The organism is Trebonia kvetii, assembly GCF_007827045.1.
Classification (GTDB): domain Bacteria; phylum Actinomycetota; class Actinomycetes; order Streptosporangiales; family Streptosporangiaceae; genus Trebonia; species Trebonia kvetii.
This window is the reverse complement of the sequence record NZ_RPFW01000005.1, coordinates 299,819-355,489: the sequence shown is the minus strand read 5'-3', so window position 1 is coordinate 355,489 and position 55,671 is coordinate 299,819. Positions and strand designations below refer to the sequence as shown.

Annotated in this window: 56 protein-coding genes (2 of these 56 only partly in view); 16 read left to right on the top strand and 40 right to left on the bottom strand. The window is 69.6% G+C overall.

Translation table 11 applies throughout. From position 1 onward, the window contains the following. Nucleotides 1-102, top strand: the final stretch of a protein-coding gene (locus EAS64_RS26735) for a sugar phosphate isomerase/epimerase family protein (protein WP_187366202.1). The gene continues 729 nt to the left of window position 1, outside the view; only the last 102 of its 831 coding nucleotides appear in the window; its start codon lies beyond the left edge, outside the window; it ends in the stop codon at nucleotides 100-102. Here the strand turns inward: EAS64_RS26735 and EAS64_RS26730 are convergent. The 10 genes from EAS64_RS26730 to EAS64_RS26685 all read right to left on the bottom strand — a co-directional run bounded on the left by EAS64_RS26730 (nucleotide 99) and on the right by EAS64_RS26685 (nucleotide 10,061). Next, nucleotides 99-809: an NADPH-dependent F420 reductase gene (locus EAS64_RS26730; RefSeq protein ID WP_145857362.1), complete on the bottom strand. Its 711-nt coding sequence runs from the start codon at nucleotides 807-809 to the stop codon at nucleotides 99-101. The two genes, EAS64_RS26735 and EAS64_RS26730, sit on opposite strands and share 4 nt — an antisense overlap. A gap of 98 nt (nucleotides 810-907) precedes the next feature. Next, entirely contained in the window at nucleotides 908-1,363 is a 456-nt protein-coding gene (locus EAS64_RS26725) for a nuclear transport factor 2 family protein (protein ID WP_145857360.1), read from the bottom strand. After that, nucleotides 1,360-2,184, bottom strand: a complete 825-nt coding sequence (locus EAS64_RS26720) for an SDR family NAD(P)-dependent oxidoreductase (protein WP_145857359.1) — start codon at nucleotides 2,182-2,184, stop codon at nucleotides 1,360-1,362. Before EAS64_RS26720 ends, EAS64_RS26725 begins: the two co-directional genes overlap by 4 nt. 26 nt (nucleotides 2,185-2,210) lie before the next feature. Continuing rightward, the gene (locus EAS64_RS26715; RefSeq protein ID WP_145857357.1) at nucleotides 2,211-3,332 is read right to left on the bottom strand and encodes a zinc-dependent alcohol dehydrogenase; all 1,122 of its coding nucleotides are present in this window, start codon (nucleotides 3,330-3,332) and stop codon (nucleotides 2,211-2,213) included. Then, entirely contained in the window at nucleotides 3,329-4,492 is a 1,164-nt protein-coding gene (locus EAS64_RS26710; RefSeq protein ID WP_187366201.1) for a sulfotransferase family protein, read from the bottom strand. Before EAS64_RS26710 ends, EAS64_RS26715 begins: the two co-directional genes overlap by 4 nt. Next, nucleotides 4,489-5,418, bottom strand: coding sequence for an NAD-dependent epimerase/dehydratase family protein (locus tag EAS64_RS26705; protein ID WP_145857352.1), 930 nt, complete (start codon nucleotides 5,416-5,418; stop codon nucleotides 4,489-4,491). Before EAS64_RS26705 ends, EAS64_RS26710 begins: the two co-directional genes overlap by 4 nt. Continuing rightward, nucleotides 5,412-6,209 (bottom strand): 3'(2'),5'-bisphosphate nucleotidase CysQ, encoded by a 798-nt coding sequence (locus EAS64_RS26700; protein ID WP_246115872.1) that lies wholly within the window; start codon nucleotides 6,207-6,209, stop codon nucleotides 5,412-5,414. The genes EAS64_RS26705 and EAS64_RS26700 overlap by 7 nt, the downstream gene beginning before the upstream one ends. Continuing rightward, complete coding sequence (gene cysN / locus EAS64_RS26695; protein ID WP_145857350.1) at nucleotides 6,206-8,101, bottom strand: sulfate adenylyltransferase subunit CysN; 1,896 nt, start codon at nucleotides 8,099-8,101, stop codon at nucleotides 6,206-6,208. The genes EAS64_RS26700 and cysN overlap by 4 nt, the downstream gene beginning before the upstream one ends. Beyond that, entirely contained in the window at nucleotides 8,101-8,997 is an 897-nt protein-coding gene (gene cysD / locus EAS64_RS26690) for a sulfate adenylyltransferase subunit CysD (protein WP_145857349.1), read from the bottom strand. Before cysD ends, cysN begins: the two co-directional genes overlap by 1 nt. Continuing rightward, a complete protein-coding gene (locus tag EAS64_RS26685; RefSeq protein WP_145857347.1) occupies nucleotides 8,997-10,061 on the bottom strand; it encodes a DUF7064 domain-containing protein in 1,065 nt (354 codons plus the stop codon). Before EAS64_RS26685 ends, cysD begins: the two co-directional genes overlap by 1 nt. A gap of 97 nt (nucleotides 10,062-10,158) precedes the next feature. Between EAS64_RS26685 and EAS64_RS26680 the strand changes: the two genes are divergently transcribed. Beyond that, nucleotides 10,159-10,893 (top strand): TetR/AcrR family transcriptional regulator, encoded by a 735-nt coding sequence (locus tag EAS64_RS26680; RefSeq protein WP_145857345.1) that lies wholly within the window; start codon nucleotides 10,159-10,161, stop codon nucleotides 10,891-10,893. Here the strand turns inward: EAS64_RS26680 and EAS64_RS26675 are convergent. The 7 genes from EAS64_RS26675 to EAS64_RS26645 form a co-directional block, all read right to left on the bottom strand. Further along, on the bottom strand, nucleotides 10,796-11,563 hold the full coding sequence (locus EAS64_RS26675) for an SDR family NAD(P)-dependent oxidoreductase (RefSeq protein ID WP_187366200.1): 768 nt from the start codon (nucleotides 11,561-11,563) through the stop codon (nucleotides 10,796-10,798). The genes EAS64_RS26680 and EAS64_RS26675 overlap by 98 nt on opposite strands. A gap of 214 nt (nucleotides 11,564-11,777) precedes the next feature. Then, complete coding sequence (locus EAS64_RS26670) at nucleotides 11,778-12,545, bottom strand: SDR family NAD(P)-dependent oxidoreductase (RefSeq protein ID WP_145857341.1); 768 nt, start codon at nucleotides 12,543-12,545, stop codon at nucleotides 11,778-11,780. A gap of 19 nt (nucleotides 12,546-12,564) precedes the next feature. Further along, entirely contained in the window at nucleotides 12,565-13,713 is a 1,149-nt protein-coding gene (locus EAS64_RS26665; protein ID WP_145857339.1) for a thiolase family protein, read from the bottom strand. Between the two features lie 25 nt (nucleotides 13,714-13,738). Further along, entirely contained in the window at nucleotides 13,739-14,497 is a 759-nt protein-coding gene (locus EAS64_RS26660) for an SDR family NAD(P)-dependent oxidoreductase (protein ID WP_222849630.1), read from the bottom strand. A gap of 89 nt (nucleotides 14,498-14,586) precedes the next feature. Further along, a complete protein-coding gene (locus tag EAS64_RS26655; RefSeq protein ID WP_145857335.1) occupies nucleotides 14,587-15,780 on the bottom strand; it encodes a CaiB/BaiF CoA transferase family protein in 1,194 nt (397 codons plus the stop codon). Next, a complete protein-coding gene (locus tag EAS64_RS26650; protein ID WP_145857333.1) occupies nucleotides 15,777-16,568 on the bottom strand; it encodes a crotonase/enoyl-CoA hydratase family protein in 792 nt (263 codons plus the stop codon). Before EAS64_RS26650 ends, EAS64_RS26655 begins: the two co-directional genes overlap by 4 nt. Before the next feature lie 90 nt (nucleotides 16,569-16,658). Continuing rightward, the gene (locus tag EAS64_RS26645) at nucleotides 16,659-17,810 is read right to left on the bottom strand and encodes an acyl-CoA dehydrogenase family protein (RefSeq protein ID WP_145857331.1); all 1,152 of its coding nucleotides are present in this window, start codon (nucleotides 17,808-17,810) and stop codon (nucleotides 16,659-16,661) included. Between the two features lie 98 nt (nucleotides 17,811-17,908). Between EAS64_RS26645 and EAS64_RS26640 the strand changes: the two genes are divergently transcribed. The 5 genes from EAS64_RS26640 (at nucleotide 17,909) to EAS64_RS26620 (ending at nucleotide 22,868) form a co-directional block, all read left to right on the top strand. Further along, a complete protein-coding gene (locus tag EAS64_RS26640) occupies nucleotides 17,909-18,727 on the top strand; it encodes an SDR family NAD(P)-dependent oxidoreductase (protein ID WP_145857328.1) in 819 nt (272 codons plus the stop codon). A 23-nt stretch (nucleotides 18,728-18,750) separates the two neighbouring features. Then, on the top strand, nucleotides 18,751-19,533 hold the full coding sequence (locus tag EAS64_RS26635; RefSeq protein ID WP_145857327.1) for an SDR family oxidoreductase: 783 nt from the start codon (nucleotides 18,751-18,753) through the stop codon (nucleotides 19,531-19,533). Between the two features lie 69 nt (nucleotides 19,534-19,602). Then, the gene (locus tag EAS64_RS26630; protein ID WP_145857324.1) at nucleotides 19,603-20,397 is read left to right on the top strand and encodes a class II aldolase/adducin family protein; all 795 of its coding nucleotides are present in this window, start codon (nucleotides 19,603-19,605) and stop codon (nucleotides 20,395-20,397) included. Next, nucleotides 20,394-21,977 carry a class I adenylate-forming enzyme family protein gene (locus tag EAS64_RS26625; protein WP_222849629.1) on the top strand — a complete coding sequence of 528 codons (1,584 nt, stop codon included), beginning with the start codon at nucleotides 20,394-20,396 and terminating at the stop codon, nucleotides 21,975-21,977. The genes EAS64_RS26630 and EAS64_RS26625 overlap by 4 nt, the downstream gene beginning before the upstream one ends. 132 nt (nucleotides 21,978-22,109) lie before the next feature. Further along, nucleotides 22,110-22,868, top strand: a complete 759-nt coding sequence (locus tag EAS64_RS26620; RefSeq protein WP_145857322.1) for a VOC family protein — start codon at nucleotides 22,110-22,112, stop codon at nucleotides 22,866-22,868. Between the two features lie 21 nt (nucleotides 22,869-22,889). Here the strand turns inward: EAS64_RS26620 and EAS64_RS26615 are convergent, their stop codons facing one another. The 3 genes from EAS64_RS26615 to EAS64_RS26605 form a co-directional block, all read right to left on the bottom strand. Next, complete coding sequence (locus EAS64_RS26615) at nucleotides 22,890-24,356, bottom strand: DHA2 family efflux MFS transporter permease subunit (protein WP_222849628.1); 1,467 nt, start codon at nucleotides 24,354-24,356, stop codon at nucleotides 22,890-22,892. Between the two features lie 176 nt (nucleotides 24,357-24,532). Continuing rightward, a complete protein-coding gene (locus EAS64_RS26610) occupies nucleotides 24,533-25,282 on the bottom strand; it encodes a TetR/AcrR family transcriptional regulator (protein WP_145857320.1) in 750 nt (249 codons plus the stop codon). Between the two features lie 67 nt (nucleotides 25,283-25,349). Next, nucleotides 25,350-26,531, bottom strand: a complete 1,182-nt coding sequence (locus EAS64_RS26605) for a cytochrome P450 (protein ID WP_145857318.1) — start codon at nucleotides 26,529-26,531, stop codon at nucleotides 25,350-25,352. Nucleotides 26,532-26,591: 60 nt separating this feature from the next. Between EAS64_RS26605 and EAS64_RS26600 the strand changes: the two genes are divergently transcribed. Beyond that, on the top strand, nucleotides 26,592-27,458 hold the full coding sequence (locus EAS64_RS26600) for a TIGR03619 family F420-dependent LLM class oxidoreductase (protein WP_145857315.1): 867 nt from the start codon (nucleotides 26,592-26,594) through the stop codon (nucleotides 27,456-27,458). Nucleotides 27,459-27,468: 10 nt separating this feature from the next. On the opposite strand, the gene EAS64_RS26595 is transcribed toward EAS64_RS26600, so the two are convergent. After that, on the bottom strand, nucleotides 27,469-28,008 hold the full coding sequence (locus EAS64_RS26595; protein ID WP_145857313.1) for a DoxX family protein: 540 nt from the start codon (nucleotides 28,006-28,008) through the stop codon (nucleotides 27,469-27,471). 168 nt (nucleotides 28,009-28,176) lie between these two features. Then, complete coding sequence (locus tag EAS64_RS26590; protein WP_145857311.1) at nucleotides 28,177-28,701, bottom strand: cysteine hydrolase family protein; 525 nt, start codon at nucleotides 28,699-28,701, stop codon at nucleotides 28,177-28,179. A gap of 130 nt (nucleotides 28,702-28,831) precedes the next feature. Between EAS64_RS26590 and EAS64_RS26585 the strand changes: the two genes are divergently transcribed. After that, the gene (locus EAS64_RS26585; protein WP_145857309.1) at nucleotides 28,832-29,689 is read left to right on the top strand and encodes an SDR family NAD(P)-dependent oxidoreductase; all 858 of its coding nucleotides are present in this window, start codon (nucleotides 28,832-28,834) and stop codon (nucleotides 29,687-29,689) included. Between the two features lie 91 nt (nucleotides 29,690-29,780). Here the strand turns inward: EAS64_RS26585 and EAS64_RS26580 are convergent, their stop codons facing one another. Continuing rightward, nucleotides 29,781-30,992, bottom strand: a complete 1,212-nt coding sequence (locus EAS64_RS26580; protein WP_145857307.1) for an RNA-guided endonuclease InsQ/TnpB family protein — start codon at nucleotides 30,990-30,992, stop codon at nucleotides 29,781-29,783. 119 nt (nucleotides 30,993-31,111) lie between these two features. Here EAS64_RS26580 and EAS64_RS26575 point away from each other — a divergent pair, with 119 nt between their 5' ends. Continuing rightward, on the top strand, nucleotides 31,112-32,281 hold the full coding sequence (locus tag EAS64_RS26575; protein WP_187366199.1) for an acyl-CoA dehydrogenase family protein: 1,170 nt from the start codon (nucleotides 31,112-31,114) through the stop codon (nucleotides 32,279-32,281). Between the two features lie 493 nt (nucleotides 32,282-32,774). Here the strand turns inward: EAS64_RS26575 and EAS64_RS48085 are convergent, their stop codons facing one another. The 3 genes from EAS64_RS48085 to EAS64_RS26560 all read right to left on the bottom strand — a co-directional run bounded on the left by EAS64_RS48085 (nucleotide 32,775) and on the right by EAS64_RS26560 (nucleotide 36,203). After that, nucleotides 32,775-33,353, bottom strand: a complete 579-nt coding sequence (locus EAS64_RS48085) for an MTB12 C-terminal domain-containing protein (protein ID WP_500691525.1) — start codon at nucleotides 33,351-33,353, stop codon at nucleotides 32,775-32,777. A gap of 70 nt (nucleotides 33,354-33,423) precedes the next feature. Further along, on the bottom strand, nucleotides 33,424-34,857 hold the full coding sequence (locus EAS64_RS26565) for an acyl-CoA reductase (RefSeq protein ID WP_145857303.1): 1,434 nt from the start codon (nucleotides 34,855-34,857) through the stop codon (nucleotides 33,424-33,426). Then, nucleotides 34,854-36,203 carry a hypothetical protein gene (locus EAS64_RS26560; protein ID WP_145857301.1) on the bottom strand — a complete coding sequence of 450 codons (1,350 nt, stop codon included), beginning with the start codon at nucleotides 36,201-36,203 and terminating at the stop codon, nucleotides 34,854-34,856. Before EAS64_RS26560 ends, EAS64_RS26565 begins: the two co-directional genes overlap by 4 nt. A 110-nt stretch (nucleotides 36,204-36,313) precedes the next feature. Here EAS64_RS26560 and EAS64_RS26555 point away from each other — a divergent pair, with 110 nt between their 5' ends. From EAS64_RS26555 to EAS64_RS26545, 3 genes are all read left to right on the top strand, one after another. Further along, on the top strand, nucleotides 36,314-36,982 hold the full coding sequence (locus EAS64_RS26555; protein WP_222849626.1) for a TetR/AcrR family transcriptional regulator: 669 nt from the start codon (nucleotides 36,314-36,316) through the stop codon (nucleotides 36,980-36,982). Beyond that, nucleotides 36,979-37,851: an SDR family NAD(P)-dependent oxidoreductase gene (locus EAS64_RS26550; protein WP_222849625.1), complete on the top strand. Its 873-nt coding sequence runs from the start codon at nucleotides 36,979-36,981 to the stop codon at nucleotides 37,849-37,851. The genes EAS64_RS26555 and EAS64_RS26550 overlap by 4 nt, the downstream gene beginning before the upstream one ends. A 91-nt stretch (nucleotides 37,852-37,942) precedes the next feature. Continuing rightward, nucleotides 37,943-39,019, top strand: coding sequence for a TFIIB-type zinc ribbon-containing protein (locus tag EAS64_RS26545; protein WP_145857299.1), 1,077 nt, complete (start codon nucleotides 37,943-37,945; stop codon nucleotides 39,017-39,019). A 28-nt stretch (nucleotides 39,020-39,047) separates the two neighbouring features. Here EAS64_RS26545 and EAS64_RS26540 read toward each other — a convergent pair whose 3' ends face one another. Continuing rightward, nucleotides 39,048-39,305 (bottom strand): hypothetical protein, encoded by a 258-nt coding sequence (locus tag EAS64_RS26540; RefSeq protein ID WP_145857297.1) that lies wholly within the window; start codon nucleotides 39,303-39,305, stop codon nucleotides 39,048-39,050. A gap of 24 nt (nucleotides 39,306-39,329) precedes the next feature. On the opposite strand from EAS64_RS26540, the gene EAS64_RS43860 reads away from it, so the two are divergent. Beyond that, a complete protein-coding gene (locus tag EAS64_RS43860; RefSeq protein ID WP_187366198.1) occupies nucleotides 39,330-39,470 on the top strand; it encodes a hypothetical protein in 141 nt (46 codons plus the stop codon). 3 nt (nucleotides 39,471-39,473) lie between these two features. On the opposite strand, the gene EAS64_RS26535 is transcribed toward EAS64_RS43860, so the two are convergent. Then, nucleotides 39,474-39,995 carry a MarR family winged helix-turn-helix transcriptional regulator gene (locus EAS64_RS26535; protein ID WP_187366197.1) on the bottom strand — a complete coding sequence of 174 codons (522 nt, stop codon included), beginning with the start codon at nucleotides 39,993-39,995 and terminating at the stop codon, nucleotides 39,474-39,476. A gap of 130 nt (nucleotides 39,996-40,125) precedes the next feature. Between EAS64_RS26535 and EAS64_RS26530 the strand changes: the two genes are divergently transcribed. Further along, complete coding sequence (locus EAS64_RS26530; RefSeq protein WP_187366196.1) at nucleotides 40,126-41,634, top strand: MFS transporter; 1,509 nt, start codon at nucleotides 40,126-40,128, stop codon at nucleotides 41,632-41,634. Nucleotide 41,635: 1 nt separating this feature from the next. Here the strand turns inward: EAS64_RS26530 and EAS64_RS26525 are convergent, their stop codons facing one another. The 12 genes from EAS64_RS26525 to EAS64_RS26470 all read right to left on the bottom strand — a co-directional run bounded on the left by EAS64_RS26525 (nucleotide 41,636) and on the right by EAS64_RS26470 (nucleotide 55,253). Next, complete coding sequence (locus tag EAS64_RS26525) at nucleotides 41,636-42,046, bottom strand: nuclear transport factor 2 family protein (RefSeq protein WP_145857293.1); 411 nt, start codon at nucleotides 42,044-42,046, stop codon at nucleotides 41,636-41,638. Nucleotides 42,047-42,055: 9 nt separating this feature from the next. Beyond that, nucleotides 42,056-42,991, bottom strand: coding sequence for a cyclase family protein (locus EAS64_RS26520; RefSeq protein ID WP_145857291.1), 936 nt, complete (start codon nucleotides 42,989-42,991; stop codon nucleotides 42,056-42,058). 14 nt (nucleotides 42,992-43,005) lie between these two features. Then, nucleotides 43,006-43,938, bottom strand: coding sequence for an SDR family NAD(P)-dependent oxidoreductase (locus EAS64_RS26515; protein ID WP_145857289.1), 933 nt, complete (start codon nucleotides 43,936-43,938; stop codon nucleotides 43,006-43,008). Next, nucleotides 43,935-45,554 carry a flavin-containing monooxygenase gene (locus EAS64_RS26510; RefSeq protein ID WP_145857287.1) on the bottom strand — a complete coding sequence of 540 codons (1,620 nt, stop codon included), beginning with the start codon at nucleotides 45,552-45,554 and terminating at the stop codon, nucleotides 43,935-43,937. Before EAS64_RS26510 ends, EAS64_RS26515 begins: the two co-directional genes overlap by 4 nt. A 20-nt stretch (nucleotides 45,555-45,574) precedes the next feature. Then, nucleotides 45,575-47,020 carry an aldehyde dehydrogenase family protein gene (locus EAS64_RS26505; protein WP_145857285.1) on the bottom strand — a complete coding sequence of 482 codons (1,446 nt, stop codon included), beginning with the start codon at nucleotides 47,018-47,020 and terminating at the stop codon, nucleotides 45,575-45,577. Between the two features lie 30 nt (nucleotides 47,021-47,050). Next, nucleotides 47,051-47,986: a VOC family protein gene (locus EAS64_RS26500; protein ID WP_222849624.1), complete on the bottom strand. Its 936-nt coding sequence runs from the start codon at nucleotides 47,984-47,986 to the stop codon at nucleotides 47,051-47,053. A gap of 22 nt (nucleotides 47,987-48,008) precedes the next feature. Further along, nucleotides 48,009-49,343: an LLM class flavin-dependent oxidoreductase gene (locus EAS64_RS26495; protein WP_222849623.1), complete on the bottom strand. Its 1,335-nt coding sequence runs from the start codon at nucleotides 49,341-49,343 to the stop codon at nucleotides 48,009-48,011. Further along, the gene (locus EAS64_RS26490; RefSeq protein WP_145857283.1) at nucleotides 49,340-50,272 is read right to left on the bottom strand and encodes an HpcH/HpaI aldolase/citrate lyase family protein; all 933 of its coding nucleotides are present in this window, start codon (nucleotides 50,270-50,272) and stop codon (nucleotides 49,340-49,342) included. Before EAS64_RS26490 ends, EAS64_RS26495 begins: the two co-directional genes overlap by 4 nt. Before the next feature lie 2 nt (nucleotides 50,273-50,274). Then, nucleotides 50,275-51,471, bottom strand: coding sequence for a CaiB/BaiF CoA transferase family protein (locus EAS64_RS26485; protein WP_246115871.1), 1,197 nt, complete (start codon nucleotides 51,469-51,471; stop codon nucleotides 50,275-50,277). A 58-nt stretch (nucleotides 51,472-51,529) separates the two neighbouring features. Next, nucleotides 51,530-52,579 (bottom strand): LacI family DNA-binding transcriptional regulator, encoded by a 1,050-nt coding sequence (locus tag EAS64_RS26480; protein WP_145857279.1) that lies wholly within the window; start codon nucleotides 52,577-52,579, stop codon nucleotides 51,530-51,532. A 41-nt stretch (nucleotides 52,580-52,620) separates the two neighbouring features. Then, nucleotides 52,621-54,096, bottom strand: a complete 1,476-nt coding sequence (locus EAS64_RS26475) for an ABC transporter substrate-binding protein (RefSeq protein WP_145857277.1) — start codon at nucleotides 54,094-54,096, stop codon at nucleotides 52,621-52,623. A gap of 413 nt (nucleotides 54,097-54,509) precedes the next feature. Next, a complete protein-coding gene (locus EAS64_RS26470; RefSeq protein WP_222849622.1) occupies nucleotides 54,510-55,253 on the bottom strand; it encodes an SDR family NAD(P)-dependent oxidoreductase in 744 nt (247 codons plus the stop codon). A 184-nt stretch (nucleotides 55,254-55,437) separates the two neighbouring features. Between EAS64_RS26470 and EAS64_RS26465 the strand changes: the two genes are divergently transcribed. Then, nucleotides 55,438-55,671: the start of a cytochrome P450 gene (locus EAS64_RS26465; protein ID WP_145857273.1), read on the top strand. The gene runs 1,032 nt beyond the window's last position; only the first 234 of its 1,266 coding nucleotides appear in the window; the start codon lies at nucleotides 55,438-55,440; the stop codon falls past the right edge of the window.

Sequence of the window (55,671 nt, the reverse complement as noted above, 5' to 3'; positions counted from 1 at the left end):
CGGTGGCGCGCCGAGCAGGGTGTCCCAGCCGCTGCCTACGCCGCGCAGGCGATGGACGCGGTCCGGCGGCTGCTCGGCTCGCCCGGCGGCGGTGCGGGCTAGACGGGGACCGCGGCGTGGACGAGCTGCCTGACCTCGGCCGCCGGAACAGGAGTGCCCGGTGAGCTCATGAACCAGGCACCGCGCTCCTGCTGTGTCATGCCGTCCGGGGCCGGTGACATGTAGGGCTGAACGTAGACCGGGGTACCCGGCTGGCTGCGCCAGCTCTCGGCCAGCGGCCCGATGTCGACCGCATCGTAGCCGAGGGCGTCGAGCAGGGCCGTCACCCGGTCCCTGGCACGTGGATCGTCGGCGGCGACGGGCAGCGCGCTGCGGTCCGGGGCGCCGAACGGCCGGGCGAGCGTGCCCAGGTGGACGAAGTCGATGTTGTTGAACGCCTTCACCACGGATGCCCCAGGCAGCAGCCGCGCAAGCCGTTCGGACGACGTGACGGCGCCGCTGTCGAGTTCGGCGATGTGCCCGTCGCGGTCCGGGTAGTAGTTGCACGTGTCGATGACCGTCCGGCCCGCCAGCGCGGCAGGAAGCTGGCCGCAGGCATGGAGGGGGACGCTGACGACGATCAGGTCGCCTGCCTGGGCCGCCTCGGCCGCCGTGCCGGCCGAAGCCCGCTTGCCGAGCTCACCGACCAGCCCGGCGAGGGTCTCCGGCCCGCGGGAGTTGGCGACCACCACGTCAATCCCGGCGGCGACCGCAAGCCGCGCCACCGTGCCGCCGATGTTCCCCGCACCGATAAGCCCGAGCGTCGTCATCTGGCCAGCCCCTCTCGAACGCAGGATTGAATGTGTAACTGATATTCCTATTATGACCATCGCGAGGCCGGACGGCGGCCGACTCTGGGCAGCTCGGGTCAGCGGGACAGGGGATAGCCGAACATGACGGTCTCGCGGTCGGCGAGCCGCCACTCCCCCTCGTCGAGCGCCCAGGTGTCGTCGTAGGTGAGGTACCCGCGCAGAACCGGGGCGCCCGCCGCGTCCAATGCCAGGATCGACGCGTAGGACCGGCAGCGGATCCGCCCGCCGGCGGCCGGCTCCGCTAGCACGCTGCCGATCTGGTGGACCAGCGACCCGGGGTACCACGTCGCCGCGGTGCGCTCCCAGCCCGCCGTGATGCCGGCGATGATCTCGTCGCGCCCGCGCGACCGGGCTATCTCCCGGCGCCCGTCCGGGCCGCCCTGGTAGATCACCTGGGCGCTGTCGGCGGTGTAGAGGCACTTGAGTGCCTCGGCGTCCCTGGTGTCGACCGCCCACTTCTGCCGCGCGAGCTGGGCGTGCACCTGCTCCACCGGGGACATCGGGACCGTCATGAGGCGTCGACGCCTCCGTCGACGTGGATGGTGCTGCCGGTGATGAAGCCGGCCATGTCACTGGCGGCGAACACCGCCGCGCGGGCGATGTCGTCGGCCTGGGCGAGCCGGCCGAGCGCCATCTTGGCGATCGTGTCGTCGAGCAGCCGCTTGGCCTGCTCCGCGTCGGCCCCGCTGAACCGGGCGGGCGCGGCCCGGTAACCGGGGGTGTCGGTGGCGGCGGGCGCGATGGCGACCACCCGGATGCCGGCCGGGCCAAGTTCAAGAGCGAGACTCCGAACGAGTCCGAGTGTCCCATGTTTGGCCGCCACATACTGATAACGGCGGGCCCGGCCGTGATGGGCGCTGCCCGAGGTGACCAGGATAATGACGCCGCGGCGGCCGGCCGCGAGCATCCGCTTGGCCGCCTCGCGCGCGGTGTAGAAGGAGCCGTCCAGGTTGACTCCGATTCCCTGGCGCCACATCTCGTCAGAGTAATCCGCGATGCTGCCGCTCGAGCTCAGCCAGGCGGTGTTCACCCAGATGTCGACCGGGCCGAGCAGCTCGGTCACCGCGTCGCCGAGCGCATGCACCGACGCGGGCTCGGTCACGTCGACCGTCAGCGGCACCGCCCGCGCGCCGGGGACGCGCTGGCCGATCAGGTCGACCGTCTCCTTGGCCTTGTCCGCGACGATGTCGGCCACCGCCACGGCCGCCCCCGCCTCGGCCAGCCGCAGCGACGTCGCCTGGCCCATGCCGCTGCCGCCGCCGGTGACGACCGCGACCCGGCCGTCCAGTGACCACAGCCGGGACAGGGCCACGTCGGTGAAATCGGGAATCATGAGTTGTGTCCTCCTTGTCGCGGGTCTTAGGCCCGGCCTGGCTCGACCGACACGCCGATCGCGTCGGCGCCTGGCACGTCACCGGCGAGCGTGTGAATGGCCCGCTCTACCTGGTCAAGCCCGAAGGTATGGGTGTTCGCCTGGGTGATCAGGTCGCCGTCGCGTTCGATCAGCCGGCAGGCTCGCTCAAAGCTCGAGTAGTTGGCGGCCATCGCCCCGATGACCGTCACCCCCTTGTAGATCAGCTCGTCGGTCACCAGGCCGGGGATCGGCTCCCCGCGCTTGAGCCCGATCAGCACGATCCGGCCGTCCTTGCGGACGGCCTTGATCGCGTCGGTCACCGGCTGGGTGGCGACCGCGGATGCCTCAACGACCACGTCCGCCATGGCGCCGCCTGTCACGTGGCGGACCACGTCGACCACGTCCTCGGCGTCTACGTCAACCGCGACGTCCACGCCCCAGCGCTTGGCTACCTCAAGCTTGTGGGCGTCGCTTGACCGGCCGGTGATGATGACCTTGTCCGCCCCGGCCCGCATCATCGCCAGCGCCGTGGCCAGCCCGCGCTGTCCGGGCCCGAGGACGAGGCCGACCTCTCCCGCCTTGAAGGCGGGCAGGTCGCCGCCCCAGCGGATGCCCGACGCGATCGAGTTCGCCAGGGCGAGCGCGTCGAGCGGCGCGGCGGGCGAGACCTTGTGCAGCAGGGCGCCGCGGGGCACGTACACCAGTTCGGCGAAGCCGCCCCACAGCGAGGGCTCGCGGTCGGCCGAGATCAGCCCGTAGCGCAGCAGGTCCTCACCCGCGTCGCACAGCGAGTAGTGACCGGAGACGCAGAGCGAGCAGGCCCAGCACGGCACGATCGCCTCGGTCACTACCCGGTCGCCTGGCGCCACCCGCCAGCGCCTGGCGGCCCGCGGCCCGACCGCTTCGACTGTGCCGACGAAGACGTGGCCGAGGATCACCGGGTAAACGGTGCTCGACGGGCGGAGCTTGCCGAGGTACTGGGTGACGTCGCTGCCGCCAAGACCGCACACCTCCACCCGGATGAGGGCATCGTCCTCGCCGAGGCGGGGGACGGGAAAAGCCTGGATGCCAAGGGTTTCCGCGGCAGTGAGGACCGCGGCCCTGACGCTTGCGGCCTGATCGTTCATCGCAACCTGTCTCTTTCGATACCGAAGCGCTGCGTGTAGGCGGCGAAACGACGGCGGACACGCTCGGGCTCGAAGCCGAACTGCTCGGGGGTGTAGTCGTGCGCGCCGTGCTTGCCCTGCGGGTTCTCCTCTTGGAAGTCGCCGACCCGTCGGATGGTCTCGTCGTCGACGGGGAGGCCGAAGTGCTCGTAGATCCGGCTCACCGCGGCGACCGGATCGGTGATCAGGTCGTTGTATTGGACGTCGAGGAACCGGTCGTCGCCGACCCGGTCCCGCACCTCAAGGCCGCGGTGCAGCCCCATCTCCTCCAGGGCGGACCACTCGGCGCCGAACCGCCGCGGGTCGAACACCGGGCTGTTCATGGAGCGCAGGGTGCCGACGAAGCTCACGGCGGACGGGACAACCCGGGCCGGGTCGCGGTGCGTCCAGACGATGCGGGCGTCCGGGTACGCCTCGAGCAGGGCGTCAAGCCCGAACAGGTGCTTGGGCCACTTGAGTACCCACTCCCCCGGGTTCCGGAACTGCAGGTGCTGCAGGAACCGCTTGTGGTGCTCGTAGACGACGCGCTGGTCGGCGTCCAGGTACCACTCGTAGTAGCTCGGGATCCGCTGGTAGGCCAGGTAGGTCTGGTTGGCGAAGCTCCAGTCGATCAGGCCGAGGCACTGCTCGGGCCGCCGGGCGCCGTAGGGGTGGATGCTCTGCAGCCTGGCCGCGCCCGGCCGCTCGTCGATGGACCGCTGGACCTCGGCGATGCGCGGGTCGGTGGCGGCGGTGGCGGCCTCCGGGGGCGGCGATGGCAGCCGCATCTCCCATTCGGCAGGCGAGCGGGCACCGGGACGGGTGGCGAGCAGCGCCTGCAGGTGGGTCGACCCGGTGCGGGGCAGGCCGGTGATGACGATCGGGGCCCTGACTGCCTGGGCCGCGATCTCGGGGTAGCGTTTGCGGTCGTCCACCAGCCGCAGCCGCTTGACAAGCGCGGGCAGCACGAGGCTGGCCGCGATCTGCGCTACCCGCTCGGGCGGGTTGCCTGACTCGTGCTGAAGCGACCAGAGCAGGACGTCTATCCCCTCACGGAAGGGAAGGTCGCCGTAATCAGTCAGCCCAACCCGTTCGGACGCTTGATATAGAAGCTGCTCGGTATTCAGGGTCACGGTTGTCACGAGGTCGCCAGCCGGCCGGGGAAGCGCTCGGCGATGATCCGGCGGAAGCCGTCCTGCCACTTGACCGTGCACGGGCCGGTCAGGGATATCCGTTTGGCGGGGTCGAGGTTGCGGGGGTAGGCGATGACGTCGGTCATCGCGGTGAACGAGTAGGAGGTGCCGAGTTGTTCGGCCACCCACGGGACGTACTGTTCGACCGAGATCGCGTCGTCGCCGCCCCAGTTGGTGACCGTGCCGCCAACCGCGGCACCCGCGAAGAATGGTTCCAGGTGCTCGGCCATGTCGTCCTCGTGGATCGGGCAGCCGACCATCTCCCAGTCCGGGTGGACGGGGACCGGCTCGCCTTGTGCCACCCGGGTGATGATCCTGGTGGGCGCCCCGCCGAAGCTTGCCCGGCCGTACGACCAGTTCATCCGGGCGATCGTCAGCGGGACGCCGTGAATGCGGGACAGCGACCTGGCGACCGCCTCGCCGGCGAACTTGCTCGTGCCGTAGGCGAAGCGGGTGTTGATCCGGGTGCTGCCGCCGCAGCGGTCCGTCTCCTGGTACGGGTACCACGGGTCGGGGTGATCCCAGTAGACGCCACTGGTCGAGACGTAGATCCAGGCCTTGGCCCGGTTGAGGTGGTTGAGCAGGAGCCCGGTGCCCTCGGCGTTCTGCTTGATGCCGGTCTCGATGTCGGCAGGGAAGACGTCGGCCGCCGCGTGGAACACGTAGTCGAAGTCATTGGGCACGCCGGTGAAGTCGCCGCTGGTGTAGTCGCAGACGATCGGCGTGATGCCGAGCGCCTCGACCGCTTCCCTTGATCCGGGCCTGGAGTAACGGGCAAGGCCGTAGATCTCGTTGTGCGGCGCCAGCACGGCGGCGATCGAGCCGGCCAGCTGGCCGGTCAGGCCGGTCATGAGCAGACGTTTGTTCTTCAGCATGGGGGCAACCTCACGGCGTCCAAGGCCGGCCGCGCCCAGTCGGGGTGCGCGATCAGCAGGTCGGGAAGGTACGGGTCGGGGTTGTTGTAGGTGAGCGGTGCGCCGTCGAGCCGGGACGCGTGCAGGCCGTAGGCGAGGGCGACCGCCACCGGGGCGGCGCTGTCCCACTCGTACTGGCCTCCGCTGTGCGCGTAGATCTCGGCCGCGCCGCGGACGACCGCGAGGGCCTTGAAGCCGGCCGAGCCGAGCGGCACCGGCTCGGCGCCCAGAGCCTGCTGGACCTGGGCGGCCGCAGGTCCTGGGCGGGTCCGGCTGACCGCCAGCCGTGGCGGGCCGGTCAGCGGGCCGGCGGCGGCGGGCGGCTGGTCGTGGCTGGCTGCCCCGGCCGTCGACCAGACCTCGTGCAGCGCAGGCAGCGCGACCGCCCCGGCCACCGGGAAGCCGTCGATGACCAGGGCGACGTGCACCGCCCAGTCCGGCCGGTCCGGCTCGCCGAACTCGCGGGTGCCGTCAAGCGGGTCGATGATCCAGACTCGGCGCACGCCGAGCCGCTGTGCGGAGTCCTTGCCCTCCTCGGACAGCACCGCGTCGGCCGGACGGCGGGCGGCCAGTTCGGCGGCAAGCAGTTCGTGCGAGCGGCGGTCACCCTGCTTGCGCAGCACGTCCGGGTCGTCGATACCGCACGCGCGCAGCGCGCGCAGCAGTTCCGCGCTGTGGGCGGCCAGTTCCGCCGCGAGCTGATGGTCGGCGTCGCTGGCCAGCGCCCGCACCTCTGCCGGCAGTTCGGTCACGGGACGATGCCCTTCTCGCGCAGGTGGCTGACGATCTGCTCCACCGACTCCGGCACGTCGCTTGTCACCGTGTCGATGCGGACCTCGGGCGACGGGGGCGGCTCGTACGGCGAGTCGATCCCGGTGAAGTGCGGCAGGCTGCCCGCCCGGGCCTTGCGGTAGAGGCCCTTGCGGTCGCGGCCCTCGGCGACGTCGAGCGGCGTGTCCACGAATACCTCGACGAACTCGCCCGCGCCGACAAGCGCCCGGGCGGCGTCGCGTTCCGCGCGGAACGGCGAGATGAACGACACGAGCACCAGCAGGCCGGCGTCGGCCATCAGCCTGGCGACCTCGCCCACCCGCCGGATGTTCTCCACCCGGTCGGCGTCGGTGAAGCCGAGGTCGCGGTTGAGCCTGTGCCGCACGTTGTCGCCGTCGAGGGTCGCCGTGTGACAGCCGAGCGCGTGCAGCCGCCCCTCCAGGGCGTTGGCGATGGTGGACTTGCCCGCACCGGAGATCCCGGTGAACCAGACCACGCCTGGCCGGTGCCCCTTGATGGCGGCCCGCGCTTCCCTGGTGACGTCGAGCGCCTGCCAGTGGATGTTGTCCGAGCGGCGCAGCGCGAAGTCGATCATGCCGGCGCCGACGGTGACGTTGGTCAGCCGGTCGATGAGCACGAACCCGCCGGTGTCCCGGTTCACTGCGTAGGGATCGAACGGCAGCCGCCGGTCGGTGGCGATGTTGGCGACCGCGATGTCGTTGACGGACAGCGTGCTAGCTGGCGTCCGTTCCAGGGTGTTCACGTTGATGCCGTGCTTGATGTGGGTGACCGAGCAGGCGGCGGTCGAGCTGGCCAGCTTCATCAGGTAGGGGCGGCCGGGCAGCAGCGGCTCGGTGTGCATCCAGACGAGGTGGGCCTCGAACTGGTCGGCAACACCGGCAGGCTCGGCCGCCGCGACGATCAGGTCGCCCCGGCTGACGTCGATCTCCCGGTCAAGGGTGAGGGTGACCGACTGCCCGGTCTCGGCCACCGGCAGGTCGCCGTCGAAGGTGACGATCCGCAGCACCGTGGCAGTGGCGCCGGACGGCAGCACCCGCACCTCGTCGCCCGGGCGCACCGACCCGCCGGCGATGATCCCCGCGTAGCCGCGGAAGTCAAGGTCGGGCCGGGTGACCAGCTGCACGGGGAGGCGGAACGGGCCGCCGGCGGCATCCGAGCCGGCCTCCACCGATTCCAGGTAACTGAGCAGCGGCGGACCGTCGTACCAGGGCATGGCCGGGCCCGGCTCGACGACGTTGTCGCCGCGCAGGGCCGAGATCGGGATGGCCTCGATGCCGGTCAGCCCGAGGCCGACGGCGAACTCGCGGTAGTCGGCCGCGATGCGGTCGAACACGGCCTGGTCATAGCCGACCAGGTCCATCTTGTTGACCGCGAGGGCGACGCGCTTGATGCCGAGCATCGCGACGATGAAACTGTGCCTCCTGGTCTGGGTGAGCACCCCCTTGCGCGCGTCGACCAGGATGACCGCGACATCGGCGGTGGACGCGCCGGTGGCCATGTTGCGGGTGTACTGCTCGTGCCCTGGGGTGTCGGCGACGATGAACTTGCGCCGCTCGGTGGTGAAGAAGCGGTAGGCCACGTCGATGGTGATGCCCTGCTCGCGCTCGGCAGCCAGGCCGTCGACAAGCAGGGCGAAGTCCAGTGCTCCGCCCTGGGTGCCGACCCGCCGCGAGTCCGCTTCAAGCGCCGCCAGCTGGTCGTCGAAGATGAGCTTGGACTCGTAAAGCAGCCGGCCGATCAGCGTGCTCTTGCCGTCGTCCACGCTGCCGCACGTGATGAAGCGCAGCAGGGTCTTGCGGTCATCGGTTTCCAGGTAACGGCCGACGTCGGCCGCGGTGCCGGACGCGGTCATCAGAAGTAGCCTTCCTGCTTCTTCTTCTCCATGGACCCGGCGGAGTCATGGTCGATCACCCGGCCCTGCCGCTCAGAGGTGGTGGAGCGCAGCAGCTCGGCGATCACCTCGTCGAGGGTGTCCGCGGCGCCCTCCGCCGCGCCGGTCAGCGGGTAGCAGCCAAGGGTGCGGAAGCGCACCTTGCGCAGCTGCGCAACCTCACCGGCGCGCAGCGGCAGACGGTCGTCGTCCACCATGATCAGCGCGCCGTCCCGTTCGACCACGGGACGTTCCGCGGCCAGGTAGAGCGGTACCAGGGGAATCCGCTCGCGCCTGATGTAGTGCCAGACGTCCAGCTCGGTCCAGTTCGACAGCGGGAACGCGCGGATGCTCTCGCCGGGACGCTTGCGGCCGTTGTAGACGTGCCACAGCTCGGGACGCTGCGCCTTCGGGTCCCAGCGGTGCTGGGCGGAGCGGACGGAGAACACCCGCTCCTTGGCGCGGGACTTCTCCTCGTCGCGCCGCGCGCCGCCGAAGGCGAGGTCGAAGCCGTACTTGTCGAGGGCCTGCTTCAGCCCCTCGGTCTTCCACAGGTCGGTGTGCAGCGCCGAGCCGTGGGTGAACGGGTTGATGCCCCGCTCGACGCACTCCGGGTTCTGGTGCACGATCAGGTCGATGCCGTACCGCTGCGCCACGGTGTCGCGCATCGCGTACATGGCACGGAACTTCCAGGTCGTGTCCACGTGCAGCAGCGGGAACGGCGGCTTAGCCGGGTAGAAGGCCTTCATCGCCAGGTGCAGCAGGACCGAGCTGTCCTTGCCGATGGAGTACAGCATCACCGGGCGCTCGCTCTCGGCGGCCGCCTCGCGGAGGATATGGATGCTTTCCGCCTCCAGGCGCTCCAGTTGCGTCAGCATCAGCCGTTCCTTCCGTCACCGCGACGGTCGGCGCCGGGGATGGTGGTGACACCGGGAATGGTGCTGGCGCCGGGGATGGTGATGGCACTGCGCAGGGCCGAGCGCTCCAGGCCGCCGTAGCCGGTCTCGCCGTCCCACTGGTAGCGGGCGAACGCCGGCGAGATCACCGTCCCCGGCTCCTCGCCGACGTGGGCGCCGTACTTGCGGCCCTCGGGGGCTGGGGTGACGAACGTGCTCGCGATCGTTTCCGCGGTGATGACGGCCGTGTGCCGGCCGGCGTGCAGCTCGATCGTCAGCCGCTCGCCGCCGGGTACCGCTTCGCTCAGGTGCGGCCACGTGACGACATCGGCGTCATGCAGGACGCCATCGAGGTAGAGGAAGCCGCGGCCGCGCTCCGGGCGGCCGGCGGTCGCCCGGTAACGCAGCAGGCCGAAGCCGCGGCCGCTCGGGAAGCGCCCGCTGATGATGGCGTGCCCGGTGAAGCCGGGCATGTCGCGGCGGCGCCGTGAGTGGCTGCGGAAGCCCGACCCAGCGAACGGGTAGGCGGTGCCGCCCACCCTGACGATGCCGATCGCGTCGTAGAACTGGTGGTAGCGCAGCGACGGCGGCTGCTCGCCCCAATCCCCCTCGGTGTTCCATGGAGCGGCGGCCGATTCGGCCTCAAGATCGATGACGGCCTCGACCAGCTCGCTGCCCGAGCGCGGCCCGGCCACGATCTCGTCGCCCGCCAGCCCGTACATCGGGGCGGCATAGCGGCCGCGCCAGCGGCGGAACGGCTCACGGCACTCGATTTCCAGCCGGTCGCCGGCGGCGGTGGCGCCGTGGCTGTTGCGCCCAGCTCCGTTCTGGGCGAGCACGCTGCCGTCGGGCAGGAGGATGAAGACGCTCTCGCGTCGCAGCAGCACGTCGTCCTTCTCGGCCGCCAGGTACAGGTAGTGGCCGACCTTGGCGTCAGGGTCGTACCCGTAGAGCCAGTAGGCCTCGTGATGATCGGGCGGCTCCTTGAAGCCGACCTGCGGAACATCGATCTCGGGCGGCCACGGTCCGGTGAACTCAAGCGGCATGCCCGCAGTCTAAAAACACAGGTGTGCGAAGGTCAATACATCTGTACTATTTCCAATACAACTGTTTCGGAAGCCGTACTCTAGAGTTGAGCTCGCAATGACAAACCCAAGCCTTGCCTCAGGTCCGGCCGACCTCGCTCCGCGGGCGAGGATCCGCGACGCCGCGCTGCGCCTGTACGCGGAGCACGGCACGCAGGCCACCTCCATCCGCATGGTGGCCGATGAAGCCGGCATGTCCGCGGGCGCCGTGATGCACCACTTCAAGTCCAAGGACGAGCTGGCCGAGGCGGTGCAGCACGCGGTGGTGGCCAAGATCCGCGAGGTGGTCAGCGGCGTCGGGCTCGACCAGCCGCCGCCGGTCGCCGCCCGCGCCCGCAGGCAGGCGTTCGACCAGCTCATCACCGATAGCCCGGTCATCGCCGGGTACATCAGGCGGGCCACCATGGAGGGCGGGCCGGCCGGCGTGGCGCTGTTCACCGAGGCGTTCGAGCTGGTGCGCAGCGAGATGCAGGCCCTGGTCGACGCGAAGATCGCCCGCCCGCTGCCCGATCCCGAGGTGGGCCTTGTGCTGTACCGGGCGATCAACCTGGCGCACATCGTCTTCGGCCCGCTCGTCGAGCAGATGCTCGGCCTGTCGCTGTCGGACCCGGTCGTCCTCGAGCGGTTCCGCGATGCCGCCGTGGACCTGCTGACCCGCCCGCTGTTCAACGAGGCGCCCGCCGCGCCCTTATCCCTTATGCGCGGCCGGAGTCAGCGGCCAGCCCCTGGCGGCCGCCGGCCACGATCGCCGCGAACCGCCGCTCGACCTCGGGGATGCGGTCGGCGTGGGTGAACGCGAGCGGCCGGCGGTGCGCGACCGCGTCGAACGCGATCCTGGCCGCCTCGTCCGGGGTGATCGCGTCGGGATAGTCCTCGCGGCTCATGCCGGTGGCGACCTTGCCCGGCAGCAGCAGGGTCACTGCGACGGCGGCGCCGGCGTCGGCCAGTTCGTGGTTGAGCGACTCGCACAGCCCGAGCAGCGCGTGCTTGGCCGCGACGTAGGGGCTGATGCCGGGCCGGGCGGTGACCGAGGCCATCGACCCGGTGACGAGCAGCGAGGCGGGCAGGCCAGCCTCGATCAGCCGTGGCAAGAACGCGCGGGCCAGGTGCACCGTGGCCATGAAGTTCACGTCCATCACCCGTGCCCAGTCGGCCGCGGTCAGCTCCCAGGCGCGGCCGGTCACCACGATCCCCGCGTTGGAGCAGACCAGCTGGACCGGGCCGAGCGCGAAGGCGGTCCCGGCGAGGCGGTCGATGTCGGCCGGCTGGGACACGTCGGCCAGGACTGTCGTCACCGCCGCGCCCGAATCGCGCAGCCGGCCCGCGGCAGCGTCCAGCGCGTCGGCGCGGACGTCGGACAGCACGACGTGCAGCCCTCGCCCGGCCGCGGCGGCGGCGAGCGCGTAGCCGATCCCGCTGGCACCGCCGGTTACCACCGCGACCCGTCCCGGCTCGATGCGCACCGGCAGCTCCCTCTTTCCTGAGCGGCTATTGCCGCAGCGACGCGGCCAGCGGGAACAGCTTCTCCTGCGCGATAAGCGCATTGAAGTGCTCCGCGATCCAGTCGATACGGCCGTCCCTGACCCGGATGCCGAACACGTACGTGTTGCCGTACTCCTCGCCGTTGATCAGTGTCGCCTGCGAATGCGCCTCGATGACGACACGGTCGTATGGATGTCAGCGCGGAGGCATCCGGATGGCGCCGTCGAGGCGGATGGTCTCCCCGTTGACGTACCGGTTCTCCAGCAGGCTGAGCGCGAGGTGGGCGTAGTCGTCCGGGTCGCCGAGCCGCCTCGGGTGCGGCACCGCGGCGGCCAGGCCGTCCCTGATGTCCTGCCTGAGGCGGGCGAGCATGGGCGTGTCGAAGGTACCGGGGGCGATCGTGTTCACCCGGATCTGCCTGCTCGCGAGGTCGCGCGCGGCGACCAGGGTGATGCCGTGCACGGCCGCCTTGGTGGCGGTGTACGAGGTCTGGCCGATCTGGCCGTCGAAAGCCGCGACCGACGCGGTGAGCACGATGGCGCCGCGCTCACCGTCCACCGGCTCCGTGCGCGCGATGCGCGCCGCGCCCAGCCGCAGGATGTTGTAGGTGCCGACCAGGTTGACCCGGACGACCTCGGCGAAGGTCTCGAGCGAGCCGGGGTTGCCCTCCTTGTCGAGAATCCGTACCCGGTCACCGCCGCGGCCCGCGCAGTGCACCACCGCCCGCAGCGGGCCGTGCGCGCTCTCGAAAGCGTCGAGCGCGTCGTTCACCGCGGCCTCATCGGTGATGTCGGTCTTGGCGTAGACCACGCCCGCACCAAGGCTGGCCAGGTCCTCGTCGGACGGCGGGTTGAGGTCGGCGATGCCGACCCGGGCGCCGGCCGCGAGCAGGCGGCGCACGGTCGCCAGGCCGAGCCCGGACGAGCCGCCGGTGACCAGGGCGGAGACGGAATCGAGTTGCACGGCTTCTCCTTCGCGGGTGTTAGTCGGTGAGCAGTTCGATGACGGTGGCGTTGGCCATGCCGCCGGCCTCGCACATCGTCTGCAGGCCGTAGCGGATCCCGTTGTCGCGCATGTGGTGCACCATGCGCGTCATCAAGATGGCGCCTGACGCGCCGAGCGGGTGGCCGACGGCGATGGCGCCGCCGAGCGGGTTGAGCCGGGCGTGATCGGCGCCGGTTTCCGCCTCCCAGGCCAGCGGTACGCTCGCGAACGCCTCGTTGACCTCGAAGACGCCGATGTCGTCGATCGTCAGGCCGGCCCGCTTGAGCACCTTCGCGGTGGCCGGGATCGGGGCGGTCAGCATCGTCACCGGGTCATCGCCGGTGACCGCGCCGGAGTGGAACCGCGCCAGCGGCCGCAGGCCGAGTTCGGCCGCCCGCTCGCTGGTGGTGATCAGCAGGGCGGCGCAGCCGTCGGAGATCTGCGAGCTGTTGCCCGCGTGGATGACGCCGTCGTCAAGGAAGGCGGGCTTGAGCGACGCCAGCTTCTCCAGCGAGGAGTCACGCCTGATGCCCTCGTCCGTGGTGAGCTCGCCGTCCGGGCCGCTGACCGGGGTGATCTGCCCGGCGAAGGCGCCGGCGTCGGTCGCGGCCGCCGCCTTGCGATGCGACTCGAGCGCGAACTCGTCCAGCTGGGTCCGGGAGAAGCCCCAGCGCCTGGCGATGTCCTCCGCGCCGAGGCCCTGGCTGAAGCTGTCGCGCTGGTAGCGCTCCTTGACCAGGGGACCGAACGGCTCCCCCATTGCCCGGGCGGAGCCAAGCGGGACCCGGCTCATCGACTCCACGCCGCCGGCCACCACGATGTCGTAGTGGCCGGCTATCACGCTGGCCGCGGCGAAGTGCACCGCCTGCTGGCTCGACCCGCAGGCGCGGTCGAGGGTGACGCCGGGAATCGCCTCGGGCCAGCCGGCCGCCAGCACCGCCAGCCGTCCGACGTTGGTCGACTGCTCGGCGATCTGGGTGACGCAGCCCCAGACGATGTCCTCGATAAGCTCCGTGTCAAGCTGGTTCCTGGCGGCCAGCGCGGTCAGCACGGACGCCGACAGGTCGACCGGGTGCATCTCCCTGAGGGTCCCCTTGCGGCGGCCGATGGGCGCGCGCACCGCGTCTACGATTACGGCATCTCGCACGAGCTGTTCCTTCCGTGTTCTCTAGCTAAACCGACAGCGCGAAGCCGCCGGTGACGCGCAGCGTCTCCCCGGTGACGAACGACGACGCGGGCGAGACGAGGTAGAGCAGCGCGTCGACGATGTCCCGCTCCTCACCCTCGCGCGACAGTATCTGCTGGCTCATGACGCGGGCCGCCTCATCCTTTGGCAGCTCCGCCCGGATGGTGTCGGTGAAGATCAGGCCGGGCGCGATCGCGTTCACCCGGATGCCGTCGGCCGCGAACTCACGCGCCAGCTGAGCGGTGGCGCCGCGGACGGCGAGCTTGGACACCCCGTAGGCGGCCCGGTTGCCGTAGGCGGCCGAGGATGAGATGTTGACGACGGCGGCGCCGGGCCGGCCGCTCATCGCGGGCCTGGCGGCCAGCGAGCAGATGTAGACCCCCATGACGTTCACGTCGAACAGCCGCCGCAGGCCGGCGATGCCGATCTCCGCCGAGGGCTTGTTGTAGGCGGCCGAGTGCAGCCCGGCGTTGTTGACGAGGATGTCGATGCCGCCGTGTTCCTCGGCGACCTCGCCGAACACCGCGGCCACAACGGCCTCGTCGGCCACGTCGCAGGCCGCCGCGGACGCGCTGCCGCCCTTGGCGACGATCTCGGTCGCGGCCGACGCGGCGGCGTGTCCGTCGATGTCGGCCAGCACCACGTGGGCGCCGCGGGCGGCCAGGGCCGTGCCGAATGCCTTGCCGAAGCCACGGCCGCCGCCGGTGATCACCGCCACCTTGCCGTGGTGGATCTCGTCGCTCACCCGCACCTCCTCTCTTCAGTATCAAGCCGCTCCGAGTCCGCGGTGGTAACGGCAAAACCGATCATCCCGAACGGAAGCGGCTGACTCTTCTAGGCGACCGCTTCGCGCGCGCGCAGCCCGGCGATTTCGTCGGCCGGATACCCGAGTTCGGCCAGGATCTGATCGGTGTGACCGCACCAGCGCGACCGGGGCCGCTCCACGACGGCCGACGCCGAGAGCCGTGGCGCCGGGGCCGGCTGCGGCACCCCGTCCCAGTCGACGAAGGTGCCGCGCTCGCGCAGTTCGGTCGAGGTCGCCGCTTCGGCCAGCGACAGCACCGGCGTCACGCAGGCGTCGCGGCCATCGAAGACCTGCTCCCATTCGGCGCGGGTGCGGGACGCGAAGACGGCCGCCAGCCGGTGGGACTGCTCCGGCCACCGGGAGCGGTCGTGCTGCGGCCACTCGGCCGGGTCGAGCCCGAGTGCGTCGAGCAGCTCGCGGTAGAACTGCGGTTCGATGGCGCCGACGGCCATGAAGCCGCCGTCGGCGGTGGCGTAGGTGCGGTAGAAGTGGGCCGCGCCGTCCAGCAGGTTCTCGCCCCGGCGGTCGGTCCACAGGCCGGCCGCGAGCATGCCGTGCAGCATGGTGGTGAGCGACGCCACCCCGTCCACCATGGCGGCGTCGACCACCTGGCCCCGCCCGGTCACTTGGCGCTGGTGCAGCGCGGCGAGGACGCCGAGTGCGAGATAGGCGCCGCCGCCGCCGAAGTCGGCCAGCAGGTTCAGCGGTGGCAGCGGCGGCGCGTCCGGTGAGCCGAGCGGGAAGACCCCGCCCGCCAGCCCCGCGTAGTTGATGTCGTGGCCCGCCTGGGCGGCGCGCGGTCCGTTCTGCCCCCAGCCGGTTGCCCGGCCGTAGACCAGGCGGGGGTTGACGTCAAGCAGGTCGTCCGGCCCGATCCCGAGCTTCTCCGCCGCGCCCGGACGCATGCCTTCGAGGAACACGTCGGCCTGCGCGATCAGCCGCAGCAGGACCGCGCGGCCGTCTGGCCGACGCAGGTCGATGCCGATGCCGCGGTGTCCCCGCGTACGCGGGTCGTCCTCGAGCGGCAGCCCGGTAAGCGATCCGGCCCGCCCGGGGCGGTCCACCCGGGTGATCTCGGCGCCGAGGTCGCCGAGCAGCATCACCGCGAAGGGAACCGGCCCGAGGCTGCTCAGGCACACCACGCGGACGTCGCCAAGCGCAGTGTTTTCCGCGCTCGCCTGCGCGCGCGCCCTTCGGCTCGCGCTCGGATCTCCCGCGCTCACTGGTCTTGCCAGACCGGGTCGCGGCGCTCGCGGAAGGCGGCGACGCCCTCGGCCGCGTCCTGCGAGGCGAACACTGGTTCCAGGTAGGCCCGCTGCCGCTGGAAGCCCTCGTCTAGCGGCCAGGCGACCGAGTCGATCGCGACCGCCTTGGAGGCACGCACCGACATCGGCGCGCTGGCGGCGACCTGCGCGGCGAGCTCAAGCGCCGCGACGAGCGCCTGTCCGTCATCGACCAGCCGGTTGACCAGGCCGAAGTGTTCGGCCCGAGCGGCGTCGAGTGGCGCTCCGGTCATGATGAGCTCCATCGCCACCGCCTGCGGCAGGCGGCGCGGCAGCCGGAAGACGCCGCCACCGCGGGCGGCGAGACCGCGGCGGGCCTCCGGGAGCCCGAACTTAGCGCTCTTGCCCGCCGTGACCAGGTCGCAGGCGAGCACGATCTCGAACCCGCCGCCGAGCGCCCATCCCTCCACCGCGGCGATCAGCGGCTTGGCAGGCGGCCGCTCGACGAGGCCGGCGAAACCTCGCTCGGGGTCCCTGATCTGCTCACCGGCCGCGAACGCCTTCAGGTCCATGCCCGCGCAGAAGGCGGTACCCGCACCGTGCAGCACGCCGACCCGCAGCTCGGACGAGCTGTCGAGCAGGTCAAGGGCGCGAGCGACGCCGGCCGACACCGCGCCGTTGACGGCGTTGCGCTGCGCCGGCCGGTTGATGGTGACGATCAGGATTCCGTTTTCGCGACGGATCAGAACGTCTTCGGGCGCAGCCGATGAGCCGGCGGCTGATGACATGGCGGTCGGGCTCCCGGTAGGCGAGGAAGAGTCTATTTGTCTAACTAATATAATGAGGTCGCTGAACGTAGGCAAGGTGATTCGCCCCACTCAGCGGAGGGCCGAGTGGCCCAGCAGCGCCTTGCCGAGGTGCAGGATCTGGATCTGGCTAGTCCCCTCGGGGATGGTGGCCTCGCGGGCGTCACGGAAGTACCGCTCCACCGGAGACTCCTCCATGAGTCCGGCGCCCCCGTGCAGCTGCAGCGCCAGGGTCGCCGCGCGGCCCGCCGACTCGCCGCAGTAGTACTTGGCCATCGAGCACTCGTAGCGCCCGGGCTCGCCCGCGTCGATCGACCTGGCCGCGTGGTAGCCGAGCAGCCGGGATGTCTCGGTCAGGGTCGCGATCTCCACCACCATCTGCTGCACCAGCTGGAACCCGGCGATGGGCTTGCCGAACTGCTCACGCTGGCGGCAGAACTTGATCGACTCCTCCAGGCACGCCTGGGACAGGCCCACCGCGCCCATCGCCATGTTGAGCCGGCCGGCGTTGACGGCCGCCATGCCTAGCGACAGGCCGCCGCCGGGCTTGCCGAGCACGTTGCCAAGCGGCACCAGGGTGTCGTCGAACGTCAGCTCGCAGCTGGTGGTCGAGCGCAGCGGCATGTGCGGGATGTCGTGCACGCCGAACTGCGACTCGGCCGCGTCGACAAGCAGCCCGGTCACCCCGTGGTCGGTGCCGCCGGAGTCAACCAGCCGGACGAACAGGATGCCGAAGTCGCAGCCGAGCGCGTTGGTTATGTAGAGCTTGCTCCCGTTGACCACGAAGCCGTCCGGCGTGCGCCTGGCGGTGGTCCGCAGCGCCCCGGCGTCCGAGCCCGCGTCCGGCTCGGTCAGCCCGAACCAGCCGAACCGGCGCCCGGCGAGCAGCGGCTTGAGGAACCGCTCGGCCTGAGCGGCGTCGGCGGCCGCACCGAGCACGCGCGCCACCATGCCCTGCACGTTGACGGTGGTCCGCAGCGACCCCCAGCAGCGGCCGGCCTCCTCCATCAGGATCGCCTGCATCATCATCGGCAGCTCGTCGCCCCCGGCCGCCTCCGGCACGCCGCCGCGGACGTAGCCGAAGTCGTACAGCTGAGGCAGCAGCTCCCACGGGAACGTGCGGGCCTGCTCGTGCGCCGCCACCAGCGGCGCTACCTTCTTGTCGAGGAAGGACCGTACCGCGTCGCGCAATGCGCGCTCGTCCTCGTTCAGCAGCGCCGTCATGGGTCACCCACCAACCGTTTCGATACTTTCAGTTGAATCATCATACTGATATAGTTCTAATCTGGACAGCAGGGGCCGCCACCGGGTGAGGAGAGGCCGTGCAGACGGGACTCGCAGGCAAGGTTGTCGTCGTCACCGCCGCCACCGCGAACATCGGCCGGGGCATCGCGCTGGCGTTCGCCGCGGAAGGCGCCCGAGTGGTCATCAACGGCCGCGACCCCGTGGCCGGCGAACTGGTGGCCAAGCTCGCCCGCGAGCAGGGCGCCGCCGACGTGCTGTGGCGCCCGGCCGACATGACCGTCGAAGACGAGGTCGCCGGGATGGTGGCCGACACCCTGGCCGCCTTCGGCCAGATCGACGTGCTCGTCAACAACGTCGGCGGGAACGTGGCGGTCACGCCCTTCGCGTCATCGACTCCGCAGCAGTGGCGGGCCGACCTCGAGCTCAACCTGATGACGACGTTCCGCTGCACCCACCTGGTGCTGCCCGGCATGCTCGAGCGAGGCAGCGGGCGGATCATCAACATCGGCTCGACCGCCGGATTCATCGGCGACCGGTACCTGGCCGTCTACTCGGCGGCGAAGGGCGCAGTGCACGCGTTCACCCGGGTGCTCGCGCTCGAACTGGGCGAGACCGGGATCACGGTCAACGCCATCGCGCCCTACGGCACCCGGTCCGACGACCCCTACAGCGACATGAGCAGCGGCAGCCGGCTCCACCCGGAGCACGGCGTGTTCGCCCGCGCCCGGGCGGAAGACCCGGAACGCATGCTGGCCATCGGGCGCAAGACCGCCCTGCCGCGCAACCACGCGCGGCCGCCGGAGATCGGCGCCGCCGCGGTCTACCTGGCGTCGGAGGCGGCCGCGTTCGTCACCGGGCACACCCTGCAGGTCGACGGCGGCGTGTCCCTGGTCTGAGCACTGAGCGGGAGAGGTTTTGCATGAAACTGGACGGCAAGGTGGCGGTGGTCACCGGAGCGGGCAACGGCATCGGCGAGGCGCTCGCGCGGCGGTTCGCGGCCGAGGGAGCCCGGGTCGTGGTGACCGACATCGAGCCCGAGGCCGTCTCGCGGGTGGCGGACGATCTCGGCACGGTCGGCCTCGCCGCCGACATCACCGAGCCCGCCAGCGTCCGGGCGGTGGCCGAACTCGCCCGCGACTCCTACGGCGAGGTCGACGTGTGGCTGTCCAACGCGGGCGTGGCCGGCCCGCGCCAGCCGAGAGACCTCCAGGACGACAGCCTGTGGGATCTCATGTGGCGGCTGCACGTGCTGTCGCACCTGACCGCGGCGCGCGAGGTGCTGCCGTCGATGATCGCCCGCGGCGACGGCTACCTAGTGTCGACCGCGTCGTCGGTGGCGCTGGCCATTCAGCCGGAGAAGGCCGCCTACTCGGTGACCAAGACCGCGGCACTGGCGCTGGCGGAGTGGCTGGCCGTGCAGTACCGGCCGTTCGGGGTCAAGGTCTCCTGCTTCTGCCCGGGGCCGATGCTGACACGGATGCTGCTGAGCAACGAGTTCGCCCCCGATCACCCCGCCCTCGCGCAGGCGCTCACGCCCGAGCAGGTGGCCGACGTAGTCACGGCGGGCATCGCGGCCGAGCGGTTCCTGATCACCACCCAGCCCGGCGCCGAGCACTCCCTGGCCGACAAGGCAGCCGACTACGACGCCTGGATCGGCCAGGCCGGCCATTTCCTCGCCGACTCCCCGCCCGTGGGGAACTGACGCCCGCTGGATTGAGCGGTCGGTATATGAAAACCTGAGGCCCACGCCTCGAGCCAGGCAGGAGCGCGCATGAGCGAGACCACGGTCTACACCGACTTCCGGCTGCACGCCAACCATCTGGCCGATCGCGGCGAGCGCAGCCCCGCCGAGGTCGCGGTGCGGCGCGACCTCGCCGCCGCTTACCAGCTGTGCGCGCTGTTCGGCTGGGACGACCTCGTGTACACGCACATCTCCGCGCGGGTGCCGGGTCCCGAGCACCACTTCCTCGTCAACCCCCTCGGCCTGGGGTTCGACGAGATCACCGCGTCCAGCCTCATCAAGATCGACCTGGACGGGAACGTCATCGGCGACAGCGGCGGCTACGAGCCGAACGCGGCCGGGTTCGTCATCCACGGCGCGATCCACTCGACGCGGGAGAACGCCGGCTGCGTCATGCACCTGCACACCGAGGCGCAGATGGCGCTGTCGACGCTGCCGGACGGCCTGCTCCCGCTGACGCAGCACGCGATGCGCCTGTACGGCAGGATCAGCTACCACGACTACGAGGGCATCGCGCTGTCGCAAGGGGAACGGGAACGGCTCATCGCCGACCTCGGCGGCAGCGCCGCGATGGTCTTGCGCAACCACGGCAGCCTGACCGTCGGCGCAAGCGTCGCACAGGCCTTCGTGGAGATGTTCTACCTGGAAAAAGCGGCCCGCAGCCAGCTGTTCGCCCAGGCTACCGGACTGCCGCTGATCATCCCGTCTCGGGATACGATCGAGCTGACCGCGCGTCAGTGGGAAAACATGCTCGACGCGGGCGTCGAGTGGCCGGCCCTGCTGCGCCGGCTTGAGCGGGCGGCCGGGCCCGCCTTCGCGCAGTGACCGGCCTGCCCGCGGGCGCCGCGATAACGTTCGCCGCGCGCTGGCAGGCGGCGGTGGACAGCAGCGGCGACCGGCCGTTCCTCATCTTCGAGGGTCCCGACGGGTCCGTCTCGCAGTGGACCTACCGTGAGTTCGACGAGGTCGTGACCCGCATGGGCGCGACCCTGGCGGCGGCGGGCGTGACGGCGGGCTCCGCCGTGCACGTGGTACTGCGCAACTGCCCCGCGTTCATCGCGATCTGGCTCGCCTGCGCCCGCGCTGGCGTATGGATGGTGCCAGTCGACCCGACCTCCACCGCCCGTGACATCAGCCGGCAGGTCGACCGCGTCCGCCCGGCGGCGGGAATCTGCGCGGCCGGCCGCGCCGACGTCTACGCGGCCGGGGTGCGGGAGTCCGCGGCCGGGCAGCTGACCACCATCGAGCTGACGGAAACCGCCGCGGACGTGGCGTCCCCTGACGTCACTTCGGCGGCCGGCACAGGCCTGGCGGGCGGGGACGTGCCGGGGCGTGTCGTCGCGCCGTCCGACCGGCTGGCGGTCATGTTCACCTCGGGCACGACCTCCGAGCCGAAGGGCGTCGTGCTCACGCAGCACAATTACGCGCACGTAGCCGACACCATGTCCGCCATCGTCGGGCTGCGGCCCGAGCACCGCTGGCTGGTCACCTTGCCGCTGTTCCACGCCAACGCGCAGTACTACTGCATCGCGCCCGCCATCGCGGTCGGCGCCAGCGTGGCCTTGACCTCGGCGTTCTCCGCCTCCCAGTGGCTGCGGCAGGCGCGCGACCTGTCGGCCACGCATGCCAGCCTGTTCGCCGCGCCGATCAGGATGATCCTGGCGCGCCGCCCGGCCGACGCGCCGGCCGGGCGGCTTGAGCACGTCTGGTTCGCGCAGAACCTCGGCGCGCAGCACTACGAGGAGTTCACCGCGCTCGCGGGCTGCCGCCCCCGGCAGCTCTACGGGATGACCGAGACCGTCGCGATCGTCTGCGCCGACGTCTCGGACCCGTACCGCAACGACACGATTGGCCCGCCGATCGAGGGCCGCACCGTCGTGCTCAGGAACCCGGATACCGGGGCGGACGCGGCGCCCGGCGAGCCTGGCGAGCTGGTGCTTGGCGGGGTGCCCGGCGAGGACATCTTTCTTGAGTACCTGGACGACCCGGCCGCCACTGGACGCTCGCTCGTCGCGCGCGACGGCGGCACCTGGTTCCACACGGGCGACATGGTCGCGCGCGTAGCGGGCAGCGCCGGCGGCAGTGGAGCGCTCCGGTTCGTCGGCCGGCGTGACGACGTGATCAAGGTGTCAGGCGAAAACGTCAGCCTGACCGAGGTCGAGGCCACCCTCGCCCAGGCGCCAGGGGTCCTCGAATGCGCTGTCCTCGGGCGGCCCGACCCGGTCCGCGACATGGTGCCCGTCGCCTACGTGGTCCCGCGTGACCGGGAGCACCCGCCCGACATCGGCGACCTGGCGGCATGGTCGGAGCGAAACCTGGCGGCGGCCGCCCGCCCGCGTGACTGGCACCTGATCGAAGCGCTGCCCAGGACCAGCGTGGGCAAGGTGCGCCGCTTCAAGCTGTGACCGGCAGAGAACCCTGGACGCTACCCGGTCGGGCGCGCCCGGAAAACGGTCGCGCTTCCCTCGCCTTGCGGGCAGGCACACAGGGCTGCGAGAGTGTGACCGAAGGTATTCGCCACTGGGGGAGGTTGGGCCATGCCCGAGATGACAAGGTACGAGCACGGGGTTCCGTCCTGGGTGGACATCGGTACTCACGACCTGGGTGCGGGCGTGCGCTTCTACTCGGAGCTGTTCGGCTGGGAAGGCCAGGACATGGGCGAGGAAGCCGGCCACTACACGATCGCCGCCAAGGACGGCAAGCAGGTGGCGGCGATCTCGCCCGCTCAGGACCCGGGTCCACCGCGGTGGACGACCTACATCAACGTGGACGACGTGGATGAGGCCGCCAGGAAGGCGGCATCGGCTGGGGGCACGGTCATCGTCGCGCCCATGGACGTGATGGCCGCGGGCCGGATGGCGATCTTCGCAGACACCACCGGCGCCCTCATCGCGGCCTGGCAGCCGGGCCAGCACCTCGGCGCCCAGCTGGTCAACGAACCGGGCGCGCTCACCTGGAGCGAGTTGTCCAGCTCCGATCCCGCCAAGTCGAAGGCGTTCTACTCCGCGGTCTTCGGCTGGGGCTGGGGCGGCGGCGACGACTACCCCGAAGCCCAGGTGAGCGGCCGCACCATCGGCGGGCTCATGCCCCGGCAGCCCGGCACGCCCGCCGACGTGCCCGACAACTGGCTTGTCTACTTCGGCGCCGCTGACGTCGACGCCGACGTCAAGAAGGCGATCGACCTGGGCGCTAGCGTGGTCGCCGGCCCTGCTGACATCCCGGGCACCGGCCGCTTCGCGGTGCTGATCGACCCGCAGGGAGCGGCGTTCGCACTGTTCCAAGCCAGCGGCCAGTAACGCCCGAGCCCAAGGGCGCTATTAGTCCGTGGTGCCGGCCGCGGCGCCTTCGGCGGACAGCGGCGCCGCGGCGCTGACCCTGGTCTGGCGGCGCGGGCGGATCATCGTCGGTGCCGCGTCGGCATCGCTCACCGTCAGCGCGGCTAGCGCCGCCGCGACGGCCACCCCGGCGCAGACCAGCAACCCGTGGTGGAAGGCCGGCAGGTTGGCGATGGCCCGGCCCGCGACCGTGCGCACCGGGTGGAGCGCGGAGATGACGGCCGTCAGCAGCGCGACCCCGGTCGCGCCGCCGATCATCCGCTGCGCGTTGAACACGGTTGACGCGACGCTGGTCCGCTCCGCGCCAATGGTGGCGAATCCCGCCGCCTGGCTGGGCAGGAACACGGCGGCGACGCCGAAGCCCATCACGAAGAGGATGGCGCGCAGCAGCCACACGCTGGTCCCGGTGCCGGCGAACGACAGGAGCACGGCGACGCCGGCGATCAGCAGCAGTCCGGCCGCCATGATCCGGCGAGGGCCGACGGCCGGGTAGATCCGCCGGCTGACGATCTGCGAGGCGATGATGACGCCGACTGCCTCCGGGCAGATCGTGGACCCCGCCTCCAGGGCGCTCAGGTGGAGCCCGTCCTGGAAGAACAGGGAGAGCAGGAACAGCAGCCCGAAGAAGGCGACCGATGTCAGGGTCAGCACGATGCTGGTGGAGCGGAACAGCCGGTCGGCGTAGACCCGCAGGTCGAGCAGCGGCGCCGTGGCCCGCAGCTCGATGACCACCATGGCGGCAAGCAGCAGCGCGCCCGCCACAATGCAGGCGACAATCGGTGCCGCCGTCCAGCCGGCGCTCGGCCCCTCGGACACCCCGTACATCAGCAAGCCGAGCCCGAGACCGGAGGTGAGGAACCCGGCGACGTCGAAGCGCCTGGCGGCCGGGTGCTCCTGGTCGGCAAGGAACAGCGCGCCGAAGGCGAGTGCGAACAGCCCGAACGGCACGTTGACGTAAAAGACCCACCGCCAGGTCACGTCGGTGACGAACAGACCGCCGATGACCGGACCGGCCGCGGGGGCCAGGGCGGTCGGTATGACGAGGATGGCCGACGCGCGCACCCGCTCCGCCTGCGGGAACGCGCGGAACAGCATGGTGAGGCCGGCCGGGGCCATCATGCCGCCGCCGATGCCCTGCAGGACCCGGAACGCGACCAGCTCGTCCAGGCTGCCGGCCAGCCCGCACAGGGCGGACGCGGCCGTGAACACCGCGATGGAGCCGAGCAGCACCTGGCGCGGCCCGATCCGGTCCCCCAGCCACGCTGCCGCGGGGATGAACAGCGCCACGCTGACCTGATAGCCGATGACCGCCCCGGAGACAGCCGTTGCCGGGGTGTGGAACTGGCGGCCGATGGCGGCCAGGGCTACGTTCACGATCGTCTGGTCCATCACCGCGATGAACATGGCCCCCGCGTAGACCACGCTGACCGCGACTTTCTGGCTGATCACGCGGGAAGGCACGTGCCGGACGCCCCTCTGCTGGACGGGGATGAGCCCGTTCTTGTTTCGACCAGTCGGTCAAAATTGACAGTGGCCTACCCCATGGATCCATGTCAAGAGCCGGATTTCTTATGACGAACTTAGAAATGACTCACTCAAGGAGGCAGTGAGCGGCCGGCCCCGGCTCAGGCGGTCTTACCCCGGCCCCGCGCCCGGCCGGCCGGCGGGCGCTGCGCCCCGCCGCTGCCCTCGGGCCCGGCCGGGGCCTCGAGTCCCGCGGTGAGGAACCGCACCAGGTCCTCGAGCAGCGTCTCGAGCGGCGATCCCAGGTCCCCGCCGGAGACCAGGACGGCCTGGTAGCGGGCCAGGGTGTGGATGGTACTCGTCATCACGACCAGCCAGCGCTCGTCGAGTACCGGGACCGGATGGCCCGGCAGCAGCCGGCCGAGCAGGGGGCGCAGCGTGTTGACGGTGGTCGACGGGATGCCCATCGATTCGAGCCCTCGGTACCCGCCGCGCTCGGTGATATACCGCGACATGAACGCGAGGTAGTGACTGTGCTCTTCCAGGTGGGCCGCCAGCGGCAGGACGAAGACCCGCACCAGGTCGCAGACCTGGGGCTGACCGCGGGAGACGAGGTCGGCGAACATCTCCACCCGCACCCGCTCGCTGAGCGAGGCGCGGAAGGCGATTACCTCCCGGACGAGGCTTTCCCGGTCACCGAAGTGGTACTGCACCACCGCGTGGTTCTTCTGGCCGGCCGCGATGCCGATGTCGCGCAGCGGTACGGCTTCGATCCCATGTTGGGCGAAGAGTTGCTCGGCCGTCATGAGGAGATCCAGGCGGGTCGCGTCGCCGCGGGAGTTGGCGCGCTCCCGGCTGGCCAGCCTGCGGTTCAAGGCTAGCCCGGCGTTTCGGTCCGCTGCTGCGTGCATGATCAAGGTTAGCGTGGCGGCCGGCCATTAGCCCGGGCCGCCGAGATGAATGATTACTAACCCGGGCCTAGTGCCGGTCCCAGACCAGCGGCAGATTGTTGAGGCCGACCTGGCGGCCGTGCTCGGTGATCGGGATGTCCGGGTCGAGCCGGTACTCGGGGATCCGCCGGTGCCATTCGGTCAGCCCGACCAGCAGCTCCTGGCGCGCGAGGTGCGACCCCAGGCACCGGTGCGGGCCTGCGCCGAAGGCAAGGTGGCGGTTACCCTCGCGGTCGATTTTCACCAGATGGGCGTCGGGGAATTCCGCCGGATCCCGGTTCGCCGAGGCGAGGGGCAACCACACCATCTGGCCCGGTTCGATCGGGCACCCGCCGACCTCGGTCCTGCGGGTGGCCTTTCTCCCGGGGGACACGAACGAGTAGTAGCGGAGAAACTCCTCGATCGCCGACGGCCACAAGGAGGGATCTGCCACCAGGCGGCGACGGTCGTCCGGGTGCAACGCGAGGTGGTACATCGAGTAGGACAGCTGCATCGCCACCGTATCGAGGCCCGCCATGAACATGAGCAGGCAGAACGACAGCAGGTCCTGATCGCTGACCGGCGTCTCGTCAATCGACCAAGTCAACGCGACGCTGATGATGTCTTCCCTCGGCTGTGCCCTGCGCTCGGCGATGAGCTGCCTGAAGTACTCCATCACCTCTTGCATCGCCGCAAACGCGAGCTTTCCCTCGGAAGGGTCCGCGTGCAGGATCGCGGTTTCCCAGACCTGGAACTGCGCCGCGTCGGAGACCGGCAGGCCGAAGATCTCCATGAAGATCGTGTTCGGGAAGCGCAGCGCGACATCGGCGACGTAGTCGCACTCGCCCCGCCCTTCCACGTCATCGAGGATCTCGTTGATCACCTCATGGACGCGCGGCTTGAGCCGGTCGACCGCTCCCGGCGCGAAGAACGGCCCGAGAAGGTGCCGCCACTTGGTGTGCAGCGGCGGATCGACCATCTCGGGGATCCACATGTACGGCGGATTGGGATCGTCGACCGTCACCGCGCTGCTTGAGAAGGTGGCGGGGTCCTGCAAGCAGGCACGGATCTCAGCCATCCCGCTCACCAGGAGGAAAGGGTTGCGGCCGTTGACGGTGGCCGGGTGCACGTTGCCCTTTTCCCGCAGCGCGTCGTAGCGAGCAAAGTGCTCGCCGGGACTGGACACGGCGGTGTTGATGGCTTCGTAGCGGAGTGGCTCCCCCAGCGTCATAGGTCGATGATCCGTGATATTAGTAATGGAAGTCAACCAATTGAGGTACGCGCGATCACTATGAGCGGAACTCGTCCCCCGGCCGCCCTGCACTACTTCGCGACCGATCAGTCCCTGCCGGTGACCGACTTCGCCCGCGCGGCCGCCGAGCGCGGCTTCGACGCGGTCCTGCTGCCGGAGCACACCCACATCCCCGTCAGCACCGGGTCGCCCTACCCCGGCGGCGGCGACCTGCCGGAGCGCTACCGGCGAACCCTCGACCCCTACGTCGCGCTGTCCGCCATCGCCGCGCGGACCGACCTCAAGATCGGCACCTGCGTAGCGCTCGTGGCCCAGCATGACCCGATCGCGCTGGCGAAGACGATCGCGACCCTCGACTTCATCTCCGGTGGCCGGTTCTCACTCGGCGTCGGGTACGGGTGGAACGCGCCGGAGTTGGCGAACCACGGGCGGGACACGGCCAAGCGGCGCGCGATCGTCCGCGAGCACGTGGCGCTGATGCGGGCGCTGTGGCAGGACACCGAGGCCGAGTTCCACGGCGACCACGCGAGCCTCTCCCCCAGCTGGGCATGGCCGAAGCCGGTACAGCGGCCGTCGGTCCCGGTCCTGCTCGGCTGCCAGCTGACACCACGCGGCCAGGCCGAGATCATCGGCTGGGCGGATGGCTGGATCGGCTTCGCGGGCGACCTGGACGTGTTCGCCGGGCAGGTCGCCACGCTCCGCGCGCGGTGGGCCGAGGCCGAACGGACTGAGGTCGGCCCCCTCATCCGGCCGATGCTCCCGATCGTGGACGACGACACCCTGCGCCGAAGCTTCGAGCGCCTGCAAGGGCTCGGGGTCGACCAGGTGGTGCTCGATCTGCAGGCCGTGGAGGGCGATATCCGCGTCGTCCTCGACCGGTACGCCGCGGCGCTCGCAGCGCTTTAGCGCTGGCCGGTCAGGCGGCGGCGGTCGGCTCGGCCGCGGCCGACTCGGTCACCGGCGAGGCCGGGCGCCAGGAGGTGAGCAGGGTGAGGGCGGCGCCGATGCCGCCGGCCCCCACGCAGACCGCGTAGGCCGCCCAGCCGCTGATCGGGTAGCCGGCCGCGTGATCGAGGGACAGCCATCCCCCGCCCATTCCGGCGAGCGCGACCGCCACGACGCAGATCATCAGCACGTACTCATACCCCTGGCCGGGCCGGAAGATGAAGAACCCGTTCTTGAGGTGGGCGGTGACCAGGGCCACCAGCATGGTGCCGAGGACGCCGGCCGCCGCCAACGGGGTGAGCAGCCCGAGCAGAAGCAGCACGCCAGAGCCGATTTCGGTGAGGGTGGCCACGTAGGCGTGCACCCAGGCGGGCCGCATGCCGATGGAGGCGAACCAGCGGGTGGTGCCCGCGATCTTGCCGCCGCCGAACGCGTGGTTCCAGCCGTGGGTCAGCATGGTGATGCCGAGAACCGCCCTCAGCAGCAGCGCGGCGATGTCTACCGGGTGCACGAGCCCCTCCAGTCGGTCAAGTCAGTGGCGGGACTGGCCGGTGCACGTCCTCATCTCCGCACATAGTTATATCATTGCACTTGTCGGACTATCTGGCGAGCTGTTCGAGCAGCACTGCGCGCGGTCACCAGCGACGGCCCGTACCAGGTCATTGTTCCCGGCCGGCCGTCAGCCAGCCAACTCGCTGATCCGCGCCGCGGGCAACACCCGGGCGATGCGCCACAGCCCGAGCCAGCTCGCGGGGAAGACGCTGTCGTCCACTAGTGCGGCGTGGGCACCCGGGTCCGGGTCGGCGCAGGCGTCGGCGCAGACAGTGACCCGGTACCCGGTGTCGACCGCCCACCGGGTGGTGGACAGCACGCACCCAGACGTGGCCACTCCGGCGATGATGAGGTGCGCCACGCCGGCCTGGCGCAGCATCTCGTCCAGGTTGGTGGTGGCGAAGGCGCTCAGGGACTTCTTGCCGAGCACCGGCTCGCCCGCCGCGGGCGCCACCAGCGGGTGGATCTGGTCCTGCATCCCGTCCGGTACCACGTAGATGACGGGCAATCCGGCCTGACGGGCTCCCGCGATCGCGACTGCCGCCCGCTTGGCCACCGCGTCGTCGTGGCTGAAGTTCTCGACGATGTAGGTCGCGTAGTCCAGGACGAGAAACGCCGTCCTCATCGCGCCGTCCTGGCTGTTCGTGGTCATAGGCCGTCCCTGCTATCCGATGTGGGCAACGAGATCACCGCCATACGGCTCAGCAGCGTTGCCAGTCTGCCTAAGATAGTTTACTAATCGAGCTAATTTATTTGACCGGGCAGGGCATCGGAGGCTTCGGATGACGGCGGATTTCGCGGAGCGGTACGGCCCGGCGGCCCTGGTGACGGGAGCGTCGTCCGGAATCGGGTACGCGTTCGCAGAGGAGCTGGCTTGCCGGGGCCTCGACCTCGTGGTGACGGCACGGCGGCTGGACCGGCTGGAGGAACTGGCCACCCGGCTGACCCGGGAGCACGGAATCACGGTGACGACCTGCCAGTCCGATCTGGCGGACCCGGAGGCGCCCCGGCGGCTGGCGGAGTTCACCGCGGCCATGGACGTCGGGCTGGTCATCAGCAACGCCGGATTCGGACTGCGCCGGGCACCGCACGAGGCACACGAGGCGGCGGCGCTGACGGAACTCCTGATGGTGAACTGCCACGCTCCGTCGGCGCTGGCACACAGCTTCATCCCCCGGCTGAGCGCGCGCGGCAGGGGCGGCTTCGTCTTGACCAGTTCCGTCGAGGGCGCACTCGGCGGCCCTTATTCCGCCGCCTACTCCTCGAGCAAGGCGATGGTGACCGCGCTCGGCGAAGCCCTGTGGGGAGAGCTGGCGGAGACGGGAATCGATGTACTGACGCTGTGCCCGGGCAAGACGGTTTCAGAAGCGCTGGTCAAGCAGGGCTTCGACCCGTCCATGCTGGATGACGCCATGCCCGCCCGCGAGGTCGCGCGGCTGGCGCTCGACCACATCACCGACGGCCCGACGTACATCTCGAGCGAGTACTACGCCACGATGATCGAGCAGTTGTCCGCCCTGCCCCGCCGTCAGGCGCTGCTCGCGTCGGCTGCCGCGATGAAGAAGCACATGGCCGCGCGAGACGCCTCCTTATTCCGCCGCGGACCCGACTGGTCCTGCCTAGCGGAACAGCGCGATTGACCCGCCATCGGATCGCGATTAGCGTCCGAAGCCACCGAGTCATATGTGACACTCGCGTTCCACATCCATGGGTGCGGAAGGACGTACTTGACTACTCCCCGCCCTGAAGGACGGGGATTCCAGCCCTCACGGGCCGGGGTTCCTGTTTCACGGCCGACCGCACCCGGGAGGTCCCCGGGTGTCTGACATCAGCTCCGCAGGCAGTAACGGCAAGACCTGCCGCCAGGATGTTCTTCGCGGCGTTGACGTCCCGGTCGTGCCGGGTGCCGCAGGACGGGCAGACCCATGCCCGGGCGCTGAGGGAGAGTTCCGCGAGCAGGTGCCCGCAGGCGGAACAGGTCTTGCTGCTCGGGTAGAACCGGTCGATCACGATCAGCTGCCGCCCGGCCCTAGCCGCCTTGTACTCAAGCTGACGCCGGAATTCACCCCAGCCGCAGTCAGAGATCGCCTTGGCGAGCGATCTGTTGCGGACCATGCCGGACACGTTCAGGTCCTCGATCACGATCACGTCGTGGTCGCGGACCAGCCGGGCGGAGGTGCGGTGCAGGAAGTCGGCCCGCGACGCGCGGACTTTGCGGTGGGCGCGGGCGACCTTGGCCCTGGCCTTGGCCCGGTTCGCCGAGCCCTGCTGGCAGCGGGCCAGGCGCCGCTGGTAGCGGGCCAGGCTGCGTTCGCGCCGGGCCAGGTGGCGCGGGTTCGCGATCTTGCGTCCGACGCTGGTGACGGCGAAGTCCTTGATGCCCAGGTCCAGGCCGGCCACCGCACCCGCCGGGGGAAGCGGCGCGGGCGCGGGCACGTCCACGGCGAAGGAGACGTACCAGCGGCCGCACGGGTCCCGGGAGACCGTCACCGTGCTCGGGTCGAGCGACGCCGGGTCAAGGTCCGGCCACGACCAATTGAACGCCAGCGGCGTGCTCATCTTGGCGAGGAACAGCTGCCCGTCGCGGTACCGGAACCCCGAGCGGGTGTACTCGGCGCACTGCCGCCCGGTGCGGGACTTATAGCGGGCGTAGGAGGCGCGGCCGGCGAAGAAGCCGCTGAACGCGGCCTGCTGGTGGCGGAGCGCCTGCTGCAGGGGGACGCTGGACACCTCATTCAGCCAGCCGAGGTCGTCCGTGGCCTTCATGGCGGTCAGGTACGCGCTGGCCTGGGCGTAACTGGTGCTGGCCTGCTCGGTGCGGTAGCGGGCCTGGCGCCAGGCCAGGGTGCGGTTCCACACCACGCGGATGCAGCCGAAGGTGCGGTTCAGCACGCTCACCTGTTCGGGGTCTGGGTAGATCCGGCACTTGTAGGCCGTACGCATGTTTGAATTCTACCGAAAGGAACTGTTATGTGTAAGCCGACGCGCGAGAGGAGGGAGCGGCGTTTCCTCCCCGGCCTGAAAGGCGGGGTCTCCACGCCGCAACTTCGATGACGGACGCAATGCTCAACGGAAAGGCGGCGGCGCCAAGCTCCGCGGAGTTGATCAGCCGGGCGGAGTCGCTGATCCCGCTGCTGCGCGCGAACGGGAGCCTGGCTGAGCGGCTGGGTCGCGTGCCGGACGAGAACGTGCGGGCCATCGAGGAAGCCGGCCTGTTCCGGATGCTCATGCCGGCGAAACGCGGCGGCTACGGCACCGGCGCGGCCACCGCGGCGGCCGCGATGACCCACATCGCCAGCGGCTGCCCGTCCACCGCCTGGGTCATGCAGATCTACAGCGGCATCGGCCGCATGGCGGAAAGCCTGCCCGAGGAGACGCTGGCCGAGATCTACGCAAGGGAGCCCGGCGCCAAGTTCGCCGGCACCTTTGCCGCCGCGGGCGCGGTCTGCGAGGCGGTCGACGGGGGCGTGCGCATCCGCGGCCGGGGACGCTGGCCATTCAACAGCGGCTGCCACCACGCCGACTGGGATCTGCTGCGGGTCTCAATCGAGGAACGCGACGGAAGCACCTCGGACGCGTTCTGCCTCGTCCCGCTTTCTGAGCTGACGATCGCCGACGACTGGCACGTGATGGGCGCGGCGGGCACCGGGAGCAACTCCGTGGAGTGCGGTGAGCTGTTCATCCCCGAGCGCCGGGTATCGCGCCGGATCGCGGACGCCTTCGCGGCGCTGCAGGTCGGGGACAGCGGCTACGCGTTCACGGCGGCGCTGCCGCTCGGCATGGCACGCTACGCGCTTGAGGCATTCCACGACCTGGCGAAGAACCGGGGCATCAGGATGCTCGGCTACGAGAGAATGTACGACTCCGCGGTCGTGCAGACGGCGATCGCCACCGCGCACACCAACATCAGGATGATCGAGTCCTACCAGCACTGGGTGCTCTCGACACTCCAGCCTGGCGCCGAGCGGATCACCGATCCGATGCTGACCGGCGCCGGCGGGACCCAGTGCTACAAGCTGGCACGGGAGGCCATCGAGCGGCTCTTCGATGTCTGCCCGACGGACGAGATCCGGCTCGACCGGCCCATCCAGCGGCTGCTGCGGGACCTGCTCGCGTTTACCCACCAGGGCGCCATGGCGCCGTACGTGAACTGGGAGCGCTACGGGCGGCACCTGGTCGGCGCGAATGCCGGCACCTTGCTTCCACCGAGCGGAGCGAAGCCCGTCCCCTAGCATGTGGTGGCCTGTCCAGCCGCTCGCGTTCCTCCTGGTGCTGTAGCTGGCGCAGACGCTGAACGCTGTACCTGCCGACGCTGAACGCGGACATCATCGACAACGGCGTGGTCTTCCACAACACGCACTACATCCTGACGACCGGCGGGGTGATGCTCGCCATCACACTGGCGCAGATCCTGTGCGACGGCTCGCTCGGCGCCACCCACGAGCAGGTCGTCGAGGAAGCGAAGGCGACGTACGTGGACCGGTTCGTGCGGACGCTGCCCGACGGCTACGCCACCGTGCTTGACGATGAGGCCACCAACCTCAGCGCCGGCGAGCGGCAGCTGATCACGATCGCCGGGCCGTCCTCGCCCGTCCCGCCGTGCTCATCCTGGACGAGGCGACCAGCTCGGTCGACACCAGGACAGAGGTACTGCTCCAGCGCGCGATGGCGTCCCAACAGGACAGCGCCCCGGCCCTGGCCGGGCCAGGGCGCTGTCGTGCTGACTTACGCCTTGCAGGCGGCGGGGACCGGCGGCTGCAAGCTGAGCAGGCCGCAGAAGCTGGCGTCGGCCACCTGCCAGGTGCCCTTGGTCAGCACCGCCTGGCCCTTCTGGCCCTTGATCACCGGCATACCGGAAAGCAGCAGCGTCCACGTGACGCTGGCCGTGGAACCATTGACGGTGACGGCGGTGACCTGCGCCGCGGTCTCCTTCGCCTGGGACGAGCTCGCCTCGCCTGCCAGGACCGCCGAGAACTTCGAGCCATTCTGCAGCAGGGTCATCTTCGTCGCGGTCGGCGTCGCCGGGTCGAAGAACGCCACCCAGTTCGTCGCAACGGCCTTCGCGGCGCCCGTCAGGCCCGCGGGGATGTTCGAGTCCGAACTGGAAGCCGCCGCGGATGCCGAGCCGGAAGCGCTAGCCGAGGCGGAAGCGCTAGCCGACGAGGCGGAGGCGCTGGCCGGCGCGGAAGACGTGGGCGAGGCTGGCGGGGCCGAAGACGTGGAACTGGACGAACTACACGCGGAAAGCGCGAGGCAGCCGACGGTCGCGGTGACCGCGAGGAAGCTGACGGGATGGATGCGCATAAGGAACATGCCTTGATAGGTTACTAATAAACCTAATCTAAGATAAGAGCCTCGGCATCACAGGATTGCGTCAGTCGGTGCCTTCCGGCGCGACCCCGTCCTCGTGCGCCATCCAGTGCACGAAGCGATGAAGCGGGTACATGGCGTCGTGCGGGTTGCCGATGGTGCTCGGCCCCGCCTCACCCAGCCGGACGATGCGCTGGGCTCCGCAGCTCGCGAGCCGGTCACGGTAGTCGGGCATGCGCTGATGCGGATAGAACCCGACCGTCTGCGTGGCCACGTTCACGTACTTTGCGGCATCGTCGAGCGAGTCCACCCGGACCACGTTGGCGGTCTTGTTGATCGGGTGGAAGTCCACCGGTTCACCAGAACGGATGACCAGTCCCTTCCCGTCGGTCTTACCCCACACGCGGAACTCGTCGTCGAGCATCATCAGCATCTCGATCTGCTCGCGCAGGTCCAAGTCGAGCGGCCGGGCGTCGCCCGAGGCAGCGGCTCTCTCGACGATGCGCGCGTGCAGCCGCTCGCAGAACAGGTCCGCGTCGCCCTGGCCCGCCTCGACGAAGATGAAGCGGCTGGCGACGCATGCTTCCTGGTTGAGCACCATGACGTCGCTGGCGGCGAGGTCGGCCGCGAGGTCGAGCGCCTCCTCTGAGGCGACAGCTTCCCGCCCGACCATCGAGATCGATGTCTTGGGGTCGAACGACACCAGCTGAAAGCCGGGACCGAGGTACTTGACCACGTTGCTGATCGCATCGCCGCCGCCCCAGGCCACGATCTTGTCGAAGTACTGGGGACGGTAGAGCGTCCGCTCCACCGCATCGTCGCCACCGCGCCAGTACACCGCCGACATCGACTTCACGATGGCATGGCCGGGGTCGATTTCCGCCATGGTCCGCAAGACGGCGACAGTGGTGAAGGGATCGCTTGAGGACATCTTGAACAGGTTGACCGCCTTGACCATCGCTCCCTGAGCGATGGACTTGACCGCGACGCCCGGGGAGTTACCGGGCAGCACGTGGATCAGCCGGGGCGCGAACGCCCGCACGAAGCTCTTGCGCCCGGTGAAATCCTGTTTGGGCACCCACTCGTCAAGTGCCTTGGGATCGGGAAAGTTCTGCTCCACCACCGTTTGCAGCAGCCGCTTGTCGAGATAGGCCGCCGCGCCCTTGACCTGCGCTTCAAGCACGGCACGCGGCAGCACGTGGGTGGCGGCCATGCGGTCGATGCATTCCTGCACGAAGGAGTTGCCTGGGTTGCGGATTCGCTGGCCGGTCTCGACGAGGAAGTCAATGATTTCCGCGAGCGGGACGTTGAGCAGCGGCGGCACCTCGGTGCGCGGGTGCACCGCCCGGTCGAGGTCGATCCGCGGCGTCGCGAAGGTGACTCCCAGGTCGCGCGAGCGGTGCAGGGCAACCTGGCCCTCGGCCAGTTCGCCGCGCAGGAAGAACGGCGCGGAAACCACCGCATCCGCAAGCTTCAAATCGGTGTTGATCGCGTTCATGACAGGCCTCGCACATACGCGTCGACGGTGCCGGCGCAGCCGATCTTGTCGTCGCCTTGGATGTCCGCGTAACGGACGATGTTGTTCCGTACCGACGGGCCCTTGCAGCCACAGGCGCAGGGGCTGAAATCGAGCGAGATCTTGTCGCCGGTGATTATTCCCCCCCAGCGCCCGTCGAGCGAAAGGTCGTAGAAGGCGGCGCGACCCTCGATCTCGCCGGTCTCGTGTGACAGCATGGCGCCGCCGTCGGAGTCCAGGATGAACGGCACGATCCACGGGGGAACGTGGTAGCGGTCGCCTCTCTGGCACTTGGGCATGCCGGAATTGAGTTCCTGCATGGAGTAATTCTGGAAGTTCCGGTTGGCCGGGATGTTGAATGTCTCGTGGACGAACTCTTGGTAGTCCGGCGGCAATTGCGCGCGCTTGAGCCCGCCGCCGACATAGATGCAGTTGTCGGGGTGGAAGTCCTTCGCGGAATAGCCCATGCCGCGGACGATCTTGGCCACCTGGTACAGCGCGTTCCACAGGCCGGAGATGTAGAGCTTCTCATCCCGGTACTTGATGAGCGCCTCGGCGCCCGCGAGCATCGCTTGGTCGAGCGTTGCCTGACGCGCCTTGGAGGTCTGCTCGAAATCAGCCAGTTCTTCTGGCCGCGCGGTGCCGTCGGCGATCTTCTTCTGTAGTACGACCATCTTGGTCAGCGAGCCAACGGTGATCGGCGGGATGGGCAGGCGGAAGCGCTCCTTGGCGGGGTCACCGAAGGCCTCCTGCTGCGCCTGGCCGATGACCAGGTTCTTGGGGACGGCGGCAATGGGCGCGAGGCCCACCATCCGCCGGTCACGGGCCGGCCGGACGCCCGAGCCCCAGGCAAAGACGCCGACCGTGTCCTTGCGTGACCAGTCCATGTCCTTGTCCGAGGCGAGCAGCATGGCCGACTTGCCGGTCGTGCCGCTTGAGCAGGAAACGTAGTGTCCCTTGGCTTGAAGCCGCGCGATCCAGTCGTCGATGCCGGTGACGTCCGAGGTCTCGATCGGACTGATCGGGTAGGGCGAGACCGCGCCAAGCCACTTGCCGAGCAGACCCCACTTGTCCTCGATCAGGAAGCTCTCGGGATAGCTCTTGTAGACGCTGTGCGGGAACAGCAGCGGCACCATGTCCTCGCGGCTGCGGATCTCGGTGGTGCCGGCTTCGCGCGCCCGGTGGCCGAGCAGCTTGATGCGGTCCTTGCGCTCCTGGAACCGCTCGTTAAGCGCCTCAAGCTGTGTCTCGCGCAGCTCGGCATGGGAGTGGTCGAAGCGGTCCTCAGCGGCGATCAGCCGCGTCAGCTTCTCGGTTGCCGGGCTCATGGGTCATCCTTCCGCGGGTGCCGTCGCCGGACTAGACAAATGGCACCTTGTGCGTATCATTATGACTGAATCTGGCGACAGCGCAAGGGCGATTTAGGCGGGCAGGCTTAATGAACGCAACCTCCACCATGCGCCGCGGGGCCGGGCGGCCCACCACCGAGCAGGCCGAGGCGCGCCATGAGGAGCTGCTTGACGCCGCGCTTGACCTGTTCCTTGAGCACGGTTTCGAGCTGACGACGATCGAGATGATCGCCGCCCGCATCAACATGACCAAGCGCACGGTCTACGCCCGCTACGCCGACAAGCCGTCACTGTTTCGCGGCGCGGTGCAGCGAGCCATCGAGCGGCAGATCGTGCCGCAGGACGTGCTCGCCGGCTTCGACCAGGGCGACCTGGCCGCCACGCTTGAATCGGTCGCGCGGCTGCGCATCGGCCAGGTGATGACGCCGAACGGCCTGCGCCTGCAGCGCATCATCAACACCGAGAGCTACCGGTTCCCCGAGATCTTCACGGCCAACTTCGAGCAGAGCGCCAAGCCGGTGCTGGACTTCGTCGCCGGCGTGCTCGATCGCGCTATCGCCACGGGACAGATCTCCCCCACTGACTCCGGCTTCGCCGCCTCCGCCTTCATGAGCATGGTGGTGGGCGGCCAGGTGCGCGCGATCGTCAGCGGCCGCGTGCCGGCGCGCGCGGAACTGGACAGGAGAATCAACTTCACCGTTCGGCTGCTGCTCGATGGTCTTCGGCCGCGCGGAGACGAAAGGAAGGAAGCACCGTGACAATCGATGCGGAGCGGCGGGTCGCGCTCGTCACCGGAGCCAGTTCGGGGATCGGGAAGTCGACTGCGGTCAAGCTCGCGGCGCGCGGCTGGCAGGTGATCGGCGTCGGCCGCGACCCGGAGCGCAGTGCCGCCGCCGAAGCGGAGATCGCCGCGGCGGCGCCCGCGGGCGGCTTCTGCATGGTGCGCGCCGACTTCACGCTGATGGCCGAGGTCAAGCGCGTAGCCGACGAGGTGGGCGGCCGCACCGGGTATATCGATGTCCTGGTCAACAACGCGGGCGGCGTGCGGGACCGGCAGTACATCACCGCGGAGGGCACGGAGGCGACCTTCGCCGCCAACCATCTCGCCCCCTTCCTGCTGACGCGAGAGTTGATGCCGCTGCTCAAGGCGAGCGCGGCCAGCCGGCCGTCGGGAACGACACGGGTGATCGCCGTGTCGTCGACCGCGCATCGCATGATCGACGCGCTTGACTTCGACGACCTGCAAAGCCTCGGCGGCTTCCAGCCGGCCTTCGCCTACGGCCGGGCGAAACTCGCCAACATCCTGTTCACCCGCGAGTTGGCGCGCCGGGCCGAGCCGGAGGGAATCGTCGCCCAGGTCATGCACCCGGGCCTGGTCGCCAGTAACTTCGCCTCGCACGGAGACGAGGGAATGCGGACGTACATGGCCTCGGCTGCCGCCGTGTCGCCTGACGAGCCGGCGGAAACGCTGGCCTGGCTTGCCACCGAGCCAGCGGGAGGTCACCCAGGCGGCCGTTACTTTTACCAGCAGGCGGAGGAAACGCCTTCCGCCGCCGCGCAAGACGATGCCGCCGCCAGGCGCCTGTGGGCGGAAAGCGAGACGCTGCTAGCCAAGCTCGGCTTCTAACGCGACGCCTCGCCATGGCGCTATATGTCGCGAAATATCCCTGACTGCTATCGTTCCTCCATCAAAAATCGAGGCGGCGGAGAGGTTCAGCATGACGGGCGGGACGACGGCGTACCCATGCCAGATCTGCGGGTCCACCATGGCCTGGGATCCGGCCGCCAGGGTGATGGCGTGCGACCACTGCGGGAACCGGCAGTCCGTGGCGCCCGCGGGCACAGCAGTGCGGGAACACTCGTTCACCGAACTCGCCAGCCTGCCTGCCAAACCGGTCGCCAAGCTCGGCACGGTCTTCGCCTGCCCGAACTGCAACGCGCACACGGAAAGCGACCTGCTGTCGGCGAACTGCCAGTTCTGCGGGACGCCGCTCGTCGCTGACCCTGCTGCCATCGAGCGGGTCGCACCCGAGGCAGTCGTGCCGTTCGGCATCAGCAAGCAGCAGGCAGGCGATGCGCTGAAGAAGTGGACGTCGTCGCGCTGGTTCGCGCCTGGCAGCCTCAAGAAGGTGTCAAGCGCGGAGACGTTCACCGGCAGCTACCTGCCGTTTTGGACCTATGACAGCAATACCGCCTCCGACTACACGGGCGAGCGCGGCGAGCACTACTGGGTCACCGAGACCTACACCACGCAGGTCAACGGCCAGCAGGTCACCCAGACCCGGCAGGTCCAGCACACCCGGTGGCACCCCGCGCAGGGCAGGGTCAGCCGGTTCTTCGACGACGTACTCGTCCCCGGCACAACCAAGGTGGAGACGAACCTGATCGGCAATCTCGAGCCATGGGAACTCCAGACGGCGACGCCCTTCCAGCAGAACTACCTGGCCGGCTTCCAGACCGTCCGGTACGACATCGAGCCCGAGCAGGGACTGGAGTCGGCGAAGGCGCAGATGGCCCCGGTGATCGAGGACGATTGCCGGGCCGACATCGGCGGCGACGAGCAGCGCGTCCACACCGTCAACACCGCCTACTACGACCTGGCGTACAAGCTCATGTTCCTGCCGGTGTGGTTCCTCAGCTACCGGCACGCTGGCAAGCTGTTCCAGGTCATGGTCAACGCCCACACCGGCGAGGTCGTTGGCCACCGCCCCTACAGCGCAATCAAGATCACTCTGACGATCCTGGCCATCCTGATCGTCATCGTCGGCATCGTCCTGGCCGCCAATTCTCACTGAGCTAGCCCGAGAGGACCAGCGCGGGCCCTCAGTCCGGGAGTTCGAGAAAACGGCGGCCTAGGCGAAGCAGCTGGGCGCCAAGCACGTCGTCGTCGAGGTCTTGGGCAAGCGGGTGCATCACGGCGCCGCCAATGGCGGCGGTGAGCATGGCCGCCGCCATCCGCGCCTCAGCCGTGGAGTCCTGGCCGACCAGCCCCCGGTAGAGCCGGTCCATCACCCGCCGGAAATGCTCGTCGGCGGAGAAGACGCGGTTCAGGACGGGATCGCCGGTCAGGGTGCTCTCCATGCGGCGGCGCTCGGCTTGGCGCTGGTGAAGGTACGCCTCATCTTCCGCGAGTTCATGCAGGTAAGGAACGCGCCGGTCTTGCTATGCCGGATCACCGACCTCTGGGTGCTGCTGATCGGGGTCGCCCTGCTCGGCAGTTACTTCATCGGGCTGGCCGCCCGATAGCCGCTACCGGGAAGTGGCGCCGGACCGCGCCAGCACCCGCGCGGCGAGCACCTGATCGTAGGACGCGGTGAACCGGGCAAGCAGGGCACCGAACTGCCGCAGTTCGGGCGGCGTCCACCCGTCCAGCACCTGGGCGTAGAAGCCGGCGCGAGCGCGGTCATGCTCGGCCGTCGCCGCCTGGCCGGCCGGCGTGAGGGCCAGGACCGAGGCGCGGCCGTCGGCCGGATCGGAACGCCGCTCGAGCAGGCCCGCCGCCACCAGCGAGGCGGTCTGCCTGCTGACCGTGGACAGGTCAGAATGCACGCTCGCGGCGAGGGCCGTCGCCCGCATCGGTCCCAGCTCGGCAACGGTCCGCAGCAGCAGCCGGGTGGCTGACTCCACGTCGCTGCGGGAATTGGCCTCCATCCGGGCCGCGGACTTGCGAACGGTGCTGAGCAGGTCAAGCACGTTGTCGGCGACCATTTCCACCTCGGCCGCCCAGCCGGGTGCACCCGGCGATTGCACGCGCTGCTCGCGATCAGGCATCGTTTCCTCTTTTGCTGGGGCTACACAACTGATGGTACTATCCAACAAAATTACTTGCATAATAAAACTGCTTGTGTAAGCCAAGCAGTTCCCCGCGGCGACGACTGCCTACCAACCCAGCGGAGACCTCGTGAGCACGACTGACGCCCGGTCCAACGGCCACATACTCAAGGCACTCGCCGGCCTGCTGCTGGCGCTGTTCGTCTCCACGCTGAGCAGCACCGTCGTCGCCACCGCGCTGCCCCAGATGATGCATGCCCTGCACGGCTCGCCGACCCAGTACACCTGGGTGGTCACCGCGACCCTGCTGACCGCGACCGCCGCGACACCGATCTGGGGCAAGCTGGCCGACCTGTTCAGCAAGAAACTCCTGATCCAGGTCGCCACCGCGATCTTCATCGCCGGCTCTGTCGCCGCGGCCCTGTCGGGGAACGCTGGAGAGCTCATCGCCGCCCGGGCGCTGCAGGGTGTCGGCGTGGGCGGGCTGCAGTCGCTGGTGCAGATCACCCTGGCCGCGATGATCCCGCCCCGCGAGCGCGGCCGGTACGCCGGCTACACGAGCAGCGCCACCGCGATATCGACGATCGGGGGCCCGCTCCTCGGCGGGTTCATCGTCGACACCTCGTGGCTGGGCTGGCGGTGGTGCTTCTTCATCAGCATCCCGTTCGCGATCCTGGCCCTGATCATCGTCCAGCGCACGGTCCGGCTGCCGGCGACGCGCCGCGACAACGTCAGGATCGACTACGGCGGCGCCACCCTGATCACCGGCAGCGTCAGCCTGCTGTTGATCTGGGTCTCGTTCGTCGGCGGCTCATTCGCGTGGGCTTCCTGGCAGACCGCCACCATGACGGGCGCCACGCTGGTCCTGCTCGCCTGCGCGGTGTGGACGGAGACGCGGGCGGCGGAGCCGATCGTCCCGCCGCGCATCATCCGGCAGCGGACCACCATGCTGGCCATCCTTGGCAGCCTCGCCGCCGGCACCGCCATGTACGGCGCCTCGGTCTTCCTTACCCAGTACTTCCAGACCAGCCGCGGCCGCACCGCCGCCCAGGCCGGCCTGCTCACGATCCCGATGATGGCAGGCATCCTGGTGGTCTCCACCGTCGCCGGGGCGCTGATCAGCCGCACCGGCCGGCTCAAGCCCTTTCTCGTCGCCGGCACGCTCAGCCTCGCGGCGGGATTCGGCGGACTCAGCCTGATCAACGAGCACACGTCGTTTGCCTTCATCGGCGTCGCCATGGTGCTGGTTGGCGCCGGCGTGGGGATGACCGTGCAGAACTTCGTGCTTGTGGTGCAGAACTCGGTACCGCTCAGCGACATCGGCGCGTCAAGCGCGACCGTTTCTTTCTTCCGCTCGATGGGCGGGACGATCGGCGTCGCCGTGCTCGGCGCCGTCCTAGCGCGGCAGGTGTCAAGCGGTATCGCGGGCGGCGCCGCTCCTGCGGCGGCCTACGGCACCGCGACCGGGCATATCTTCGCGATCTCGGCCGCCGTCGCGCTGGTCGGCGTGCTGGCCGCGGTCCTGCTCAAGCCGGTGACGCTGCGCGGCAGTCACCAATTGCCCGACCCGGTCAAGGCGGTCACCGTCGCCGCCGGCACGGCCGAGGCCGTGCCAGCGGCGGACTACGCGGAACCCTGAGTCAGGCCGGCGGCGCCCAGCCGATGTACTCGTCGGCCCGGCGGCTGAACAGCCACTTGCCACCGGACTGGCGGAACACGTCGTAGTAGCGAGCGACGATCTGGACCGACCAGGCGCCGCCGTCGCCCTGGGCGATGAACACCACGTCGGTAGTGGCGCGGGCCTCCTGGTCGTTCCAGTCGGTGATCACGACGTTGACCGGCATATGGCGCTGCAGCCCCTTGGGCTTCCAGTTGTCCCAGGAGGCCCGGATCGCGTCCGCGCCCTCGAAGACACCCATCCCCGGGACCTCGAGCACCGCGTCTGGCGTGTAGAGCGCCATGATGCCGTCGGTGTCGCCGGCGTCCTGGTGCTGCGCGTGCGCGGCGATGGCGGTGTAGACGCCCGCGAATACCTCCGCGTAGCTGGTCATCGGCGCCCCCTACTTGATCGCGACTGGGCTGAGCGGCGTGCCGACCGCGCCGGTGACCAGCAGGCCGTTGGCGACGAAGAGGAACTCCCACACCCCGTCGGCCTCGCAGTCGGCCCGCAGCGCCTCGAAGTCGAACATCTCGCCCAGGGTCAGGCCGATGTCGCGGATCATCACCTGGTGCACCGGGATCGTCGCGCCGGGCACCGGGGTGGGCCACACCTCGCCGTTGGACTGGTCGAGCGCCAGCGCGGCGATCTCGCTGTCGTGGATCCACCGGCAGAGATCAAGACCGGGACCGGCCGTCGGGCCCACGTACTTCTGCCGGTCGCCCTCGCGGAAGTACTTGGTCCAGCCGGTGCGGATGCACGCGATGTCACCGGACTCGACCCGCACTCCCTGCCGCTCCTGGGCCGCCTCGACGTCGGCGGTGGTGATCTCGTAGGAGTCCGGCAGTACCTCCACGCCCTTCAGCCCGGCGATGTCCAGCAGCACGCCGCGGGAGACGAGCTTGGTGGCCACCTGGGCGATGTCATTCCTTGACGCGCCCTGGAAGTTGTTGAGCGCCCTGGCGGGCATCCCGTTGTAGAAGAACCCGTCGTAGCCGACGTGAGCCAGCCCGTCCCACTGGGTCGAGGCCTGCAGCCCCATGATGATGACGTCGTCGGCGGCGATCTGGCCGTCCTTTGAAGAGGCGGTGTCCGACGGCAGCAGGGTGAACAGGTGGTGCGGGTTGCGCCGCCAGCCGCCGGGCGGGAACGGGCCGTCCTTGTCGAACGGGATGCCGCAGTCGATCGTCTTGCCGGTACGCACCATCTTGGCCGAGGCGACCAGCTTCTCCGGCGTGATGAAGTTCAGCGTGCCGATCTGGTCGTCGTCGCCCCAGCGACCCCAGTTGCTCAGTTCCTTGCCGAGCTCGTGATGCGGCCACACGGTGGTGTCGGTCATCTTTGGCCTTCCTCTCAGAATCGGTGTGACATGTAGCGGGCCGACCAGTTCAGCGTGCTCGTCGGCACGTAGTAGCCGGCCTCGTCATTGATCGCCGCCCAGTGGGCGGCGACGTCCTCCGGCGTCGGCGCGACGTTGTCCGGGTGCAGGTACCCGTCGGTGGAAGCGACGAAGAGCCGGGCGAACCGCCCGCCGCCCGCCAGGTAGATCCCTGCGCTGACCGGGCAGCTCTCGTGGGCCAGGTAGGCGACCATGGGCGCCACCAGCTCGGGTTCCATGTGCGGCGGCGCGCCGGGCGGCCGCGCGCCGCGCAGCTTGTCCATGCCCTCAGACGGGTCGCCCGCCATCCGCGTCCACGCGTTCGGCGCGATCACGTTGACCTTGATGTCGTGCTCGCCCGCGGACTGGGTCATGGACTGGGCCATGCCGATCATGGCGGACTTGGCGGTGGCGTAGCTGAGGTTGTCGGACATGCCGAACATCCCGGTGGAGCCGGTCAGCACCACCCGGCCGTAGTTCTGCGCCAGCATGTGCGGCCAGGCGGCCCTGGTGACGTTGAACGTCCCCCTGACGTGGACCGCGAGAATCGCGTCGAGCACGCCGACCTCGACATTGGGCAGGCCGCCGTAGATGACGTTGCCCGCGTTGTTGACGACGACATCGACCCGCCCGAACTCATTGACGGCCGCGTCGACCACCGCCTGGCCGCCGTTGACGGCGGACACGTCGCTTGAGTCGGCGATCGCGGTGCCGCCCGCCGCGTTGATCTCGTCGGCCACCTGCTGCGCGGGCGCGGGGTCGTGCCCGGTGCCCTTGGTGCTGCCGCCGAGGTCGTTGACCACCACCCGGGCGCCGCGCTGGCCGAGCAGCAGCGCGTAGGCCCGGCCGATGCCGCGCCCGGCGCCGGTGACGACGGCGACCCGGCCGTCGAAGTTGAGGGCGGTCACTGACCGCTGTCCTCCGAGCCGGGGAAGAACCCGGCGTAATCGCTCTTGGCCGCGGTCTCCATCATTTCCAGCATCTTGGGCCGCCCGAGGGAGTTGAGCAGGAAGGCCTTGGCCTTGCCGGGGATGTTGCTGCCGAAGAAGTAGCTCAGCTCCTTGAACGGCGACATGGTGTACGCGGCCTCGTTGACCATGGTGGTCCACTCGTCTTCCAGCGCCTTGGGCGCTTCGATCACCGCGTGCCCGTGCTCGCGGGCGAACTCAAGCAGGCCGGCGATGAAGTCCGACTGGTCGCCGTTGTACCGCGGGTTGTTGCCCGCCCCGCCGTGCGGGCCACCGGGGAAGAAGAAGTTCGGGAAATGATGGGCCATGATGCCGAGATAGGTGAGCGGCCCGTCGGCCCAGTACTCCTTGAGCGGCAGGCCGTCTCGGCCGACGATGCCGATCCGCTTGAGCGCGCCGGTGCCGAAGTCGAACCCGGTGGCCCAGACGATGATGTCGAACTCGCGCAGGCCCTCGGCGGTCTCGATGCCGGTCTCGGTGACCGCCGTGATCGGCGTCTCCTTCAGGTCGATCAGCGAGACGTTGGGCCGGTTGTAAGCCTCGTAGTAGTCGGTCACGTACGGGGGGCGCTTGCCGGCGTAGCCGTGGTCCTTCGGTATCAGCTTCTCAGCCGTCGCCGGGTCCCTGACGACGGCGCGGATCTTGTCGGCGACGAATCGGGACCACTCGGCGTTGGCGGCCGGGTTCATCGTCATGTCCCGGTAGTTGCTGATGATCTTGCCGAACCCGCCGAGCTGCCAGGTCCGCTCGTAGAACGCCTGCCGCTCTTCCGGCGAGTCGTCGAAGGTCATCTTCGCCGAGGGCTGGTGCAGGAACCCGGACGCCGACTTGTCGACGGTCTCCTTGATCGACGCGAAGCCCGCCTTCAGTTCGGCCTGTTCCTGCGGGGTGACCGGCCGGTTGTTGAGCGGGGTGGCCCAGTTCGGCGTGCGCTGGTAAACGGTCAGCGAGGCGACGTCGGGGGCGATGACCGGGATGACCTGCACGCCGCTCGACCCGGTGCCGATGACCGCGACCCGCTTGCCCTTGAAGTCCACCTCCGTCTTCGGCCACAGGCCGGTGTGGTAGGACTCGCCGCGGAAGCTCTCCCGTCCAGGGACATCGGGATAGAACGGGGCCGACAGCACGCCGGTCGCGGCCACCAGGTAACGCGCCCTGGCGGTGTACCCGTCGGCCGCCGTGACCTGCCAGGTCGACGACTCCTTGCCCCAGACGGCCGATGTGACCCTGGTGCTGAACCGGATGTGGCGGCGCAGGCCGAACTTGTCCACCACGTGGTTGAAGTACCGCTCGTTCTCCGCCTGGCCGGCGAAGTGCTCGGACCACTCCCACTCCTTGAACAGCTCCTCAGAGAAGAAGTACCCGTAGGTGTAGCTCTCGGAGTCGTAGCGTGACCCGGGGTAGCGGTTCCAGTACCAGGTGCCGCCCACGCCGGTGCCGGCGTCCACCAGCTGCACCGAGTAGCCCGCCTCGCGGGCCAGGTACAGCTGGTAGATCCCGGTCACCCCGGCGCCCACGATGAGGATGTCGACGTCCGCGTCCAGTTCCGAACTCATTGGGCTTTCTCCCTCGCTGGTCACAGCTGAACGACGATCGTCTTGGTGGCGGTGTAGGCATCGAGCGCCTCGACGCCCTTCTCGCGCCCGTAGCCCGACTTGCGGAAGCCGCCGAAGGGCAGCTCCACCCCGCCGCCGGCCCCGTAGGTGTTGACGTAGATCTGCCCGCCGTCGACCTGGGCGGCGACCCGGTGCGCGCGGGCCAGGTCCGTGGTCCAGACCGCGCCGATCAGCGCGTAGTCGGTGCCGTTGGCCAGCGCGACCGCCTCCTCCTCCGAGCCGAAGGTGGTGACGGTGATCACCGGGCCGAAGATCTCCTCCTGGGCGATCCTGGCGGCCGGGTCCACGCCGTCGATCAGCGTGGGGTTGAAGTAGGCGCCGCCGCTGATGCCGTCCGGCTCGGCCACGGTGCCGCCGTAGACGATGTCGGCGCCCTTGGCGGACTCCACGTAGCCGCGTACCCGGTCCTGCTGCTTGCGGGACACCAGCGGGCCAAGGTCGGGATCGGTGATGCCGGGACCGATGGTCACCGCGCCGAAACGCTCAGCGATACGCTGCAGCACCTGGCCATGCACCCGTTCGTCTACCAGCAGCCGCGACCCGGCCGAGCAGGTCTGCCCGGCGTTCTGCAGGATCACATTGGCCGCCGTCGTCGCCGCCCGCTCGACATCCGCGTCGGCGAACACCAGGTGCGCCGACTTGCCGCCCAGCTCAAGCGTCACCGGCGCCACCCGCCTGGCGGCGGCGCCCGCGATCAGGCTGCCGACCTCGGTGGAGCCGACGAAGCTGAGATGGTCGACATCCGGGTGGGCGGCGAGGGCGGCGCCGGCCTCCGGCCCGAGCCCGGTGACCACGTTGACCACGCCCGGCGGCAGGCCTGCCGCAGCGGCCAGCCGGGCGAGGTAAACCGCCGTGCGCGGCGTCTCGTCGGCCGGCTTGAGCACCGCGCAGTTCCCGGCGGCGATGGCGGGTGCCACCGCCCGGCCGAACAGCTGCATCGGGTAGTTCCATGCCACGATGTGGCCGGTGACGCCGAGCGGCTCGCGGCGGGTGTAGACGTGCAGGTCCGGCCGCAGCGGGATGCTCAGGCCGTAGTACGACTCGATGACGTGGCTGTAGAAGCGGAAGTAGCGCGCGCACACCCGCGCGTCGTTGCGCGCCTGCGACAGCGGCTTGCCGCTGTCCTCGCTCTCCAGCCTGGCGAGCGTCTCGATCTCGTCGTCGATCAGGCCGGCCAGCCGGGCCAGCAGGTCCGAGCGCTGCTCGGGGGTGGTGACCCGCCATGCCCGGCTGGCGCGGCGGGCCGCCGCCACGGCCTGATCGATCTCCTTGTCCCCCGCACGCGCTACGTCGCCGAGAGTGGTACCGGTCGAGGGGTCGACGTTCGGGTAGGTAGCGGCCGATCTCACCGGCTCCCCGTCGATGAAGGACTCGGTGACCCGCTCCGCTGCGGGGGACACTGTCATGGTTTCGCCTTTCCTGCTGCTGTGCGGGCCTCAGGCGCGGGGGTCGCCAGGCACCAGGTGAGTGGTGAATCCCCAGGGAACGTTGATGCTCGTGTCCGGGTCGGTCACCAGGAAGTCCTCGGTGCGCGAGCGGATGCCGACGCCCTGGGACTTCAGGTGTTCGGCGGCGCGGTCCAGGTCGGCGACCTTGAACGTGAGCGAGTGGTAGGTGTCGTTGGGGGCGGTGGTGGTCCAGTCGGCGTAGGCGGCGGTGCCCTGGTCGGGCACCGCGACCTGCAGCACCGAGTCGCCCAGAGCCACGTAGCTGGCGTCGGCGCCGATCACCTCGTCGCGCCCCGCGTGGAAGACGGTGCCGCCGAGCGCGTCGACCAGCGTGTGCAGCGCCCGCACCGGGTCATCGGTGAGCAGCGTGTGGTAGGCGCACAGCTGCAGGCCGAGCGGTCCCTCGGGGGCCGCGGCGGCGGTCCAGCCGGGCGCGTTGCGGTGGTCGAGCCCGAACGGGAAGTCGGGCAGGAACTCGTGCCGCAGCCCGGCCGACTCCGGGGTGGTGAAGTAGATCGGCATCGCACCGCTGCCGGCCGACCGCGGTGCCTGCTCGCTGTCGGCGGGCTTGCCGAACTGGTCCACCATGGCGACGCCCGCGCCCCGCAGGGCCTGGTAAACGGCCTCGGGGTTGTCGTCGAACCAGCCGATCGTCTTCAGGTGCGGCCTGTCCACCGACGCGTACTGCTGCACGCCGTTCAGCACGTACAGGGTCGGCTGGATGGTGTCCATCAGCACGTCCGCCATCGGGGTGAACGTCGAGTAGTTGGTGGGGTAGTTGCCGGTCTCCCGGCCCTTGAACGTCTCGTAGATATTGGTGCTGGGAGCGCCGAACACCCGCTCGAACCAGGCTTCCACCTCACCCAGGTCGGGCGCGTGGAAGCTGGGGTGGTACATCCGCGTGATGCGGAACTGCTCCGTCATGAAGACCTCCTTGTCGAAACGGCTACTGCGATTCCGGGCGGGCGATGCCGAGATGCTCGCGCAGGGTCGTCCCGGTGTACTCACGCCGGAACACGCCCCGCCGCTGCAGCTCAGGCACCACCATTCGGACGAACTCCTCGAACGCGCCGGGCAGGTGGGTGGCGGCAAGGACGAACCCGTCGCAGCCGCCGGAGTTGAACCACTCCTCCATCTGGTCGGCGACGGCGGTGGCGGTGCCGACGAAGCGCGGACCCTGCAGCAGGGTGGCGCGGTGCGCGGCCAGGTCGCGGACGGTTACCTCGCGGCCGAGGTGCTTGCGCACCCCCATGGACAGGCCGCGGATGCCGGAACTCGCCGCCATCATCTCGTCAGTCACCACGTCGTCCAGGTCGTGCTTGGCGAAGTCGTAGTTGAGCAGCTCGGACAGCAGCGCGAGGGACGCGACCGGGTGCACGTAGGCGTCGAGGAACAGCCGCTCCTTCTCCTCGGCGATCGCCTGGGTCTCTCCCCCGACCACGTACGCCATCGGGAGGATCTTGACGTCGTCGGGGTTGCGGCCCGAGGCGGCGATCTGCTCCTTCTGCTCACGGTAGTGCTGCTGCGCCACCTCGAGGCCGGGGTCGCCGGTGAAGACCATGTCGGCCCAGGCGGCCGCGAACTCCCGGCCGCGCCCTGACGAGCCTGCCTGCAGGATCACCGGCCGGCCCTGCGGGGTGCGGGGCACGGTCAGCGGGCCGCGGACGGAGAACCACTCGCCCTTGTGGTTGATCTCGTGGACCTTGGCCGGGTCGGCGAACTCGCCGGTCTCCTTGTCCATGATCAGCGCGCCGTCGCCCCACGAGTCCCAGAGGGCGGACACCGTCTGCAGGAACTCGTCGGCCTTGTCGTAGCGCCGGTCGTGGTCCATGGCGGCCGACAGACCGAAGTTCTGCGCCTCTGAGTCGTTGACCGAGGTCACCACGTTCCACGCGGCGCGGCCGCCGGACAGGTGGTCGAGCGTGGCGAAGGTGCGGGCCACGTGGTACGGCTGGTAGTAGGTCGTCGAGTAGGTGGCGCCGACGCCGATCCTGGAGGTGGCGCCGATGATCCCGCCGAGCACGGCGGTGAGGTCGAGCTTGACCGGCCGGGCCCCGTACCGGACGGCCTCGGCCACCGAGTCGCCGTAGACGCCGGGCATCGCGAGCCGGTCGTCGAAGAAGACGCAGTCGAACTTGCCTTCCTCGAGCACCTTCCCGATCCGGGTGTAGTAGTCCATGGTGAGGAACCCGAGGTCGGCCGACGGGTACCGCCAGGATCCCGAGTAGACGGTCACGTTGCCGGCCTGCATGAAGCCGACGAGGGTCATCTGGCGGGTCATGGCGATGGCTCCTTCCCTGACAGGCCGAGCAGTTCGGCCCGGTTGGCGACCGTGGCGGCGTGCCGCAGGTGGGCGGCGTCGACCAGCATCCCGTCCAGTCCGCTTGCCCCCTTGCCCGCGGACTCGGCCGCCCGGTAGGTGGCGACCAGCCGCTCGGCGTGCGCGATCTCCTCCGGAGTCGGCGAGAACGCGGTGTTGGCGATCTCCACCTGGCTCGGGTGGATCGCCCACTTGCCGAGGAAGCCCATCGCGGCGGCCCGCTCGCAGGCGACCCGGTAGGCCGCTGGGTCCTTGTAATTGGGGAAGGGGGCGTCGATCGCGTCAACGCCCGCTGTGCGCGCGGCGACAACGATCCGGGCGCGGGCGTAGTGCCAGATGTCGCCGGGAAATTCGACGAGCGGGTCGAAGTTGGTGTCGACCCGCGCGCCCTGGGACGCGGAGAAGTCGCCGGCGCCGAAGATGATCGCCTCAAGCCGGTCGCTGGCGGCGGCGATCTCGTCGACGTGCTGCAGGCCCTCGGTCTCCTCGATCAGCACCTCAAGCGCGATCCGCTTGCGCAGCCCGAGCGTCTCCTCCAGCTGGGTAAGCAGCGTGTCGACCCACCAGACGTCGCGCGCCCGGCGGACCTTGGGCACGATGATCACGTCGAGGGCTTCCCGGGCGATGGTGACGACCTCGATGACGTCGCCGTAGGCCCAGTGCGTGTCGATGCCGTTCATCCGGATCGCGCGGGCGGTGCGCCCCCAGTCGAGGTCGCGTAGGGCCCTCGCCGCCTTGCCGCGCGCCTTCTCCCGCTCGGCGGGCGCGCAGGCGTCCTCCAGGTCGAGGAACACCAGGTCGGCGCCGGAGGCGGCGGCCTTGGCGAACATATCCTCGTTGCTGGCCGGGGTGGCAAGCTCCGAGCGGCGCGGCCGCGGAGTCGGTGCCATGCTTAGATCACTCCCTGTTCATGTAGCTCCGCCAGTCGGCCGCCGTCGAGGCCGAGTAGCTCACGGTAGACCTCGGCGTTGTGCTCGCCGAGCCGCGGGCCCAGGTGGCTGATGGCGCCAGGGGTGGCGGAGAAGCGGGGCACCGGCGCCTGCACTCGCATCGAGCCGAGTTCCTCATCGTCGACCGACGGGTAGACGCCCCGTGCCTGGAGCTGCGGGTCGCCGAGCAGTTGCTCGGCGTCGTAGATGGGCGCGGCCGCGACCCCCGCCTCCTCGAAGACCGCCAGCGCCTCGTCGAGGGTGCGCTGGCCGATCCAGCCTGCCATGATCGCGTCGATCTCGGCCGCGTTCCGCAGCCGCTGCTGCGCCTCGGCGAACTTCGGGTCCTCGGTCAGCTCCGGCCGGCCGACCGCCCGCAGCGCGCGCATGGCGATCGAGGGGGCGCTGCCTGACATCGCCAGCCAGCGGCCGTCGCTTGTCCGGTAGGTGTTGCGCGGCGCGCTGATGTCCCACCGGTTGCCGGTCCTGACCGGGATCGTGCCGAGCTGGTCGTAGGTCAGCACCGACTGCTCGAGCAGCCGGGCGAGCGGTTCGATCAGGTTGATGTCGATCAGCTGCCCAGTACCACCGCGGGCGTCGCGGTAGTAGAGCGCCATCATCACCGCGTAGGTGGCGGTCAGCCCGGCCACGCCGTCCGCGAGCATGAAGGACGGGAGGGTCGGCGGGCCGTCCGGGGTTCCGGTGAGATGCGCGAAGCCGCTCATCGCCTCGCCGAGGGTGCCGAAGCCCGGCCAGTCCGACTTCGGGCCGCCCGCGCCGTACCCGGTGACGTGCACCATGACAAGCCCGGGGTTGGCCGCGGCGAGGCTCTCGTACCCCAGGGCCCACTTGTCCAGGGTGGACGGCCGCAGGTTCATGATCACCACGTCGGCCTGCCTGGTGAGTGACCGCAGCAGGTCACGGCCGGCCTCGAGGCGCAGGTTGAGCGTGACGCACTTCTTGTTGCGGGCCACGCTCTTCCACATCAGCCCGATCCCGTCGCGCTGCGCACCCCACTGCCGCAGTGGGTCGCCGCCGTCGGGCTGCTCGACCTTGATCACCTCGGCACCTTGCTCGCCCATCCAGGTGGCGATCAGCGGTCCGGCCGCGAGGGTCGCCGCATCGATCACCCGCAGGCCGGCGAGGGCACCGTCGTTCACTATCGACTCCTTCATCGGAGATTGCACTGAGCTGGCGGGCGGCACGGCCGACGACGCGTCACGGTCGCCTGCCTGGCGGCGGGCCGGTGGAACCCGCCACGCACAGCCCGGCCAGCACTCTGTGCGGCCCGGTCGCCGGTGGCGGATTGCCGGTCTCCCGTGCGTCGAGCGCGCACAGCAGCAAGCGGGCGGCGATGCGCGCCAGCCCGGCGTACGGCACCTGGATCATCGTCAGCGGCGGATCGGCGAGCACGAACCAGGCGGGATCGCCGTAGACCACCAGGGACAGGTCGTCGGGTAGCCGCCGGCCACTGCACCGGACCGCGTCGGCGGCGCCGACCGACAGCGAGCCGCTCCCGACGACAAGGGCGGTAAACGGGAGGCCGCCGGTGAGCAGTTCACGGGTCGCGTCCCTTCCGTTTTCCTGGGTGGGCTCCACCAGCCGCATGGTGATGCGGCGGGGATCGAGCCCGGCCTTGGCGACACCGCGGCGGATGCCCCGCAGGCGGATCGCCCCATTGGACAGTTCTCTTGGGGTGCCCAGGTAGGCGATGTCGGTGTGACCGAGGGCCGCCAGGTGCACGATGCTGTCGGTAAGCGCCTGCTCGTCATCGGCGAGCACGCTGGGTGCGTCGATTCCCGATACCCGGTGCAGCTCCACCACCGGGAGCTCGGCGAGCAGCCGCCGGGTTTCGTCGAGCAGGTGCGTGGTCGGCGAGATGACCAGCCCCGCGATCCGGGTGCCCACCAGGTCGCGGAGCTGCTCATACTCGCGTTCCGCGTCGTTCTCCGTGATGGCCAGGATCATCTGGGTGCCGGCCGCGGACAGCAGGCTGGCGCACTCGGCGGCCACCGCCGAGTACGCCAGCGTGTCCACGTACGGGATCACGAATCCGACGAATGCGCGGCTGGTGCTCGCCGACAGCGCCCGGGCCAGGCGGTTGGCTACGTAGCCGCGCGCCTGTGCGTGTGCCCGGATGCGGTCGGCGAGCTCCCGACGAACCGAGGGGCTCCCGTTCAGCGCGCGGGATATCGTCGCGGTGGAGACGCCCAGGTCACGGGCCATCTCCACCACGCCGACCGACCTACGCCGTCCGCGGGACGCCATCCGGCGGCTCCCTGTTCGTCGTTTGCCGCATGACAGTCCTACTAGGAGACGGCCATCTTGAGCGTCGAGACATTGGAAGGGCTGCAGTCGAAGGTGCCGGGCTTGACCGGGTCCACCCGGTTCCACGTGCCGTTCTGCAGCTGCACGAGCACCTGGCAGTTGGACCCAAGGTGGCCGCTGATGTCGGTCGCGCCGATGAGGCCGCTGGCGTTGAACGAGTGCTCGTCGTTGTTGAGCACGGTGAACAGCGACGCGCGGTTGAGTGGCTGCCCGGTGGCGATCTCCTTCTGCACCGCGTCCTGGAACAGCTTGGCCATGACGAAGGAGCCGAACGCGTTGTTGTTGAAGTTGCTCGCGCCGCCGAGGTCGGTGATCAGCTTGTCCAGGTCGGGGTTGGCCTTCTGGTCGCTCAGGTACGGCAGTTCAAGCAGGCTCGCGTAGGTGCCGTTCACGGTCGCGCCGCCCATCTGGGCGAAGGACGGGTCGTAGCAGCCCGAGTTGCACTCCCAGACCTTGACCTGGTTGTTGACCCCCTGCAGCGCGGCTTCCTTGCGCAGCAGCACCATGCTGGCCGTCGTGGTGTCGTCGTAGACGAACGTGGAACCCGAGGCCTTGATCTGCTGGATGAACGGGGTCAGCGCGCTCTGCGGCACCCCGCCGCTCAGCGGGTAGAAGCCCTGGCCGTCCTTCTTGATGCCGATGTTGCTCTCCGCCTGGAACAGGGGCACCTCGGTGAGCTTGAACGTCGGGTCGTCGGTGTCGTACATCCAGATGCCGTGCAGGCCCGGGTTGTGCGCCACCAGGTAGCGGGTGTCGCCGACCGGCACGTCATACGTCGGAGTGGCTTCCTTCGCCGTCTTGCAGTACGAGTTGACGCCGCCGATGCCGTACGTGTCCGGGTCGCAGACCGCAGGCACGAAGGCGAAGGCGGCCAGGTTGGCGATGCCAACGGCCTTGCCCGCGGCGTTCTTGCAGCCGTCGAGGTCGGCCAGGTCCACCAGCGCGTTGGCGGAGGTGCCGACGAGGGCGAAGTCGCTCTGGCAGGCCTTGATGACACAGCTGGTGGTGGCGTTCGGGTTCAGCTGGCTGTCGCAGAAGTCGACCTGCACCTGGCGCCCGTCCAGCCCGCCGTTGGCGTTGACCTCGCTCGCCCAAGCCTTGACCGCGTTCACCGAGTCCTTGAACAGGCCGGGGACGAGCGGGTTGTTCACGTCGGCGATGATGCCGACCTTGATGGTGGTGGCGGTGATACCGACGTCGCTGGCCGGCACCGTCGCGGCCGTAGAGGCCGACTGAGAGGCCGACGGCGACGTTGAAGCCGATGTGCCCGTTGATGCCGACGCCGCGGGCGAGGCCGAACTGGCGGCTGGCGAACTGGTGGTGCTCGAAGAAGAACTGCACCCCGCCACGAGCAGCACCGCGGCCGCAGCCGCCACCGCTATCCCGGCGAAACGCTTGCGCGTGGGTATCCGTCGTCCGGTGCCGCCGCGGCCCGGCCCTTCGCTGATAGGTCTCATTCCTGTGCCCTCCACGACTTCATTGCCTTGTGAGGTTCGACCCGGTGAACACCGAGCATTCACGGTTAGCGCTTGTGATATACCGGGCGGTCAGTCAAAAACAGAATGCGGACTGGTCCCGCCGGTTAGGTGCGCCTTCATTTGTTATGCCGCGACCTCGTATGCGAGGGGCTTACAGTCCAGTGCTGGAATGTAAACCTTTACATGGCGAGAGCCGGGGGATGTAAACCTTTACATCGGTCCGCGGTGGTGGTGCGGCTGGGAAGCATTGGCTTACAGAGTGGCGGTATTGAGGCCTGCGAACTGTGTGTTTCAGGCTGGTTGTCTGCTGTTTCTAGCATGGCACCGGAGGCCGATCAATAGTTTGGACTGACTGGTCGTCCGGTGGTCCCGCTGAGCGGAACGATGCCCGCTCAGGTGTAGTTGCCGCCGTTGACGCCGATGACCTGACCGGTGATGTAACCCGCGTCATCGGAGCAGAGGAAGGCGGTGGTGGCCGCGATATCCTCGGGCACGCCAAGGCGGCGGACCGGGCTCCGCGCGGCCAGCGCCTTGATGTTCTCCTCGCCGGCCGCTCCCTGGGCGAACGGCGCGGCCAGGAACATGGGGGTGACGACGGCCCGTGGCGGGATCGTATTGACGGTTATCCCGTACTGGCCGAGTTCCAGCGCGAGGGTCTTGGTGAGCACCACCACGCCGCCCTTCGCCGCCGAGTAGTGCGCCTGGGTGCGCGACCCCGACTGCGCGCTCGACGACGAGATAGTGACAATCCGTCCCCATCCGCCGGCGATCATGTCGGGCACCGCCAGCTGGAGGCAGTGGAACGTTCCCGTCAGGTTGACCGCGACGACGCGCTCCCAGTCCTCGACGCTGATGTCGAGGAACGGGGCGTTCAGCGACAGCCCCGCGCTGGTCACCATGATCTCGACGGGACCCAGCTCAGCGCGCGCGGCCTCCAGAGCCTTCTCCACCGCGGCCCGGTCGCTGACGTCGGCGCCCAGGCCGACGACGCGCAGTCCCTCGCCGCGGAGTTCGGCCGCCGCCCGGTCGGCCGCCGCCTCGTCCAGATCGAGCAGCGCCACGCTGGCGCCGCCCGTCGCGAGGCGGCGGACGATCGCCAGGCCGATACCTGACGCACCGCCGGTAACAACTGCCACCCTGCCCAACTGCTCTCCCCCTTCGTCCCGGCCTTGATGCTCTGACCGCGGCTGTGGTACCAAGTACTAGTAGTTCACTAATTGAATTTTTATAGTGAAGATACGAGTTCCCTGGCCCGCTGTAAAGGCTTGCGGCGGCACAGGCCCGTCAGCTGGCCGGCGACGACGCACGTGGAGTAGACCCATGACCGACTTCACCACCACCGACTACTTCAGCGACGAGTCCGTCGCGGCCGACACCTATCCGTACTTCGACTTTCTGCTCGAAGGCCGACGGGTGTGGCGGGAACCGCACCACGGGGTGGTGATGGTGGCCGGGCACGAGGAGGTGCTCACCGTGCTACGGGACGCGGCCACGTTCTCGAACGTCAACATCGTGGCCGGGCCCAGCTTCAAGTTCCCGGTCGAGCTCACCGGC

Coding starts and splice junctions, on each gene's coding strand:
- EAS64_RS26730 (WP_145857362.1), bottom strand. CDS start 809: ATGACGACGCTCGGGCTTATCGGTGCGGGGAACATCGGCGGCACGGTG.
- EAS64_RS26725 (WP_145857360.1), bottom strand. CDS start 1,363: ATGACGGTCCCGATGTCCCCGGTGGAGCAGGTGCACGCCCAGCTCGCG.
- EAS64_RS26720 (WP_145857359.1), bottom strand. CDS start 2,184: ATGATTCCCGATTTCACCGACGTGGCCCTGTCCCGGCTGTGGTCACTG.
- EAS64_RS26715 (WP_145857357.1), bottom strand. CDS start 3,332: ATGAACGATCAGGCCGCAAGCGTCAGGGCCGCGGTCCTCACTGCCGCG.
- EAS64_RS26705 (WP_145857352.1), bottom strand. CDS start 5,418: ATGCTGAAGAACAAACGTCTGCTCATGACCGGCCTGACCGGCCAGCTG.
- cysN (WP_145857350.1), bottom strand. CDS start 8,101: ATGACCGCGTCCGGCACCGCGGCCGACGTCGGCCGTTACCTGGAAACC.
- cysD (WP_145857349.1), bottom strand. CDS start 8,997: ATGCTGACGCAACTGGAGCGCCTGGAGGCGGAAAGCATCCATATCCTC.
- EAS64_RS26685 (WP_145857347.1), bottom strand. CDS start 10,061: ATGCCGCTTGAGTTCACCGGACCGTGGCCGCCCGAGATCGATGTTCCG.
- EAS64_RS26680 (WP_145857345.1), top strand. CDS start 10,159: ATGACAAACCCAAGCCTTGCCTCAGGTCCGGCCGACCTCGCTCCGCGG.
- EAS64_RS26650 (WP_145857333.1), bottom strand. CDS start 16,568: ATGTCATCAGCCGCCGGCTCATCGGCTGCGCCCGAAGACGTTCTGATC.
- EAS64_RS26645 (WP_145857331.1), bottom strand. CDS start 17,810: ATGACGGCGCTGCTGAACGAGGACGAGCGCGCATTGCGCGACGCGGTA.
- EAS64_RS26635 (WP_145857327.1), top strand. CDS start 18,751: ATGAAACTGGACGGCAAGGTGGCGGTGGTCACCGGAGCGGGCAACGGC.
- EAS64_RS26630 (WP_145857324.1), top strand. CDS start 19,603: ATGAGCGAGACCACGGTCTACACCGACTTCCGGCTGCACGCCAACCAT.
- EAS64_RS26620 (WP_145857322.1), top strand. CDS start 22,110: ATGCCCGAGATGACAAGGTACGAGCACGGGGTTCCGTCCTGGGTGGAC.
- EAS64_RS26610 (WP_145857320.1), bottom strand. CDS start 25,282: ATGCACGCAGCAGCGGACCGAAACGCCGGGCTAGCCTTGAACCGCAGG.
- EAS64_RS26605 (WP_145857318.1), bottom strand. CDS start 26,531: ATGACGCTGGGGGAGCCACTCCGCTACGAAGCCATCAACACCGCCGTG.
- EAS64_RS26600 (WP_145857315.1), top strand. CDS start 26,592: ATGAGCGGAACTCGTCCCCCGGCCGCCCTGCACTACTTCGCGACCGAT.
- EAS64_RS26590 (WP_145857311.1), bottom strand. CDS start 28,701: ATGACCACGAACAGCCAGGACGGCGCGATGAGGACGGCGTTTCTCGTC.
- EAS64_RS26585 (WP_145857309.1), top strand. CDS start 28,832: ATGACGGCGGATTTCGCGGAGCGGTACGGCCCGGCGGCCCTGGTGACG.
- EAS64_RS26580 (WP_145857307.1), bottom strand. CDS start 30,992: ATGCGTACGGCCTACAAGTGCCGGATCTACCCAGACCCCGAACAGGTG.
- EAS64_RS26575 (WP_187366199.1), top strand. CDS start 31,112: ATGCTCAACGGAAAGGCGGCGGCGCCAAGCTCCGCGGAGTTGATCAGC.
- EAS64_RS48085 (WP_500691525.1), bottom strand. CDS start 33,353: ATGCGCATCCATCCCGTCAGCTTCCTCGCGGTCACCGCGACCGTCGGC.
- EAS64_RS26565 (WP_145857303.1), bottom strand. CDS start 34,857: ATGAACGCGATCAACACCGATTTGAAGCTTGCGGATGCGGTGGTTTCC.
- EAS64_RS26560 (WP_145857301.1), bottom strand. CDS start 36,203: ATGAGCCCGGCAACCGAGAAGCTGACGCGGCTGATCGCCGCTGAGGAC.
- EAS64_RS26555 (WP_222849626.1), top strand. CDS start 36,314: ATGAACGCAACCTCCACCATGCGCCGCGGGGCCGGGCGGCCCACCACC.
- EAS64_RS26545 (WP_145857299.1), top strand. CDS start 37,943: ATGACGGGCGGGACGACGGCGTACCCATGCCAGATCTGCGGGTCCACC.
- EAS64_RS26540 (WP_145857297.1), bottom strand. CDS start 39,305: ATGGAGAGCACCCTGACCGGCGATCCCGTCCTGAACCGCGTCTTCTCC.
- EAS64_RS26535 (WP_187366197.1), bottom strand. CDS start 39,995: ATGCCTGATCGCGAGCAGCGCGTGCAATCGCCGGGTGCACCCGGCTGG.
- EAS64_RS26525 (WP_145857293.1), bottom strand. CDS start 42,046: ATGACCAGCTACGCGGAGGTATTCGCGGGCGTCTACACCGCCATCGCC.
- EAS64_RS26520 (WP_145857291.1), bottom strand. CDS start 42,991: ATGACCGACACCACCGTGTGGCCGCATCACGAGCTCGGCAAGGAACTG.
- EAS64_RS26510 (WP_145857287.1), bottom strand. CDS start 45,554: ATGAGTTCGGAACTGGACGCGGACGTCGACATCCTCATCGTGGGCGCC.
- EAS64_RS26505 (WP_145857285.1), bottom strand. CDS start 47,020: ATGACAGTGTCCCCCGCAGCGGAGCGGGTCACCGAGTCCTTCATCGAC.
- EAS64_RS26500 (WP_222849624.1), bottom strand. CDS start 47,986: ATGACGGAGCAGTTCCGCATCACGCGGATGTACCACCCCAGCTTCCAC.
- EAS64_RS26495 (WP_222849623.1), bottom strand. CDS start 49,343: ATGACCCGCCAGATGACCCTCGTCGGCTTCATGCAGGCCGGCAACGTG.
- EAS64_RS26490 (WP_145857283.1), bottom strand. CDS start 50,272: ATGGCACCGACTCCGCGGCCGCGCCGCTCGGAGCTTGCCACCCCGGCC.
- EAS64_RS26480 (WP_145857279.1), bottom strand. CDS start 52,579: ATGGCGTCCCGCGGACGGCGTAGGTCGGTCGGCGTGGTGGAGATGGCC.
- EAS64_RS26475 (WP_145857277.1), bottom strand. CDS start 54,096: ATGAGACCTATCAGCGAAGGGCCGGGCCGCGGCGGCACCGGACGACGG.